This window comes from Acidimicrobiales bacterium (genome assembly GCA_040219515.1).
Lineage (GTDB): Bacteria > Actinomycetota > Acidimicrobiia > Acidimicrobiales > Aldehydirespiratoraceae > JAJRXC01.
On the sequence record JAVJSI010000009.1, the window covers coordinates 171,767 to 227,058 of the forward strand.

Annotated in this window: 65 protein-coding genes and 2 tRNA genes (2 of these 67 running past the window's edge); 22 read left to right on the forward strand and 45 right to left on the reverse strand. The window is 69.0% G+C overall.

Translation table 11 applies throughout. From position 1 onward, the window contains the following. From RIB98_07470 to RIB98_07480, 3 genes are all read left to right on the forward strand, one after another. Positions 1–394 carry the 3' portion of a universal stress protein gene (locus RIB98_07470; GenBank protein ID MEQ8840804.1) on the forward strand. The gene continues 77 nt to the left of window position 1, outside the view, so only the last 394 of its 471 coding nucleotides appear in the window; its start codon lies beyond the left edge, outside the window; its stop codon occupies positions 392–394. 62 nt (positions 395–456) lie between these two features. Continuing rightward, entirely contained in the window at positions 457–1,455 is a 999-nt protein-coding gene (locus tag RIB98_07475; protein ID MEQ8840805.1) for a hypothetical protein, read from the forward strand. Between the two features lie 21 nt (positions 1,456–1,476). Further along, the gene (locus RIB98_07480; protein MEQ8840806.1) at positions 1,477–1,845 is read left to right on the forward strand and encodes a hypothetical protein; all 369 of its coding nucleotides are present in this window, start codon (positions 1,477–1,479) and stop codon (positions 1,843–1,845) included. 94 nt (positions 1,846–1,939) lie between these two features. Here the strand turns inward: RIB98_07480 and RIB98_07485 are convergent, their stop codons facing one another. After that, a complete protein-coding gene (locus RIB98_07485; GenBank protein MEQ8840807.1) occupies positions 1,940–2,098 on the reverse strand; it encodes a hypothetical protein in 159 nt (52 codons plus the stop codon). 89 nt (positions 2,099–2,187) lie between these two features. Here RIB98_07485 and RIB98_07490 point away from each other — a divergent pair, with 89 nt between their 5' ends. Further along, on the forward strand, positions 2,188–3,516 hold the full coding sequence (locus tag RIB98_07490) for a YibE/F family protein (GenBank protein MEQ8840808.1): 1,329 nt from the start codon (positions 2,188–2,190) through the stop codon (positions 3,514–3,516). Positions 3,517–3,601: 85 nt separating this feature from the next. Next, the gene (locus tag RIB98_07495; protein ID MEQ8840809.1) at positions 3,602–5,329 is read left to right on the forward strand and encodes an amidohydrolase family protein; all 1,728 of its coding nucleotides are present in this window, start codon (positions 3,602–3,604) and stop codon (positions 5,327–5,329) included. 7 nt (positions 5,330–5,336) lie between these two features. Here RIB98_07495 and RIB98_07500 read toward each other — a convergent pair whose 3' ends face one another. Then, positions 5,337–5,771 carry a nuclear transport factor 2 family protein gene (locus tag RIB98_07500; protein MEQ8840810.1) on the reverse strand — a complete coding sequence of 145 codons (435 nt, stop codon included), beginning with the start codon at positions 5,769–5,771 and terminating at the stop codon, positions 5,337–5,339. 94 nt (positions 5,772–5,865) lie between these two features. Between RIB98_07500 and RIB98_07505 the strand changes: the two genes are divergently transcribed. Beyond that, the gene (locus RIB98_07505; protein ID MEQ8840811.1) at positions 5,866–6,273 is read left to right on the forward strand and encodes a hypothetical protein; all 408 of its coding nucleotides are present in this window, start codon (positions 5,866–5,868) and stop codon (positions 6,271–6,273) included. Here RIB98_07505 and RIB98_07510 read toward each other — a convergent pair. The 11 genes from RIB98_07510 to RIB98_07560 form a co-directional block, all read right to left on the reverse strand. Then, positions 6,260–6,688, reverse strand: a complete 429-nt coding sequence (locus tag RIB98_07510; GenBank protein ID MEQ8840812.1) for a universal stress protein — start codon at positions 6,686–6,688, stop codon at positions 6,260–6,262. The genes RIB98_07505 and RIB98_07510 overlap by 14 nt on opposite strands. A 95-nt stretch (positions 6,689–6,783) precedes the next feature. Continuing rightward, positions 6,784–7,698, reverse strand: coding sequence for a TauD/TfdA family dioxygenase (locus RIB98_07515; GenBank protein ID MEQ8840813.1), 915 nt, complete (start codon positions 7,696–7,698; stop codon positions 6,784–6,786). Between the two features lie 18 nt (positions 7,699–7,716). Beyond that, positions 7,717–9,990: an arylsulfatase gene (locus RIB98_07520; GenBank protein MEQ8840814.1), complete on the reverse strand. Its 2,274-nt coding sequence runs from the start codon at positions 9,988–9,990 to the stop codon at positions 7,717–7,719. After that, a complete protein-coding gene (locus tag RIB98_07525; protein MEQ8840815.1) occupies positions 9,987–10,853 on the reverse strand; it encodes a VOC family protein in 867 nt (288 codons plus the stop codon). Before RIB98_07525 ends, RIB98_07520 begins: the two co-directional genes overlap by 4 nt. Positions 10,854–10,940: 87 nt before the next feature. Next, positions 10,941–11,687: an IclR family transcriptional regulator gene (locus tag RIB98_07530; protein ID MEQ8840816.1), complete on the reverse strand. Its 747-nt coding sequence runs from the start codon at positions 11,685–11,687 to the stop codon at positions 10,941–10,943. After that, on the reverse strand, positions 11,684–12,715 hold the full coding sequence (dmpG, locus tag RIB98_07535) for a 4-hydroxy-2-oxovalerate aldolase (protein ID MEQ8840817.1): 1,032 nt from the start codon (positions 12,713–12,715) through the stop codon (positions 11,684–11,686). The genes RIB98_07530 and dmpG overlap by 4 nt, the downstream gene beginning before the upstream one ends. Beyond that, positions 12,712–13,614, reverse strand: a complete 903-nt coding sequence (locus RIB98_07540; protein MEQ8840818.1) for an acetaldehyde dehydrogenase (acetylating) — start codon at positions 13,612–13,614, stop codon at positions 12,712–12,714. Before RIB98_07540 ends, dmpG begins: the two co-directional genes overlap by 4 nt. Beyond that, positions 13,611–14,429, reverse strand: coding sequence for a fumarylacetoacetate hydrolase family protein (locus RIB98_07545; GenBank protein ID MEQ8840819.1), 819 nt, complete (start codon positions 14,427–14,429; stop codon positions 13,611–13,613). The genes RIB98_07540 and RIB98_07545 overlap by 4 nt, the downstream gene beginning before the upstream one ends. Continuing rightward, on the reverse strand, positions 14,422–15,276 hold the full coding sequence (locus RIB98_07550; GenBank protein ID MEQ8840820.1) for an alpha/beta fold hydrolase: 855 nt from the start codon (positions 15,274–15,276) through the stop codon (positions 14,422–14,424). The genes RIB98_07545 and RIB98_07550 overlap by 8 nt, the downstream gene beginning before the upstream one ends. A gap of 15 nt (positions 15,277–15,291) precedes the next feature. Beyond that, positions 15,292–16,464 (reverse strand): hypothetical protein, encoded by a 1,173-nt coding sequence (locus RIB98_07555; protein MEQ8840821.1) that lies wholly within the window; start codon positions 16,462–16,464, stop codon positions 15,292–15,294. Positions 16,465–16,615: 151 nt separating this feature from the next. After that, a complete protein-coding gene (locus RIB98_07560) occupies positions 16,616–17,266 on the reverse strand; it encodes a hypothetical protein (protein MEQ8840822.1) in 651 nt (216 codons plus the stop codon). Between the two features lie 175 nt (positions 17,267–17,441). On the opposite strand from RIB98_07560, the gene RIB98_07565 reads away from it, so the two are divergent. The 8 genes from RIB98_07565 (at position 17,442) to RIB98_07600 (ending at position 22,838) form a co-directional block, all read left to right on the forward strand. Further along, complete coding sequence (locus RIB98_07565; GenBank protein ID MEQ8840823.1) at positions 17,442–17,834, forward strand: hypothetical protein; 393 nt, start codon at positions 17,442–17,444, stop codon at positions 17,832–17,834. A gap of 64 nt (positions 17,835–17,898) precedes the next feature. Continuing rightward, entirely contained in the window at positions 17,899–18,162 is a 264-nt protein-coding gene (locus RIB98_07570) for a ferredoxin (GenBank protein MEQ8840824.1), read from the forward strand. Between the two features lie 58 nt (positions 18,163–18,220). Continuing rightward, the gene (locus RIB98_07575) at positions 18,221–19,015 is read left to right on the forward strand and encodes a glucose 1-dehydrogenase (GenBank protein ID MEQ8840825.1); all 795 of its coding nucleotides are present in this window, start codon (positions 18,221–18,223) and stop codon (positions 19,013–19,015) included. Between the two features lie 28 nt (positions 19,016–19,043). Then, positions 19,044–20,114 (forward strand): zinc-binding dehydrogenase, encoded by a 1,071-nt coding sequence (locus RIB98_07580; protein ID MEQ8840826.1) that lies wholly within the window; start codon positions 19,044–19,046, stop codon positions 20,112–20,114. A gap of 132 nt (positions 20,115–20,246) precedes the next feature. Then, complete coding sequence (locus RIB98_07585; protein ID MEQ8840827.1) at positions 20,247–21,665, forward strand: S-layer homology domain-containing protein; 1,419 nt, start codon at positions 20,247–20,249, stop codon at positions 21,663–21,665. A 4-nt stretch (positions 21,666–21,669) separates the two neighbouring features. Beyond that, positions 21,670–22,065 (forward strand): MmcQ/YjbR family DNA-binding protein, encoded by a 396-nt coding sequence (locus RIB98_07590; protein MEQ8840828.1) that lies wholly within the window; start codon positions 21,670–21,672, stop codon positions 22,063–22,065. 76 nt (positions 22,066–22,141) lie between these two features. After that, positions 22,142–22,357, forward strand: coding sequence for a dodecin family protein (locus RIB98_07595; GenBank protein ID MEQ8840829.1), 216 nt, complete (start codon positions 22,142–22,144; stop codon positions 22,355–22,357). 13 nt (positions 22,358–22,370) lie between these two features. Then, positions 22,371–22,838: an SAM-dependent methyltransferase gene (locus RIB98_07600; protein MEQ8840830.1), complete on the forward strand. Its 468-nt coding sequence runs from the start codon at positions 22,371–22,373 to the stop codon at positions 22,836–22,838. 684 nt (positions 22,839–23,522) lie between these two features. Here the strand turns inward: RIB98_07600 and RIB98_07605 are convergent. Then, positions 23,523–23,897: a hypothetical protein gene (locus RIB98_07605; GenBank protein MEQ8840831.1), complete on the reverse strand. Its 375-nt coding sequence runs from the start codon at positions 23,895–23,897 to the stop codon at positions 23,523–23,525. A gap of 124 nt (positions 23,898–24,021) precedes the next feature. Here RIB98_07605 and RIB98_07610 point away from each other — a divergent pair, with 124 nt between their 5' ends. Beyond that, on the forward strand, positions 24,022–24,159 hold the full coding sequence (locus RIB98_07610) for a hypothetical protein (protein MEQ8840832.1): 138 nt from the start codon (positions 24,022–24,024) through the stop codon (positions 24,157–24,159). A 36-nt stretch (positions 24,160–24,195) separates the two neighbouring features. Here the strand turns inward: RIB98_07610 and RIB98_07615 are convergent. The 3 genes from RIB98_07615 to RIB98_07625 all read right to left on the reverse strand — a co-directional run bounded on the left by RIB98_07615 (position 24,196) and on the right by RIB98_07625 (position 25,660). Continuing rightward, positions 24,196–24,282 (reverse strand) — tRNA-Leu (locus tag RIB98_07615). Between the two features lie 29 nt (positions 24,283–24,311). Next, on the reverse strand, positions 24,312–25,208 hold the full coding sequence (locus RIB98_07620; GenBank protein ID MEQ8840833.1) for a universal stress protein: 897 nt from the start codon (positions 25,206–25,208) through the stop codon (positions 24,312–24,314). A 98-nt stretch (positions 25,209–25,306) separates the two neighbouring features. Beyond that, the gene (locus RIB98_07625) at positions 25,307–25,660 is read right to left on the reverse strand and encodes a hypothetical protein (protein MEQ8840834.1); all 354 of its coding nucleotides are present in this window, start codon (positions 25,658–25,660) and stop codon (positions 25,307–25,309) included. A 146-nt stretch (positions 25,661–25,806) separates the two neighbouring features. On the opposite strand from RIB98_07625, the gene RIB98_07630 reads away from it, so the two are divergent. Further along, on the forward strand, positions 25,807–26,778 hold the full coding sequence (locus RIB98_07630; GenBank protein MEQ8840835.1) for a PD-(D/E)XK nuclease family protein: 972 nt from the start codon (positions 25,807–25,809) through the stop codon (positions 26,776–26,778). Positions 26,779–26,784: 6 nt separating this feature from the next. On the opposite strand, the gene RIB98_07635 is transcribed toward RIB98_07630, so the two are convergent. Both RIB98_07635 and RIB98_07640 read right to left on the reverse strand, forming a co-directional pair. Beyond that, entirely contained in the window at positions 26,785–27,165 is a 381-nt protein-coding gene (locus RIB98_07635) for an ASCH domain-containing protein (protein MEQ8840836.1), read from the reverse strand. Continuing rightward, complete coding sequence (locus RIB98_07640) at positions 27,162–28,490, reverse strand: MFS transporter (GenBank protein ID MEQ8840837.1); 1,329 nt, start codon at positions 28,488–28,490, stop codon at positions 27,162–27,164. The genes RIB98_07635 and RIB98_07640 overlap by 4 nt, the downstream gene beginning before the upstream one ends. Before the next feature lie 36 nt (positions 28,491–28,526). Between RIB98_07640 and RIB98_07645 the strand changes: the two genes are divergently transcribed. Together RIB98_07645 and RIB98_07650 are read left to right on the forward strand one after the other, a co-directional pair. Then, complete coding sequence (locus tag RIB98_07645) at positions 28,527–29,288, forward strand: enoyl-CoA hydratase-related protein (GenBank protein MEQ8840838.1); 762 nt, start codon at positions 28,527–28,529, stop codon at positions 29,286–29,288. A gap of 9 nt (positions 29,289–29,297) precedes the next feature. Continuing rightward, a complete protein-coding gene (locus tag RIB98_07650; GenBank protein ID MEQ8840839.1) occupies positions 29,298–30,839 on the forward strand; it encodes an AMP-binding protein in 1,542 nt (513 codons plus the stop codon). Positions 30,840–30,848: 9 nt separating this feature from the next. Here the strand turns inward: RIB98_07650 and RIB98_07655 are convergent, their stop codons facing one another. From RIB98_07655 to RIB98_07675, 5 genes are read right to left on the reverse strand one after another with little or no spacing between them, the layout of a single operon-like run. Next, positions 30,849–31,439 carry a GNAT family protein gene (locus tag RIB98_07655; GenBank protein MEQ8840840.1) on the reverse strand — a complete coding sequence of 197 codons (591 nt, stop codon included), beginning with the start codon at positions 31,437–31,439 and terminating at the stop codon, positions 30,849–30,851. 20 nt (positions 31,440–31,459) lie between these two features. Then, a complete protein-coding gene (locus RIB98_07660; protein MEQ8840841.1) occupies positions 31,460–32,401 on the reverse strand; it encodes a Ppx/GppA phosphatase family protein in 942 nt (313 codons plus the stop codon). Beyond that, positions 32,398–32,856, reverse strand: a complete 459-nt coding sequence (locus RIB98_07665) for a DUF501 domain-containing protein (protein MEQ8840842.1) — start codon at positions 32,854–32,856, stop codon at positions 32,398–32,400. Before RIB98_07665 ends, RIB98_07660 begins: the two co-directional genes overlap by 4 nt. A 2-nt stretch (positions 32,857–32,858) precedes the next feature. Further along, positions 32,859–33,479, reverse strand: coding sequence for an SRPBCC family protein (locus RIB98_07670; protein MEQ8840843.1), 621 nt, complete (start codon positions 33,477–33,479; stop codon positions 32,859–32,861). Continuing rightward, positions 33,470–34,051, reverse strand: coding sequence for a nucleotidyltransferase family protein (locus tag RIB98_07675; protein ID MEQ8840844.1), 582 nt, complete (start codon positions 34,049–34,051; stop codon positions 33,470–33,472). The genes RIB98_07670 and RIB98_07675 overlap by 10 nt, the downstream gene beginning before the upstream one ends. A gap of 89 nt (positions 34,052–34,140) precedes the next feature. Between RIB98_07675 and RIB98_07680 the strand changes: the two genes are divergently transcribed. Further along, positions 34,141–34,677, forward strand: coding sequence for a hypothetical protein (locus RIB98_07680; GenBank protein MEQ8840845.1), 537 nt, complete (start codon positions 34,141–34,143; stop codon positions 34,675–34,677). Then, on the forward strand, positions 34,674–35,342 hold the full coding sequence (locus tag RIB98_07685) for a hemolysin III family protein (protein MEQ8840846.1): 669 nt from the start codon (positions 34,674–34,676) through the stop codon (positions 35,340–35,342). Before RIB98_07680 ends, RIB98_07685 begins: the two co-directional genes overlap by 4 nt. Before the next feature lie 22 nt (positions 35,343–35,364). Here RIB98_07685 and RIB98_07690 read toward each other — a convergent pair whose 3' ends face one another. The 3 genes from RIB98_07690 to RIB98_07700 are packed head-to-tail and all read right to left on the reverse strand — an operon-like array spanning position 35,365 to position 36,678. Then, positions 35,365–36,162: an XdhC/CoxI family protein gene (locus RIB98_07690; GenBank protein MEQ8840847.1), complete on the reverse strand. Its 798-nt coding sequence runs from the start codon at positions 36,160–36,162 to the stop codon at positions 35,365–35,367. A 2-nt stretch (positions 36,163–36,164) separates the two neighbouring features. Then, on the reverse strand, positions 36,165–36,479 hold the full coding sequence (locus tag RIB98_07695; GenBank protein MEQ8840848.1) for an XdhC family protein: 315 nt from the start codon (positions 36,477–36,479) through the stop codon (positions 36,165–36,167). 37 nt (positions 36,480–36,516) lie between these two features. Beyond that, positions 36,517–36,678: a hypothetical protein gene (locus RIB98_07700; GenBank protein ID MEQ8840849.1), complete on the reverse strand. Its 162-nt coding sequence runs from the start codon at positions 36,676–36,678 to the stop codon at positions 36,517–36,519. A gap of 114 nt (positions 36,679–36,792) precedes the next feature. Between RIB98_07700 and RIB98_07705 the strand changes: the two genes are divergently transcribed. Continuing rightward, complete coding sequence (locus RIB98_07705; GenBank protein MEQ8840850.1) at positions 36,793–37,266, forward strand: Lrp/AsnC family transcriptional regulator; 474 nt, start codon at positions 36,793–36,795, stop codon at positions 37,264–37,266. On the opposite strand, the gene RIB98_07710 is transcribed toward RIB98_07705, so the two are convergent. The 12 genes from RIB98_07710 to RIB98_07765 all read right to left on the reverse strand — a co-directional run bounded on the left by RIB98_07710 (position 37,263) and on the right by RIB98_07765 (position 50,217). Continuing rightward, on the reverse strand, positions 37,263–38,060 hold the full coding sequence (locus tag RIB98_07710) for an ABC transporter permease (protein ID MEQ8840851.1): 798 nt from the start codon (positions 38,058–38,060) through the stop codon (positions 37,263–37,265). The genes RIB98_07705 and RIB98_07710 overlap by 4 nt on opposite strands. Next, positions 38,057–38,869, reverse strand: a complete 813-nt coding sequence (locus RIB98_07715; GenBank protein MEQ8840852.1) for an ABC transporter permease — start codon at positions 38,867–38,869, stop codon at positions 38,057–38,059. Before RIB98_07715 ends, RIB98_07710 begins: the two co-directional genes overlap by 4 nt. Next, on the reverse strand, positions 38,866–39,822 hold the full coding sequence (locus RIB98_07720; protein ID MEQ8840853.1) for an ATP-binding cassette domain-containing protein: 957 nt from the start codon (positions 39,820–39,822) through the stop codon (positions 38,866–38,868). The genes RIB98_07715 and RIB98_07720 overlap by 4 nt, the downstream gene beginning before the upstream one ends. A gap of 69 nt (positions 39,823–39,891) precedes the next feature. Then, a complete protein-coding gene (locus tag RIB98_07725; protein MEQ8840854.1) occupies positions 39,892–40,212 on the reverse strand; it encodes a hypothetical protein in 321 nt (106 codons plus the stop codon). A 9-nt stretch (positions 40,213–40,221) separates the two neighbouring features. Further along, a complete protein-coding gene (gene eno / locus RIB98_07730) occupies positions 40,222–41,502 on the reverse strand; it encodes a phosphopyruvate hydratase (GenBank protein MEQ8840855.1) in 1,281 nt (426 codons plus the stop codon). A gap of 154 nt (positions 41,503–41,656) precedes the next feature. After that, a complete protein-coding gene (gene mazG / locus RIB98_07735) occupies positions 41,657–43,108 on the reverse strand; it encodes a nucleoside triphosphate pyrophosphohydrolase (protein MEQ8840856.1) in 1,452 nt (483 codons plus the stop codon). A 5-nt stretch (positions 43,109–43,113) separates the two neighbouring features. Then, positions 43,114–44,106, reverse strand: a complete 993-nt coding sequence (locus RIB98_07740) for a peptidylprolyl isomerase (protein ID MEQ8840857.1) — start codon at positions 44,104–44,106, stop codon at positions 43,114–43,116. Between the two features lie 40 nt (positions 44,107–44,146). Next, on the reverse strand, positions 44,147–47,626 hold the full coding sequence (gene mfd / locus RIB98_07745; protein MEQ8840858.1) for a transcription-repair coupling factor: 3,480 nt from the start codon (positions 47,624–47,626) through the stop codon (positions 44,147–44,149). 2 nt (positions 47,627–47,628) lie between these two features. Next, a complete protein-coding gene (pth, locus tag RIB98_07750; GenBank protein ID MEQ8840859.1) occupies positions 47,629–48,243 on the reverse strand; it encodes an aminoacyl-tRNA hydrolase in 615 nt (204 codons plus the stop codon). Positions 48,244–48,263: 20 nt separating this feature from the next. Further along, positions 48,264–48,950 carry a 50S ribosomal protein L25 gene (locus tag RIB98_07755; GenBank protein MEQ8840860.1) on the reverse strand — a complete coding sequence of 229 codons (687 nt, stop codon included), beginning with the start codon at positions 48,948–48,950 and terminating at the stop codon, positions 48,264–48,266. A 108-nt stretch (positions 48,951–49,058) separates the two neighbouring features. Continuing rightward, a complete protein-coding gene (locus RIB98_07760; protein ID MEQ8840861.1) occupies positions 49,059–50,042 on the reverse strand; it encodes a ribose-phosphate diphosphokinase in 984 nt (327 codons plus the stop codon). 99 nt (positions 50,043–50,141) lie between these two features. Further along, positions 50,142–50,217, reverse strand: a tRNA-Gln gene (locus RIB98_07765). Positions 50,218–50,354: 137 nt separating this feature from the next. Between RIB98_07765 and RIB98_07770 the strand changes: the two genes are divergently transcribed. Next, on the forward strand, positions 50,355–50,447 hold the full coding sequence (locus tag RIB98_07770) for an AURKAIP1/COX24 domain-containing protein (GenBank protein MEQ8840862.1): 93 nt from the start codon (positions 50,355–50,357) through the stop codon (positions 50,445–50,447). A 30-nt stretch (positions 50,448–50,477) separates the two neighbouring features. Here RIB98_07770 and RIB98_07775 read toward each other — a convergent pair whose 3' ends face one another. The 6 genes from RIB98_07775 to RIB98_07800 form a co-directional block, all read right to left on the reverse strand. Then, positions 50,478–51,188, reverse strand: a complete 711-nt coding sequence (locus RIB98_07775; GenBank protein ID MEQ8840863.1) for a 4-(cytidine 5'-diphospho)-2-C-methyl-D-erythritol kinase — start codon at positions 51,186–51,188, stop codon at positions 50,478–50,480. Between the two features lie 27 nt (positions 51,189–51,215). Then, positions 51,216–52,028 carry a 16S rRNA (adenine(1518)-N(6)/adenine(1519)-N(6))-dimethyltransferase RsmA gene (gene rsmA, locus RIB98_07780; protein MEQ8840864.1) on the reverse strand — a complete coding sequence of 271 codons (813 nt, stop codon included), beginning with the start codon at positions 52,026–52,028 and terminating at the stop codon, positions 51,216–51,218. 7 nt (positions 52,029–52,035) lie between these two features. Further along, positions 52,036–52,770, reverse strand: coding sequence for a transglycosylase family protein (locus RIB98_07785; GenBank protein ID MEQ8840865.1), 735 nt, complete (start codon positions 52,768–52,770; stop codon positions 52,036–52,038). Positions 52,771–52,849: 79 nt separating this feature from the next. Continuing rightward, positions 52,850–53,602 carry a TatD family hydrolase gene (locus RIB98_07790; GenBank protein MEQ8840866.1) on the reverse strand — a complete coding sequence of 251 codons (753 nt, stop codon included), beginning with the start codon at positions 53,600–53,602 and terminating at the stop codon, positions 52,850–52,852. 1 nt (position 53,603) lies between these two features. Then, positions 53,604–55,238, reverse strand: a complete 1,635-nt coding sequence (metG, locus tag RIB98_07795) for a methionine--tRNA ligase (protein ID MEQ8840867.1) — start codon at positions 55,236–55,238, stop codon at positions 53,604–53,606. A 44-nt stretch (positions 55,239–55,282) separates the two neighbouring features. Continuing rightward, positions 55,283–55,292: the 3' portion of a DNA recombination protein RmuC gene (locus tag RIB98_07800; protein MEQ8840868.1), read on the reverse strand. The gene runs 1,337 nt beyond the window's last position; only the last 10 of its 1,347 coding nucleotides appear in the window; its start codon lies beyond the right edge, outside the window — the gene reads right to left on this strand; the stop codon is at positions 55,283–55,285.

Consider the following 55,292-nt stretch of genomic DNA (forward strand, 5'->3'; position numbering starts at 1 on the left):
CGAAACCTCCGTGGTCGCGTTGCACGTCGGCTCGATCACGCTGCCCGCATCGCTCACCACGCCGGTGGTCATGGGCGGACTCGGATACCCCATCGTCTCCCTCCCCGCGCTCAAAGAAGAGCGCCGTGAAGTCTTTCGCCAGGCCCGAGAGATCGCCGAGAACGCCGCGGCCGTCACCGACGGTTCGCCCCGCACCGAAGCGGGCGATCCCGCCGAGAAGATCGTCGACGTGGCGGTCGAGATCGATGCCGATCTGATCGTCGTGGGCACCGGCGACCGGTCCTGGCTCTCCCGTGTCGTTTCACCGTCCGTATCCGAGGAAGTGATCCACCACGCCCCGTGTCCCGTCCTCGTGGTCCGGCCCGCCGACACCCGCCGGTCGGAAGTGTCGTGATGCACCATCCCTCCGTTCGCCGCTCCGACCTCCAACATCTTGTCGAAGGTCGACCACCTTTCGTGTCGATCTATGTCGACATGAGCGAGAACCGGCGAGACTCACTGGTCGCACGCGTGGCCGCGATCGCCGATGGTCTCGAAGCCCTGGGTACCCCGACCGAACTCGTCCGCACTTCGACCACTCCTCTGCTCGCCCCACCGCCGGGTCGATCAGCGATGGCCGTCCTCGCATCGAGCGACGATCGCGTTCTCGTGGCCTCGTCACCCGACCCGCTGCACGAAGACGTCGGCGAGTTCGGCGCCGTACCTCGGCTCGGGCCCGCCATCGAGTGGAGCCAGCAGATGATCACTCACGCAGTGGTCCGCGAGGTCGATGGCGATCGAGCAGACGTGATGGTGTTCGGCGCCGACGGCACGACGACGTCGCTCCCCTCCCTGACTGCAGTCGACGGCGCCGCGACAGCCGGCGACCCTGCAGCAGCCGACAACGCGTTCGGAGAGTTTCTCACCGCGCACGATCCTGCGGCCGTCTTCGTCGTCGGTGGAGGGCTCTCCGCGATCTGGAAGTCGCTCCAAGACCTCGTTCTGAGCGAGCACCTCCGTCCTGACTGCCATCTCGAACGGCTCGAGTCCGGCGATGATGCCGACGTCGCCGAAGCCGTCGTGCGCCACACCGCCAGTGTGGTGGCCACCCGCAAGGTCCGGTTGCTGCAGGACTTCCGTTTCGAACTCTCCCACGAGCGTGCGGTCGAAGGCTTCGAGGGTGTGGTCGCAGCCGTGAACGACGGCCGCGTTGCCACCCTGCTGCTCCACGACGACCCCGACGACCACCGCCGGGCGATCGTCCACCCCGACGGCTCGATGGTCGCCGTACCACCCGACGAGATCGCCGCCGCCGGCGACGGGCAGGAAGTGCGGCTCGCCGACGCACTCATCTGTGCGACCCTGCAGCGCGGCGGCGCCCCCGTCATCCTGCCGTCGACCGGCGAGAAGGGGCCGGCCGACGATCTCGGCGCGCTCCTGCTTCCCCGGCCGCCCGCCGGCCTGATCGACAACTAGCTCGACGAGGAGATACCACCCATGACCGACCCCACCGACACCACCCCGGATCCGGACTTCGCCCAGGGCGCCGACACCCTCGTCGGGGTGCTGGCCGCAGCCGCGAACGACGGCTATCGAGCCGAGCTCCGCATCGACCGCGACGCAACCGTCGTGTGCAGCGTCTGCGACGCGCGCACACCGGCCGACGAACTGACGGTGGAGCGATATCGGCGCCTCGAAGGCGCGAGCGACGCGGCCGACATGATGCTCGTCGCCCGTTCCCACTGCCCGGCCTGCGGATCCGCAGGCATGATCACGATGGGATACGGCCCCAACGCCGGCGAACACGACGAGGAGTTCCTGGCCGCACTCGATCTGCGCGAGGTGCCCTCCGGGCCCACCGACTGACACTCCCGAGAACGCGTAGGACCCCTCCCCGATCCGGGGAGGGGCCCAAGCGTTCTTCGGGGCTCGCGTTGGGGGAGGCGAGCGAAACGGCGGTTCAGTCTTCGTCGACCTTCATCTTCCGACGGACTTCGTCGACAGCATCCTTGTCGTACTTCGTGCCGTCGGGGCCGGTCATGTCGGGGTCGCCGTCGGGGGTGTCGGGGCTCTTCGGGCCGTCGGTCACACCGGACTCGTTCTTCGGATCGCTGTTCATATCGGTCCCTTCCGGCGGGGTCGTCCCCGCGCTCGACAGGAGGTGTACCCACCGGCAGGGCAACCGAAACCAGCGACTAGCCTCACGACATGGATTCCCCCTCGGCGCAGGACCCTGCCCCGGGTGGCGACCACCGCTCCCACGGCCATTCCCACGCCCACGGTCTCCCTGGCGGGTGGCAAGTCTGGCTCCGCCGACCGATGCTGCGGGGCGTGCTCGTCGCCATCGCGTTCGCCGCGGTGGCCACGATGGTCGGCGTCGTCGCCATGTGGCCATCGGGTGAAGGCCGGCGAATCGCCATCGAGAACGCCGACGACATCGGACTCGTCACCGACCGGCTGAGCGCCACGGTCGAGGAGATCGTCGATCGGCGTTGCAGCTACGCGACCGACGAGGACCCGCAACAATGCCGGGCGATCACCCTGATCGTGCACGAGGGACCGGAGGCCGGGGCGATCGTCTCACTGCCGGAGATCAACCTCCGCGACCGCTCGGCGCCGAGTCTCTCCATCGGCGACGATGTCATCCTCGGCTACGAGGACTCGACGAACTTCTACTTCTACGCCGACCAGGACCGACGCGGCACCCTGCTCGTCCTCACCATCGTTTTTGCCGGTGTCGTGATCGCCCTCGGACGATTCCGCGGCCTCCTCGCGCTCGTCGGCATGGCCGCGACGCTCGTGGTGCTGGTCGCGTTCGTGGCCCCTTCGGTCCTCGACGGCAACGATCCACTGCTCGTGTCGGTGGTCGCGGCCGCCGCCATCGCCTTCATCAGCCTCTATCTCACCCACGGGTTCTCACCGACGACGACGGTGGCCCTGGCCGGAACCCTCGCCGCGCTCGGTCTCACGCTGGGGTTGACGTGGGTCTTCTTCGAGTTCGCTTCGTTCACCGGCCTCGCCACGGAAGAGGCGTTGATCCTCCCCTTCCTGGCCGAGAACCTCGATGTGAGCGGACTGCTCCTCGGCGGTGCCGTGATCGGCGCGCTCGGCGCACTCGACGACGTCACCGTCACCCAGGTGGCCACGGTCGCGGAACTGCGCCATCGGAACCCCGACCTCAGCCGTACCGAACTCGTCACCTCGGGCATTCGCGTGGGCCGCGAACACATCGCGTCGACGGTGAACACCCTGCTCCTGGCCTACGCCGGAGCCAGCATGCCGCTGCTGCTGCTGTTCGCCGTGTCGAACCAGTCATTGGAGATGGTCGCGAACTCCGAACTGATCGCCGTCGAGATCGTGCGGACGCTCTGCGGTTCGATCGGCCTGGTCGCCGCCGTCCCCATCACCACGACACTGGCCGCAGTCATCGTTTCCGGATCACCGGGATCCCCGCCGAGCGACGAGCCCATCGAGCCGCCACCCGAGGAACCTCCGGCTGCTCGCTGGGAGGACTTCTCACCCGACGGTCTCGCTTGAGACCGAGACCGAGGCCACTCGCTGACGAGGGTTCCTCGCCCACCGTCGGTTTGGTCGACCGATCGGGCCGACGTAGCGTTCGCCCATGTTCGATCTCCTGATCTCTGGCGGCACCATCGTCGACGGCACCGGCGGTACCCCCTTCGTGGGCGATGTCGCCGTCACCGACGGCAGGATCGTGGCGGTGGGCGCCACCCTCGACGGCGAGGCCGCCGAAATCATCGACGCCACGGGGTTGTTGGTCACCCCCGGGTTCGTCGACATCCACACCCACTACGACGGTCAGGCCACGTGGGATCCGGTGCTCGACCCCTCGGCCAGCCACGGCGTCACCACCGTGGTCGCCGGCAACTGTGGCGTCGGGTTCGCGCCCGTGCGCCCCGGTCAGGAGGCATGGCTGGTCGAACTCATGGAGGGGGTCGAGGACATCCCCGGCACGGCGTTGCACGAGGGCATCCAGTGGGAGTGGGAGACCTTCCCCGAGTACCTCGATGCGCTCGGGCGCCGCGAGTACGCCATGGACATCGCCGTGTTCATGCCGCACGCACCGCTGCGCGTCTACGTGATGGGCGACCGGGGTGCGAACAACGAGGACGCCACCACGGACGACATCGCCGAGATGGCCCGACTCGTGCGCGAGGGCGTCGAGGCCGGCGCCATCGGCTTCTCGACCTCGAGATCTCTCAACCACACGTCACTCGCCGGCGACCTCGTGCCCGGCACCTACGCGGGCGTCGACGAGCTGTCCGGTCTCGCCGCGGCGGTCGTCGACGCAGGCGGCGGCATGTTCGAGGTCGTGCCCATGGGCGAGACCGGCGCCGACCACGACATGACACTCGGTGAGATCTCGCTGCTCGCCGATGTGTCGCGGCGCACCGGACTGGCGGTGTCGTTCCTGATGGTCCAGTCGATGGGTGCACCGGAGCTGTGGCGAGATCAGCTCGCAATGGTGACCGAGCAGAACGCCGCCGGCGCGAAGCTGATTCCCCAGGTCGGCGCACGGCCCGGCGGCATGCTGCTGGGCGCGGCGTCCTACCACGGCCTCATGCGTCGCCCCACGTATCGCCGCCTCGAGGAGGAACTGTCGCTCGACGACCTCCTGGCCGAGTTGAGAAAGCCCGAGGTGAAGGCCGCGATCCTCGCCGAGGACGACCTTCCCCAGGATCCCGGCCGCCAGTTCGAGGGACTCACCGACTCGACGGCACACATGTGGCACCTGATCTTCCCGTTCGACGGCGAGCCGGACTACGAGCCGACCGCCGAACAATCGGTCGCCGGTATCGCCGCGGCCACGGGCACCGACCCGTGGGAGGTCCTCTACGACCACCTGGCGTCGGGGCAGTACCTGCTCGGGGCGTTCACGAACTACCCGCAGATCACCCAGGACCCCCTGGCTGAGATGATGATGCACCCCGAGACCGTCATCGGCCTCTCCGACGGCGGCGCCCACGTGAAGATGATCTGTGATGCGTCGGTGCCGACCTACCTGCTCACCCATTGGGCGCGCGACCGCTCGCGGGGTGCCACCCTTCCGCTCGAGACGATGGTCAAGAAGCAGACGGCTGACACCGCAGCGGCGGTCGGCCTCACCGACCGGGGTCTGGTCGAAGTGGGCCGACGAGCCGATCTCAACCTCATCGATTTCGAGGGACTGACGCTGCACGCGCCGCGGCCGGTCGACGACCTTCCCGCCGGCGGCCGGCGCATTCTCCAGGATGCGACCGGCTACACCGCCACCATCGTCAACGGGGTGGTCACCCGTCGCAACGGAGCCGACACCGGCGCCCGGCCAGGGCGCCTCATCCGCACCTGACGGACCGTCAGCGGGATTCGGCGGCCCGGCGGATGACGTCGTCGATCCACCACTGGGGGGCGTTGTCGTAGATGTTGCCGATGTGGCTGTAGTCGTGCCAGCGACAGATCTTGCCGTCACGCAGCTGGGTGACCGAGACGAACGAGTGGTCGATCTGCTCGCCGGTGTGGAAGTGCCATTGCTCGGTGTGTTCGGTCATCACGAGATCGCCCTCGGCGATCATGTTCGTGCCCGGCAGATGGCGGTAGTCCGACAACGATTCGAGGCCGATCCTGAGGCGGGCGATGACGCCGTCGGGGCCGATACCGGGACTTCCACCCACGCCGACGTCGGTGTACTCCGCGTCGTCGGTGAGCAGCAGCTTCATCGCCTCCCAGTCACGGTCGGCCAGGGCATCCCAGTACCGCTGGACGATTGCCTTGTTCTCCTCGGTACCGCTCATGGTTTGTTCTCCTCGATCGGCTCCCGAACCTAGCAATGGCGCCTGCCGGCGGGCCAAAGCGCCTCCCACCCGATGGCCGGGCCATGATGGGGACATGGAGTCCGCCACCGACCTCGACGACCTGGCCGAAAACGAGCAGGTCCTCGGGTTCCTCCTCGCCATCCACGGCGGCGTCCACCTGATCGGCGCGGTGATGAGCTGGCGCCTCTTCGAGGTCCGTCGTTTCGTCTACGAGGACCTCTGGCCGACCCCCGGTACCGCGCCGGGCTACCTCGCCGGCGTGATCTGGGGTCTTGCTGCGGTGTGGGTCGGTGTCGCCGGCATCCGACTGGCGGCGCGGCGTCCGGTCAGCAGAGCACAGGTGGCCGGCGGCCTGACGTTGTCGCTCGCCATCACCTCGACCTCGGTTCCGGCCACGTTGCCGGGCGCCACGATCAGCGCCGCGATGCTGCTGGCGATGGGCGTGCTCGCGCTTCGCCGACGCCGCGTCAGTCGTCGGTAGCGGGCACCACGACCACCGGGCACGGCGCGTGGTTGACCACCGCGCTCGTCACCGAGCCGAGCACGAGTCCGACGAATCCGCCGCGGCCGCGTGAGCCGAGAACGAGAAGATCTCCCTGGCCACCCGCCTCGATGAGCACCCCCGAGGCGTGGCCTTGCACCACGCGAGCCTCCACGCGTTGCGGGTGGGCCTCGGCTTCGGCGAGTACTTCGGTGATGATCGCATCAGCGGTCTTGCGGGCACCCTCTTCGAAGACGGCCGGATCGAGAAACGCCGAGTCGAAGCCACCGGCCACCGGCAGCTGCCATACGTGGACCGCAACCAGCTTGTCCTCGGCCGCGGCGTGATCGATCGCCCAGCGAAGCGCTCGCCGGGCGTTGGGAGAATCGTCGATTCCGACAACAATCGTTTCCATCGACTGATCGTTGCAGGTCCCGGGCCGGTCACCAAGGACGAACGTCCCGTTTGTCGGGACGAACGTCCCGTTTGTCGGGCCGAACGTCCCGTTTCTCAGGCCTCGGTCACCAGCCCTTTCGACACGAATCCGCTGGGCCCGACCTGCTTGGTCCCGCGGAGGGTGATGCGCTCCATCAGTCGGTGGTAGTTGCCCGGGACGTCGGCCGGAGCGAGGTGGGCAGTGGCCCGGTTGTCCCAGAAGGCCACGCTGCCGGGCTCCCAGTTGAAACGCACGGTGAACTCGTGGCTGGTCATGTGCTCGTAGAGGCAGGCGAGGATGTGGGCGCTCTCCTGTCGCGAGAGTTCGACGATGTGACTCGTGAAGTCGGGGTTGACGTAGATGACCGGTTCGTCGGTCTCGGGATGCACGGAGACGACGGGATGCACGGCACGGAGTTTCTTCGACTCGAACGAGATCATCAGCGGCGTCGGCTCGCCCCGCACGAGGTGGAGCACGTTGTGGTGCACCGCAGTCAGCCCGTCGATGAGGGTACGGAGGGGCTCGGACAGCGTGCGGTAGGCCGCGGCCAGGTTGGTCCACTCGGTGTCGGCGCCGTAGGGCGGCACGTCGATCGCCCGCAGGATCGATGCCATGGGCGGCGACTCGACATAGGTGACATCGGTGTGCCAGCGATGCTGAAGCCGCGACTCGTCGTCACCGCCCGACGCGTCCTTCTCGATCAGCAGGATCTCGGGATTCTCCGGGAACTTCGAGAGCAGGGTGGGGTGGGCGCGAGGCACCTCGCCGAACCGCTTGCCGAAGGCGACATGGCTGTCGCGGTCGAGGTCCTGCCCGCGAAAGAAGACGACCTTCCACTCGAGCAGCGCAGCCCGGATCGCCGCGACCTCGGCGTCGGTGAGGTCGCCACCGATGTCGACACCGCGGATCTCGGCCCCGATGTGCTGCGAGAGCGGCACGATCTCCACTGCGCTGTTCTCGAGGGTGGTGTCGGTTGTCGTCGTGTTCATCGTGATCTCCAGATCCTGCTACTGACCGGCTCGACCGGCCGCTTGCATCGCTGTCACCATCTGCTCGGGGTCATAGGGCGCGGCGGCCCCGGGACGATAGGTCACCGATTTGAGCTCGCCGCGGTACGGGAACGGGCCGTGGGTCTCGAACACGCTCCAGATCACCGGCGAACGCCGGTCGATGCCCACATCGATGCCTTGGAACGGCGCGAAGCCGATCAGCATCGGCACGGCGAGCGTTGCCGCCTCGGTCCCGTCGACGCGCAGGGTGAAATCCCACGCGAACCACTCCCCCGCGGCTGCGTGCAGCTCGATCGTGCGGGCACCCGCCGGCAGTGGGCCGGCATCGACGATCGTCACGTCGCCGTAGTGGTTGTAGCCGAAGCGGAGCGTCCCCTCCTCGACGTACAACGAGTAGCCACCGCCCTGATCGCCATGGGCGACGAGCACACCCTCGCCGCCGGCGGGGTGGTCGACGTCGACGACCACGGTGAAATCCCGGAACGCGATGAGCTTCTGTGAGCGGTAACGCTCGAGGGTCGGGGTGCCGGGCAGGATCCGCACGTCTTCGCAGAACCGCGCGTCGTCGGGACGGCGCAGCACCTGCAACAGACCGGTGCCGTCGTCGAGCGGGAAGACCAGGTTCTCCCCTGCGGCCTCCTCCCAGCCGTCGGCGAGTTCGCGCACTTTGTCGGGGCGTTCCGCCGCCAGATCGATCGTCTCGGTGGGATCGGCGACGATGTCGTAGAGCTCCCACTCCTCGTCGTCGTAGGGCGCGCCTCGCGCGTGCAGGGCCACGAGCTTCCAGCCGTCGCGGTAGAAGCTGCGATTGCCGAAGCACTCCGAGTACTGCTCGAGATGGGTGCTGTCGGATGCTCCGGCGGTGACGGCGTCGGCGAAGGTGACACCGTCACGGTCCTCGAGCGCGGGCAGCCCGGCCAGATCGAGGATCGTCGGCAGGAGATCGGTCACGTACTGGTACTGCGGGCGCAGACTCCCCCGATCGCCTTCCGGAATGCCGGCCGGCCACGAGACGATCATCGGCACCCGAACCCCGCCGGCATGGGTCGAGGTCTTGTAGAGCCGGAAGGGCGTGTTCGACGCCATCCCCCACCCGCGGGGGTAGTGCACGAGCGTCTGAGGACCGCCGATGAGGTCGGGGTCGCGGGCGACGTCGAGATCCCAGCCGGTCATGCGGGAGAAGCCACCGAACTGCTTGAAGTAGCTGCGCGAGCCGGTGGGCCCGCCCTCCTCGGTGCCGCCGTTGTCAGAGGTGAAGATCACCACGGTGTTGTCGAGGTCGCCGAGCTCCTCGATGGTCTCTAGCAGGCGGCCGAGGTTCTGGTCGACGTTGTCGACCATCGCCGCATAGACCTCCATGTAGCGGGCGAAGCGGGCCCGCTCCTCGTCGGTGTGATCGTCCCACGGCTGCACCTCGTGTCCGGCTTCGTGGTTGCGCGGCGACATCGGCGTGTCGGGGGGAAAGAGACCCTTTTCGATCTGGCGCCCGAACCGCTGCTCGCGGATGGCGTCCCAACCCTCGTCGTAGTTGCCCCGATGGCGGGCCATGTCGTCGGCCTTGGCGTGGAGTGGTCCGTGGACGGCGCCGTGGGCCATGTAGAGGAAGAACGGCCGGTCGGCGTCGTGGGCCCGCAGGCTCTTGAGGTAGGAGATCGCCTCGTCGGTGATGTCGTCGGTGAAGTAGTAGTCGTCGGGGTACGAGTCGAGGTCGACGGGTGAGTTGTCGCGGATCAGCCGGTGGGGGTGATGGAGGTTGGTCCATCCCTCGAGCACCCCGTAGAAGCGGTCGAATCCGCGCTGCACGGGCCATGAGTCGCGCGGCGCGCCGTCGTGCATGGCCGAGTCGCGGGTGAGATGCCACTTGCCCACGGCGTAGGTCGCGTAGCCCGACGCCCGAAGGGCTTCGGGCAGCGTCTGGATCTCGGGGCTGATCTCCATCGTCCAGCCAGGGAAGCCGGGATCGAAGTTGGCCACTGCACCGAACCCGACCCGGTGCGGGTTCATGCCGGTCTGGATCGCGGCCCGAGACGGCGAGCACAGCGGCGTGGTGTGGTAGTTCGTGAACTGAAGGCCGCCGGCCGCGAGCCGGTCGAGCGTCGGCGTGGAGATCTCGGACCCGTACGGCCCGGTGTCGCTGAAACCCATGTCGTCGAGCAGCACCATCACCACGTTCGGCGCCGACGGCGCGGGCAGGTTCGCGGGCGGCCACCACGGGGTCGACTCCCCCGCCGTGCGGCCCACGGTGCCGCCGAACTCCCGGGGCGTGGTCATGGCTTGATCGGGCGATGGCCCCAGAAACTGGGCCGGGTGATCTGGTAGGTGCCGACCGTCGACGGATCCTCGACCCGGGCGCCGCCCCAGCCCACCTCGACCATGAAGCCGTCCGGGGTCTGGCAGTAGAACGAGATCATGTGGTCGTTGGTGTGCCGTCCGAGGCTCATGATCACCGGCACACCATTGTCGACGCAGCGATCCTGGGCCCGACCGACGTCGTCGATCGTGGCTGCCTCGACCATGAAGTGGCGCAGCAGCCCGTCGGACGGGAAGCCGGCGGCGAAGGCCAGGGTGTGGTGGCGGGGATTGCAGCCGAGGAACGCCATCGCCATGTCACCCAGGTGCCAGGTGTTGCGGGCGTGGAAACCGAGGACGTCGCGATAGAAGTCGATCGCCGAGTCGAAGTCGGGAACGCTGACCACCACATGGCCGAGGCCCATGTCACCGGTGACGAAGCCCGACATGCGCGGGGTCACCAGCGGCACGTGATCGAGAATCGGTCCGTAGAACAGCTCGACCGGGGCGCCGGCGAGATCCACGAACGAGGCGAATCCGCTCACGAGTCGGGCGGCAGCCTCGTCCGCCGAGCCGTGGGTGACCTCGAGCCCGGCGGCTTCGAGGACGGCAACCACCGACGCCAGGTCGCGGTCGTCGCCGACCTCGTAACCGATGGCGATCACACCGACCTCGTCGCCGGGCTCGAGCACGAGCCGGTAGGGGTAGTCGTCCCATCGGTAGTACTGGGCGGACTCGTCGGGCCCGGATGCCGGCATCAGACCCAGCACGTCGCCGGCGAACGTGGGCCAGGCGTCGGGGTTCGGCGTGCGCAGGTGCAGATACCCGAGCGAGAGAATGGACATGGGAGACCTCCGGGGCCGTGCGCCGAAGCGCAACCTACGGGATAGCGCAGGAACGGGCCGACCGCCCGTACCGCTGGGTGGAACCGGTCACGGACGGCGGAACCGGTCGTTCCAGATCGCCTCGGCCGTGCGCTGCACCTGCGGGGCCACGGCGTGCAGGTCGATGCGGTCGACGGGCCCCGTCACCGACACGGCGGCGATGGCACGACCGGAGCTGCGCAACGGCGCAGCCACACAGGCCAGGCCCTTGTACGCCTCCTGATGGTCGTATGCGAGCCCGGACTCGGCGATGCGTTTGAGCTCGTTCCGCAACCCGCCGGCGGTCAGGGTCTGATCGGTGCGGGCGGGCCAGTCCTGGGCCAGGACCTCGGCCGCGGTCTCGGGGTCGAAGGCCAACATTACCTTGCCCAACGCGGTGCAGTGGGCCGGCTGGCGGCCTCCTTCGCGGGTCGGAAGGGGAAAGTCGCCCTTCACGATGCGTTCGAGATAGACGACCTCGGTGCCGTCGAGCATCCCCAGCTGTACCGCGAAGCCGGTGGCCACCGACAGCGCTTGGAGGTGGGGATAGGCCGACTCGGACAGGCGGCGCCGGCGAGTGGCGAGTCCGCCGATCTCGAACAACCGCATACCGACCCGGTAGCCGTCGAAGTCGCGTTCGAGCCAACCCATCTGGTCGAGCTGGGTGACCATCCGGTGCACGGTCGACTTCGGGATCTCGGTGCGCTCGGTGAGTTCGTGGAGGGTGAGCACACTGTCGGAGTCGTGAAACGCGCCGATGATGCGGTCGATGCGGCCGAGCACGGACCGGTCGTCCGTGTCGTCGCCCTTGCTCATGCCGCGGACTCCGCCTGGAGCTCGGCGGCGATGTCGATGATCTGGTCCTCCTGCCCCCCGATCAGCTTGCGTTCCCCACAGCGCATGAGGATCTCGGCCCCCGACACGTCGTAGCGCTCGGCCGCCCGATAGGCGTGGCGCAGGAAGCTCGAGTACACGCCGGCGTAGCCCATGATCAGGCTCATCCGGTCGAGCACACACTCGCCGTCCATCACAGGGCGCACCACGTCTTCGGCCACGTCGAACATGCGCAGTGTGTCGATGCCGGTGCGCACACCGAGTCGGTCGAGCACCGCGGCGAGTGCCTCGGTGGGGGTGTTGCCCGAGCCGGCGCCGAAGGCCCTGGTGCAGGCATCGACCTGCACGGCACCGGCCCTGATGGCGAGCACCGTGTTGGCGACGCCGAGCGAGAGGTTCTGGTGGCCGTGGAAGCCCACCTGGGCGTCGGGGCCCAACTCGGCCACGAGGGCGGCCACGCGCTCGGCTGCCTCGTCGAGGATCATGGCCCCGGCGGAATCGACCACGTAGACACACTGGCAACCCGCATCGACCATGATCCGCGCCTGCGAGGCCAGCGCATCGGGCGCCTGGCCGTGGGACATCATCAGGAAGCCGACGGTCTCCATGCCGATCTCGCGGGCGATGCCGAAGTGCTGGATGGAGATGTCGGCCTCGGTGCAGTGGGTGGCGATGCGCACGACGGATACGCCGATGTCGTGGGCGGCCCGGATGTCGTCGATCGTGCCCACGCCGGGCAGCATCAGCGAGGCGATACGGGCCCGGCCGGCGGCCGCCTCGACGGCTGCGGCCATCAGCTTGCGCTCGTCGACCGCGGAGAACCCGTAGTTGAACGACGACCCGGCGAGCCCGTCGCCGTGGCTCACCTCGATCACCGGCACGCCGGCCGACGACAGTCCGTCGACCACGGCGGCGATGTGGGCCTCGGTGAACTGATGACCTTTGGCGTGGGAACCGTCGCGCAGTGACGAGTCGGTGACGCGCACGTCGAGCGAATCGGAGTAGGTCATGCCGGCTCCTTCGTGGCGGCGGTGCGGGCCATCTCGTTGCCGACCTCGGCCGCGGCCGCGGTCATGATGTCGAGGTTGCCGGCGTAGGGCGGCAGGAAATCGCCGGCCCCCTCCACCTCGATGAAGATCGCCACGCGTCCTCGCCCGTCCGGCGTGAACTCACGATCGAACTGGGGTGGCAGCCGGAGCCGGTAGCCGGGCACGTACTGCTGCACCAGGGCCACGATCTCGTCGACCGATGCGGCCACTGCGGCCTCGTCGGCATCGGCCTCGAGTGAGCAGAAGATCGTGTCGCGCATGATGAGCGGCGGCTCGGCCGGGTTCATGATCACGATGGCCTTGCCCCGGCCGGCCCCGCCGACCACCTCGACAGCCGATGCCGTGGTGCGGGTGAACTCGTCGATGTTGTTGCGGGTGCCGGGGCCGGCCGACACCGAGGCCACCGTGGCCACGATCTCCGCATAGGCGACCGGCGTCACTCTCGAGACGGCGTGGACCATCGGGATCGTGGCCTGACCGCCGCAGGTGACCATGTTGACGTTGGGGACATGGAGGTTGTCGGTGAGGTTCACCGACGGCACGACATAGGGGCCGAGCGCCGCGGGGGTGAGGTCGACGGCCCGGATGCCGGCGTCGGCGTAGCGCGGGGCGTTTGCCGCGTGGACGGAGGCGGAGGTGGCCTCGAACACCACGTCGGGCAGCTCGCGCTGGGCGAGCAACCAGTCGACACCACCGGCCGACGCCTCGACCCCCATCGAGCGGGCCCGGGCCAGTCCCTCGCTCTCGGGATCGATACCGATCATGTAGCGGGGCTCGATCAGCTCGGACCGCTGGAGCTTGCACAGCAGGTCGGTGCCGATGTTGCCCGAACCGACGATGGCGGCGACGAGCGATTTCATGCGGGGTTCTCCTCGGTGAAGACGGCGCGGACCGAGCCGAGGCCGGTGATCGTGGCTTCGTAGGTGGCGCCCGGGCGGACGGGCACGAGCGCACCGAGGCTGCCCGACAGCACGATCTCGCCGGCCTCGAGCGGCTCGCCCCGACCGGCGACCTCGTTGGCCAGCCAGACGACGGCGTTGACGGGGTGACCGAGACAGGCCGCCCCGGTCCCCGAGCTCACGACGACGTCGTCGCAGACGATCGTCATCTCGGCATCTCGCAGGTCGCCGATGTCGCGCAGCGACCGGGGTGCGCCGCCCACGACGAACACGCCCGAGGAGGCGTTGTCGGCGACCGTGTCGAAGATGGTGATGTCCCAGTTCTCGATGCGGCTGGCGCAGACCTCGATGGCGGGAAGGACGAAGTCGACGGCCTGCAGCACCTCGGCCGTGGTGACGGCGTGAGCGGGGAGATCGCGCCCGAGGACGAACGCCACCTCGGCCTCGATGCGGGGCTGGAGGAGCTGGTCGAACGCGATGGGTTCGGCATCGCCGAAGGCCATGTCGGCGAACAGCACCCCGAAGTCGGGGGTGTGTACGCCGAACACGTCCTGCACGGCGGCGGACGTGAGTCCGATCTTGCGACCGATGCGCCGACGACCGGCGGATGTGCGGTCGCGCACGAGTTGTTGCACCTCGTAGCCGTCGTCGAGTCCACCGTCGGGATACAGCTCGCGCAACGGAGGGCACGGCGTGGCGCGATGGTGGGCGTCGATGAGCCGCGCCGCGGCGGCGTCGAGTGCGGTGGCCCGGTCGGTGTCGTCGCCGCTAGCCAAGATCGCGCGAGAGATAGGCGAGGACGGTGCTCTCGAACTCGTCCTTGCGTTCGATCATCGACCAGTGGCCGCAGTCGTGGAACACGTGGAGTTCGCAGTTGCGGATCATCCGCATCGGGGCGATCGCCCCGTCGAGGGGGGTGACCCGATCGTCGCGACCCCAGGTGATCAGCGTGGGGGCCTGGATCTGGCGGAGCATGCCGAACATCGCGGTGTTGTCGAGCATCATCGTGCGGAGGATGTCGAGCATCTCGCGGCTGTAGATCTGCTTGATGCCCTCCATGGCGGCCGGGTCGTTGGCGGCTTGCCACCGCATCTCGACGAACTCGTCGGTGAGGATCGACTGGTCGTAGACCATCGACCGCATCCACTGCACGAGCAGCTCGCGGGTGGGGTTCTCGACGAACTCGACCAGGCGGGTGATGCCCTCCGACGGCAGCGCGCTGAAGAAGGGCACGCCGACGCCACCGATGGTGACGAGCCGGGTGATCCGATCGGGATGCGCCGCGGCCACCCGAGCGGCGACACCGCCGCCGAGCGAATTGCCGAGCAGGGCCACCTTCTCGAGACCGAGACCGTCGAGGAAACGAATGACCGCGTCGGGCGCGTCGAGCGGCGGGCTGGCGGTGGCGTGGCTGGTGCCGAAGCCGGGCATGTCGAGGGCGAGACAGCGGAAGTGCTCGCCGAACGTCTCGAGGTTGCCGGCGAAGTTCGCCCATGCGCTCACGCCCGGCCCCGATCCGTGGAGCATCACGAAGGGCGGACCCTCGCCGTGATCGTGGTAATGGAGGTCGCCCTGTTCGGTGGCGAGGGTGCGGCTCGTGGCGGCCGCGGTGATCTCGGTCATCGGTGCGTCTCTCGTTCAGATCGTCATGGCCGAGGGGCCCGACGGCTTGAAGCCCATCAGCGCGCCGGCGGCGTCGTCATAGATCGGGCCGGCGACGAAGATGCCGTGCTGGAGACCGGCGTGCATGCCCCGCCAGAAGCGTTGCAGCGGCTTGTCGAGACGGATGGCGTTGCCACCGCAGACGGTGAAGATCTCGTCGGCGGCCTTGGCCGCCCGCCAGGCGACCCGCACCTGATCACGCCGACAGGCGACGCGCTGGGGCATCGAGATCTCGTGGCCCGCGCTGAGGGCGTCGAACATCTCGCCCACGTTGTGCACGAGCTGCACTCGGGCGCTGCGGATCTCGGAGGCGGCTTCGCCGATGACGATGCGGGAATAGGTGTCGGAGGCCTGGCTGACACCGAGGGCGCTGGTGCGGCCCATCTGGTACTCGACCGCGTGCTTGAGCACTCCTTCGGCGATGCCGACCAGACCGGCCGACACAGCGCACGGGAACATGGTCGACCAGGGCAGCCGGTAGAGCGGCTGGGTGCGGCCGGCTTCGGTCGGTGCCTCACCCGACATGACCTTGAACAGGTCGAGGGTGCGGTAGGCGGGCACGAACTGGTCGCGGATGACGATGTCCTTGCTGCCGGTGCCGTCGAGGCCGATGACGTTCCAGGAATCCTCGACGATCTCGTAGTCGGCGCGGGGCAACATCACGTGGAGCATCGCAATCGGCGAGCCGTTGTCGCCGGGCACGGACGCACCGAGCACGACCCAGTCACAGTGATCGGTGCCCGAGGAGAACTTCCAGTGGCCGTTGACCGTGTAGCCGCCGTCGACGGGCGTCGCGGTGCCGCTCGGGGCGTAGGGCGACGCGACCCAGGTGTCGGGGTCGTCGCCCCAGACTTCTTCCTGGAGGCGCCGGTCGTTGAACGCGAGCTCCCAGGGGTGGACACCGACGACGCCGGACACCCAGCCCGACGACGGGCACCAGTTGCCGACGTCCATCACCGCGTTGAGAAAGTCGCGGGGGTCGGCCTCGTAGCCACCGAAATCGGCGGGCTGGAGCATGCGGATGATGCCCGCGTCCTTGAGCCGTTTGGCGGCCTCGTCGGGAAGACGGCCGAGCTGATCGCCCGACCCCGACAGATCGGCGAGAAACGGCCCCGCCTCCTCGATCTTGGTGAAGACTTCGTGCGTCACAGTGCTGCTCCCGAAACGTGAAACCGGCTCCCCCGACTGTACGCGTGACCGTCGACACCCACCGCACCCCCCTCTCACCCAGTGGGATCCACCCCAGTTGGGACGTTGGGGTCAGACCCCCGTCCCAACTGGCGCCGTCGCGGCCCGAGGATCAGCTCGCGTGGTCGTACACCCGCAGGAACTCGTCGATCTGCAGTTGGAACAACTCGTCGGCGGCAGCTCGGTCGGGCTCGGGAACGAACGACCAGTACACCATCTCGAGCAAGAACGAATCGACCTGCGCCACGTAGGTCAGGTTCACCGAGTCCAGACGGTCATTGAGCGAGGCGGTGTACGTCGTCGTGATGACGGCAGTCTCGCCCGCACCTTCGAACGTGGCGGACTCGCCGACGAGGGCCCGCTCGTAGCCGGAGGCGTAGGTGGTGAGCGCACACGAGGCCGGTGTGTCGTTCCACGCGGCGAGCGCGGCCGCAGCGGCCTCGCTCGAGTCGGTCCAGGTGAGGCGATAGTCGACGCCGACCGCCTCGGTGTCGTTGCGAAGGCGCGTGACTTCGCCGTTCTCCTCACGATCGTCGTCGGGCGTGCAGGCCACATCGGGTTCGCGATAGTCGGCCGCCGGGTTCGGGGATCCCGCAGTGAACCCCGTCGGTGCGTCGTTCACCGACACCGAGGCCTCGGCCAGCGCCCGGCTGTAGCCCAGTTGCGCGGGCCCACGCAGCGTCGCCGCCCATGCGGCCTCGTCGTCACCGCTCTGCGTCTCCGTATCGGCGCCCTCGTCCACGTCAATGTCGGCGCCTGGCATGGGCGCCGCTGCACCGTCACCGTCATCGCCGCCCCCACATGAGCTCGCCAGCAGCAAAACGGCGAGAACGCCGACGGACCGGACAACCAGAGGACGACGCAACATCCGGAGAGCCTGCCACACCTCGCCCGAACGCCGGACGCCTATGGTCGTGACTTTGCCATACCATCGCTCGATGGGCGCAGTGCCGAAGCCATCACGAGCCAAGGACCCCCGATTCACCTGGGAGTCCGAGTCGACCGCTCCCCCGCTGCTGCGGGCCGTCCGGGCGCCGCTGCGGATGTTCGGGATCGGGGTCAACGTGCACAGCGGTGTCGTCACCCGCAAGGTGCGCCAACCGCTGAAACAACTGGTCCCCGACGCGTCCGGCATCGGGGTCGCGGGCACCGGGGCGCCGCCGACGAACGCCACGTGGATCTATCTCGACGATGCGGAGATCCCGGTCGGGTGGGCCGGCCGGGAGCCGCCGAAGGTGCCCCAGGTCGGCGATCACGTGGAACTCCGGGTCAGCCCCGTGACCGGCACGCTCCTGCGGACCAAGTTCCGCAAACCGGCCCCCCGCCGGTAACCGGCCGGTAGCTCCTACGCTGGACAGTGCCCCCCAGCAAAAAGAAGAAGGAAGCGAGCACCACATGAAGGTTTGGATCGACCAGGATCTCTGCACCGGCGACGGCCTCTGCGAGGAGGTCGCTCCCGACGTCTTCTTCGGGATGGACGACGGGCTCTTCTACGTGAAGGAGTCGGCCGACAACTTCGGCACCGAGAAGCTCTTCGACGGCACCGCCAACCCGGCCGGCGCCGAAGGCATGGCCCGTATCCCCGACGGCGGCATCGACCGTGTCATCGAGTCGGCCGAAGAATGCCCCGGCGAGTGCATCTTCATCGAGGTCGAGTGACCGTCGCGCTCTGCCGTCGCGGGTAGCTTCGAGCCACGACGAGCACGGAGACATCGAGATGGCGCTGCGGTTGGACGGAAAGGTCGCGATCGTCACCGGCGCGGCTCGGGGCACCGGCGAAGCAACCGCCCGCCGACTCGTCGAGGAAGGGGCGCGCGTGCTTCTGGCCGACATCCTCGACGAGGCCGGCCATGCGGTGGCGGCCGAGCTCGGCGATTTCGCCAGGTACCAACATCTCGACGTCACGCGAAGCGACGACTGGGCCGATGCCGTCGCCGTAGTCGTCGAACACTTCGGTGACCCGTCCGTACTGGTGAACAATGCCGCAGTGCTCGACGTCGGGTCGATCGCCGACATGGATCATGCCGTGCTCACCCACCTCCTGGCGGTGAACCAGATCGGCCCCTACCTCGGGATCCAGGCGGCGATCGAACCGATGAAGCGACTCGGCGGCGGCTCCATCATCAACGTGGCGTCGATCGACGCGATCGAGGGATCCAACGGGGTCGCTGCCTACACATCGACCAAGTGGGGCCTGCGGGGCCTGACCAAGGCGGCGGCGGTCGAACTCGGCTGCCACGGAATCCGTGTCAACACGGTCTGCCCGGCCGGGGGCGGCTCCGATCTGACCGCACCGTTCGTGGCCGAGGCCATCGAGCGTCTGAAGAACCGGCAGGAACGACTCCCCGACCGCCCGATTCATCCGTTCAATCGTCGAGGACGACTGAGCGACTACGCGAATGCCATCCTGTGGCTGGCGAGCGACGAGAGCTCATTCGTGTCCGGCACCGACCTGACGGTCGACGGTGCCTTCACGGCCGGAAAGGTCGAACCCGGCGCGCCATTCTCCTAGCCGGCCCGGCGCGTTCTAGGCTCGGCCGATGGGGCCCGAACCGACATGTCGAGCCGTCGTCTTCAACGGCGACGGCACCTACGACCGACGCACGTTTGCCATGCCGAGGCCACAGCCTGGCGGGGCGGTGCTGAAGGTCGAGGCCGTCGGCCTCTGTGCCAGCGACGTTGCACAGCTCCATGGCCACAAACACGTGCCGGGCGAGACGTCGCCGGTCGTGCCCGGCCACGAGATCGTCGGGCGAGTGCACGAACTGGGCCCCGACGCTGACCTGGGCGTCGAGGTCGGGCAACGTGTCGGCGTCGACCTCGTGCACTTCGGCGGCCGTGACGGCTCCGGTCTCGACGTCTACGGCTACACGATCGAACCGACCTACGAACACGGCTTGTGGGGCGGCTACGCCGAGTACATGGGAGTGCTCCCCGGCACCCATCTCGTGCCGCTCACCGACGACGTCCCGGCGGCCGAGCTCAGCCTGTTCGAGCCGCTCGCCAGCATCGTGAACTGGAGCGACACGCTCGGTCTCCATGCGCGCGACCGCCTGGTCATCCAGGGGCCGGGCCACATGGGACTCATCGCCTGCGCGTTCGCCGCCAGCCAGATCGGGGTCCGTCAGATCATCGTGACGGGTACGTCGCAGGACACCGAGCGTCTCGCCGCGGCAAGGGCCGTCGGCGCGCACGAATCCATCGTGGTGGACGACGAATCCGACCTCCCCGCACGGATCCGCGAGCTCACCCGCGGCGGCGCCACAGCCGTCATGGAGCTCACCGCCATGGCCACCCAGCCCGTGTCCGACGCCATCGAGATGTGCAACTACGGCGGACGGGTGCTGCTCGGCGGCCTCAAGAACGAGCAGCCGGTCGAGATCATCAGCGACCACATCGTGCTCAAGGCCCTCCAGATCCTGGCCGGCGCGGGCTCGACCCCCGCCAGCATGGACAGAGCGGGCGAGGTGCTCAACAGCGGGACATTCCCCGCCGCTGCGCTCCTCGGCGAGACCTACGACCTCGACCAGCTCGACGAGGCCCTCCAGATGCTCGAACGCAGGATCGAGGGCCGCGACGCCGTGCGGGTCAGCCTCGTCCATCGAGCCTGACCAATGCAATCTGCGGTGCACTCGGCGTCGCAGCAGACCCGGTGTCACCCGCACCACGACGTCGTCTACTGTCGCCGCGCAGGCGAATGACATCCGGTTGACCTTCGATCTCGGAGCCAGGGGGCTACGACCATGCGACCACATGGAACGACCACCACTGCGTTGATTGTTGTCGCGTTCGTCGCCGCGACGATCGCAGCGATCCCGTCGGGCCCCGCGAGCGCGCTGGTGACGAACGCACCCACCGGGACCGCCTCCGCCGCCACGATGATCACCGCCGGCGATCAACACTCTTGTGCCTCCCTCGATGGCGCCGTCAGATGCTGGGGCCGCAACGCTGTGGGCGAACTTGGCTTGGGCGACGGCGAGACGCGTGGCGACGAGCCCTACGAGATGGGCGCCAGTCTGGCAGTTGTCGATCTCGGAGATGGCCGAACCGCCACGGCGCTCGACGCGGGCACGACCCACACGTGTGCCCTTCTCGACAACGACGCGGTCAGATGCTGGGGCTACAACATGTTCGGCGAACTCGGGGTCGGTGACGGAGCCACCCGCGGCAACAACCCCGGCGAGATGGGCGACGACCTCCCCGAAGTCGATCTCGGCCCTGGCCGTACCGCCGTCGCCATCACGGCGGGCGGCGGCCACAGTTGCGCAGTGCTGGACGACAGCATGGTGAAGTGCTGGGGCGGCAACTACGGAGGGGCGCTCGGCCTGGGTGACACCCTCAACCGCGCGTCCAACTTCCCGGTGGTCGATCTCGGTCCCGGCCGCACCGCCACCGCCATCACGGCCGGCTCCAACCACACCTGCGCAATACTCGACGACGGCACGGTCAAGTGTTGGGGCTACAACGGTGAGGCGGGCGGGGTGGCCGCCGGCCAGCTCGGCCTCGGCGACACCATCAACCGCGGGGACGACCCCCACGAAATGGGCGCCAACCTTCCCCCCGTGGACCTCGGCCCCGACCGCACCGCCACCGCCATCACCGCCGGCACCAACCACACCTGCGCAATACTCGACGACGACACCACAAAATGCTGGGGCTTCAACGCCACCGGACAGCTCGGCCTCGGCGACACCATCAACCGCGGGGACGACCCCGACGAAATGGGCGCCAACCTTCCCCCCGTGGACCTCGGCCCCGGCCGCACCGCCACCGCCATCACCGCCGGCACCAACCACACCTGCGCAGCACTCGACAACGGCACAATAAAGTGCTGGGGAGCGAACCTCCTGGGCCGACTCGGCCTCGGCGACACCATCAACCGCGGGGACGACCCTGACGAAATGGGCGCCAACCTTCCCCCTGTGGACCTCCGGGCGCCGTGCCCGACCACGCCGCACGGCTTCACCGACGTCGCAGCGTCCTCGTTCGCCGCCGCCGACATCGCCTGCATCAAAGCCCTCGGCATCACCACCGGCACCAGCCCCACCACCTACGACCCGACCGGCTCGGTCACCCGCGAACAAATGGCCGCCTTCCTCGCCCGCACCTGGCGCACGCACAACAGCAACACCGCATGGGTCAGCCTCGTCCCCGGAGATTGATGACTTGCCCACGCTCGCCGATGCCATCGCGCTGATCACGGCACTGCCCGAGGTCACCGAAGGGACCAGCTACGGTCGACCGACCTGGTTCGTGGACGGCAAGAGCTTCGCCTGGGAACGGCCGTTCACGAAGGCCGACATCAAACGCTTCGGCGACGAACCGGTTCCCGACGGCCCGATCCTGGCGCTCGCCGTCGAGGACCTCGCCGACAAGGCGGCTGCGCTTGCCGCGGGCAACGACGGCATCTTCACGATCGCCCACTTCGACGACTATCCGGCGATCCTCGTCCAGCTCGATGTGGTCGAGCGGACGGTGCTCGAAGAGGCGATCGTCGACGCCTGGCTGGCGTCGGCCCCCGAGCCACTGGCCCGAGCGTTCCTTTCCGAACGCGATGCCTGACGTCGTAGGCGGTGGCGCGGCTTGACACCCGGCACCGGTCCACCAGACTGGCGGCACCCGAACGAAGGATTCCACGATGGCCGACGCAACCTACGCAGTGACCGAGATCGTCGGCACGTCACCCCAAGGGGTCGACGCCGCGATCCAGAACGGTTTGAAGAAGGCGGCCGAGAGCCTCCGCAACCTCGACTGGTTCGAGGTCACCGACATCCGCGGCCGACTCGGCACCGACGACGGCACCGTCCAGCACTTCCAGGTCACGCTGAAGGTGGGCTTCCGCTACGACGACTGATCATCCGCCACCCGTGACCGGCAGCTTCACCGTCACGCCGATCGGCCACGTCAGATCGCCACGCACCGAACCGCTCGACGACGACTGGGGCGCCATCGAGTCCACCATCGAGCTCGACGACGAGCAGTTCACCCGCGACGTCCTCGCCGGACTCGACGACTTCTCCCACCTCGACGTCGTCTACCTCTTCGACCAGGTCGCACCGGCGGACGTCAACCTCGGCGCACGCCACCCCCGAGGCCGCCAGGACTGGCCCCTCGTCGGGATCTTCGCCCAGCGGGCCAAGGCTCGACCGAACCGGCTGGGCGTCACCACGTGCGAACTGGTCGATGTCACCGGGCTCTCCATCACCGTTCGTGGCCTCGACGCCATCGACGCCACCCCCGTCCTCGACATGAAGCCTCACGTCGTCGAATTCAACGCCCGGACCCCGATTCGCCAACCCGAGTGGATCACCGAACTCATGGCGAACTACTGGTAGTCGCCGAACGTGGCCCCCGCCCGGCGCAAGACCCGGGAACAACATCGCCCACCCGCTCCTCGACGGGCTCGCCGCCGGCCGGTAGTGGCGTCGCCAGGCGGCCTGAGATCCAGTGGTCCTCAGATTCGGCGGCGAGCCGTCGATGGTTCTCGTATGGCCGCCGAAGACGACGTCCTGTCCACGCCGGTACGCCTGGACCGCGACGCAAGCGCATTCATCATCCGAGTCGAGGGCGACATCGAAGCCCTGCTCGGTTGGCGCGCTGCGGACCTGGTCGGACGACCCTCGACGGACTTCGTCCACCCGCAGGATCAGCCGAGCGCGATCACGGAATGGATGACCATGATCGAAGAACACGATCGGCCGGTCCGTTGGCGTGGCCGCTACCGGTCCCGCTCGGGCGACTGGGTGTGGATCCAGACCACCAACAGGAACCTGCTCGCTGTCCCGGACCGCAATTGCGTGGCGACGCTCATGCACGCCGTCGAGTCCGGGCAGCTGAGTGTCGAAGAGCAGCTCCGCGCCCGGGAACAGTTGCTGCATCGGTTGACCGATGCCCTTCCCGTAGGCGTCGTGCACTTCGATGTCGATGGCAACATCGTTTTCACCAACGACCGACTTCACGACATCGTCGGACACCTCGCCGCCTTGCGAGTGGACGAGCTGTTCCACGATGTCGCGGGATCAGACCGAGCCAAGCTGGGAGCGGCCCGCGATGCCGTACTGGACGGCATCGACGTCGACGATCTCGAGCTCATGGTCGAGCGTGGTCCCGAACCGGCGGCTGTCGTATCGGTGAGCATGCGCCCGCTCACCGACGTCGACGACCGGATCGACGGGGTGATCGCAACGGTGCTCGATGTCACCGAGCGGGTGCAGTTGCGGCGGCGCCTCGAACATCGCGCGACGACCGACGATCTGACCGGGTGCCTCAACCGTCGGGCCATCCACAGCGTCCTCGCCGAAGTCATGGAACAGAGCGCTACCCGGGATGACGGAACGTCGGTGGTGTACATCGACCTGGACGACTTCAAGCACATCAACGATCAGTTCGGGCACAGCGTCGGCGACGCCGTCCTGGTCTCGGTGGCGACGCGACTCATCGCGCAAGTCCGAGAGGTGGACCACGTCGGCCGCGTCGGTGGCGACGAGTTCCTGGTCGTCTGCCCCCTCGTGAGCGACGATGGCCGCCTCGGTCGGCGTCGCTCACACCGACAAACCCCTCGACATCGACACGCTCATCGCCCGTGCCGATTCGGCCATGTACGACAACAAGGAACGACACCATGTGGAACGGGGCGAAGTGTCGCCCGAGCGCTGAAGGCGCGACCGACCCGACAATCCCAGTTCAGAGCGGTGCCCGGGGTGAGATTTGAACTCACACGCTCCCTGGGGGAGCCGGGGGGTTTAAGCCCCCTGCGTCTGCCGATTCCGCCACCCGGGCCACGCCGTACGGTAGCGGTCGACGCAACCTCACACGTCGGTCTTGACCGGCCCCGTTCCACGAACCACGAGCACCGAACTCTCGCCGTCGGCCAGGACCTGCTCGGCCGTCGAGCCGAGCTCGGCCGAACCAGCCCTCGCCTCCCCTGCGCCCATCACCACGAGGTCGGCTCGGTAGAGGTCGACCAGCGCAAGAACCGAGCGTCCGGGGCTGCCGTCGACCAGATGCACATCGCGTCGGTCGACATCGGGGCCGAGCAGCTGATCGAGCGACTCCCGGTGGGCGGCCTCGACCGAGGCCGCCATGGCGGCCTGGACCGCCGGATCCAGGGCCGGGCCACCGCTGCGTGAGAGCTCCTCGAGATGCGTGACCTGCCACGCGTACATCACCCGGAGCCGGCCGCCGTGGGACTCGGCCTGCGAGCGGGCAAGGTCGAGGATCAGGCGGTTGCGCTCGGCGTCGGCTTCGAGATCGAGCGCGGCGAGGACGCACGCGCCACGAAAGCCTGGGCGCAGCAGCCACACGGGGCACGGGGCGGCCCGCACGATGCGGCGCGACGCCGCGGCGCTCTCGGGGCTGCGGTCGGCAGCGACGATCACCAGGTCGTGTCCGTCGGTTTCGACCGCATCGGCGACCACGGCCGGCAGGGAACCGACGGCAACATCGACGGAAACGACGTTGCGATCGAAAGCGGCCGTCCATTCGCCCAAACGAGCGTCGACCGCCGACGCGACGCGATCGACCAGATCCCCCACACCGGCGACGTCGGCGGCATGTTGCTCGACGGCGCTGAGAGGATCGAGATGGCCGAGTACCCGCACTTCGGCACCCGACGCTTCGGCCAGCACGACCGCTTCCGTCAGCGCGGCCGGCGGAGCGGACCCCGCCGTGACCGGCACCACGAGAATCCGCTTGAACCGTCGCATCCCTTCTCCTTCATATCCGCTTCACGAAAGACTATATCAAACACACGTTTTCGAATATACCTATTATGGATACTGCTTCTGTAGGCGGCGGGGTCCGCTCAGCTGGCGGCGCGACCGTCGCTCCTTGCGGTGTCGACCCGATCGAAAACACCTTGCACGCGACCCGGATCATCGACCGCCAACCAGAGCGCGGAGCGAGCCCGGTCGGCCTTGGCGCCGGTAAGACCGTTGGCCGCGACCACGCCCTCGATCATGTCGGCCACCACCGCCGACCACGGCCGGCCCTTGAGCTGCACGGCCACCGAGGGCACACCTCGCCGTCGACGCAGCGTGCGCGACACTCCCTCGATGCTCGGCGGGGAACGGAACCCGGGCACGACGAGGTCTCGAAGACGCGCCGCCTGCCCGAGGCTGCGGGCGGCGTTGGCGAACTTCAAAGACGTGGCCTCCATGGCGGTCATACTGCCGAGAGCCTGTGACAGTCACGGGCCGTGGGCGCGGTCGCGCGGTGCGGGCGAAAACGTCCCCGCGGGGACGTCTCCGCCACGTCCCCGCCCGCCTTCCCCGCACCCGACCCCAGGTGTGCAACAGTGCCGGTGTGGACTCCCCGGTCGAGCTCAATCCCGCGCAACAGGACGTGCTCGCCCAGCTCGGCGCCAACCGCGACGAACGGCCCCGTTTCGATGCCGCCCTTCGCCACCAGCTGCGCCGTGAACTCGACGACGGCCTCGCTCCCCTGCTCGAGCTGATCGACCAGCGCGAAGACGCGAAGCCCGGCGACAACATGTTCGTCTCCAAACACATGCTCGGCCGGGTGATGGGTTGCGAACGCCGCTTCCTCGCCGAGGAGGCCGAGGACTTCGCCTGGTCCGTACCGATCGCCCGGGGCACCATCGCCCACAAGGCGATCGAGCTCAGCATCCACTGGCGCCGCGAACCCGAACCGCTGGTGCTCGTCGACGAGTCGATCAGCCGCCTCTCCGAAGGCATCGACGGCCTGGCCGACTGGCTCCAGCAGGCCACCGAGGTCGAACGGGCCGAGCTGCGGGCCGAGGCCAACGACCGGGTCGTGAAGTTCCTCGAGTGCTTCCCGCCGCTCAAGCCGGGCTGGCGGCCGGCCACCGAGAGCCGCCTGCGCCTCGAGATCCACGACCGGTTCGTGCTCAGCGGCAAGGTCGACCTCGCCCTCGGCCAGGCCCAGGGTGACCTGGCCGGCAAGGTTCTGATCGATCTCAAGACCGGCGGCTTCGCTCCCCAACACCTCGACGACCTGCGCTTCTACGCCCTGCTCGAGGCGATCCGGCTCGGCACTCCCCCGCGCCGCCTCGCCACCTACTACCTCGACCAGGGCCGCTTCCTGCCCGAGGACGTCACCGAGGACCTGCTCTTCTCCACCGTTGCCCGGGTCAGCGACGGCGTCGCCCGGGTGCTCGAGCTCACCACTGCGCAACGTCCGGCCACCACTGCGCCCGGCCCCGCCTGCCGTTGGTGTCCGGCCAAGGACGACTGCGACGACGGCCGCCGCTACCTCGCCGACGAGGACGACGAGGCCGACGGCAACGACTGGTGACCCGAGTCAAACAGAAGGGCCCGGTTCGGCGTAGACGAGATCAAAGCGCTCGAACACCACCGGGATGTCGGCGTGCATCTCCGCACCGAGGCGCTCGTGGCTGCGGGTGAAGTAGTCGGTGTGGGCGGCCAACCAGTGGTCACGGCTGCGGTCCCCTTCGCCCTCGTCCCACGCGAACTGGTCGTCGACCGACGACAGCGGACCGATGCGCACATCGGTCGTGCGGATCACCGCTCGGGGCGAGCCCCCACCCTCGCACACCACCGAGTTGCTGCCGGCCGTGGGCGCCTCGACGAACGGGGTCGCCGCCGCACCCTCGGGCGTGGCCATGTAGCGCTGCCAGAAGCGCGCGACCGCGTCGGTGTCGATGGGACCGAGCGCGGTCATCGCGGCGGCGCCGGTGTCGTGGGATGGACCTCGGCCATGCTCGACGGCTCGTAGTCGCCCACCTCGTCGTCGAGCCCGATCAGGCGCCCGGTAGCGGTCATCACGACCGCCACCAGTACGAGCGCGAGACCCGAGACGATGAACGTCTCCCGCGCCCCGACGTGCACGATCGACTGGCCGAGCGCCAGCTGGCCCAGTGGGTTCGCGATCAGCAGCGTGGTCAGGTAGACCGACAGCACCTTGGCCCGCACTGCCTCGTCGACCTGGAGCTGGATCGACGTGTTCAGCGTGGAGGCCGACGCGATGTGGGCCACGCCCATCAGGAAAAGGCCGCTCTGTGCGACGAGAAACGTCGGCGCGGCGCCGGCGAGCACGATGCCGAGGCCGTAGAGCAGCAACGCCCACTGCTGGATGACCGAACGTCGCTTGTGTTTGGCCAACCAGGCGACCCCGGGCGACGCGATGACGGCGCCGAGCCCGGCCGCGAACAGCATCTGGGCGAAGCCCGCCTCGACCTCGAACACCTCTTCGGCCAGCGCCACCGACATCGTCTGGCTGGCCAGGCCGAAGAAACCCACGAAGGTGACCGTGCCGATCGCGGTGATGATGCCCGGCCGGGTGCGCGAGAACCGGAACGCGGCGACGAACTCACGCCACGGACGCATGCGCTGCGACCGATCTCGCTCGGCATGGGGCACCGTGACCATCACCAGCGCAGCGATGATCGTCGCGAAGCTCAGCGCGTTGACGAGAAAGGCCCAGCCCGGGCCCCAGTACCTGATCACGACACCGGCCCCGAGCGGACCGAGCAGCCGGGCCAGATTGAACTGGGCGCTGTTGAGGGTGATGGCGCTCATCAGCGTGTGCCGGGGTACCAGCTCGGAGACGAACGCCTGCCACGCCGGCAGGTTGAGACCGGCGGCGGCACCGGCCACGATCGAGGCGAGCACGTAGGCCGTGGGCGAACGGACCCCGCCGAACCACATGACCACAAAAAGCACGCTCGCCACCGCCTGGAGCGCCTGGGTGACGATGAGGATGTTGCGGCGCTGATAGCGGTCGGCGATCGCGCCGGCCAGAGGGCCGAGCAGGGCGGTCGGCAGCAGCTGGGCGAACCCGGCCAGACCGACCCAACCGGCGCTGTCGGTCAGTTCGTAGAGGACCAGCGGCACGGCGACCGCCTGGAAGAAGCGACCGGCGTTGGAGACGATCGCCGAGAGCCAGATGACCCGGAAGTTGCGATAGCGAAGCGCAGCGAAGATCCCGGGCGCGTCGGCCGGCTGCACGCCGCCTTTCGCCCGTCGCTCGTCCACCTGGTCCGGCATCGTCTCACCGTAGGGCCCACCTGCCAGAATGCCTGCATGGCCCTCATCGAGACCGAAGTACGCGACCGCGTCGGCATTCTCACGCTGAACGACCCCGACAAGCGCAACGCCATCACCCTGGCGATGAACGACGAAATCGCCGCGGTGCTCGACGCCTGGGAGGCCGACGACGACATCGGTGCCATGGTCGTCACCGGTGCGGGGAAGGGTTTCTGCGCCGGGGCCGACCTCGACGACCTGCTCGCCGATCAGGGCGAAGCGGGCATGAAGAAGATCTACGAGGGCTTCCTGCGCATCGCCCACACTCCCCTGCCCACCATCGCTGCGGTCAACGGGGCCGCCGTGGGCGCCGGCTTCAACATGGTGCTCGCCTGCGACCTCGTCATCGCCGCCGCCGAGCGGGCCCGCTTCGACTCCCGCTTCCTCCAGATCGCCCTGCATCCCGGTGGCGGCCACACCTGGCGGCTGCGGTCCATCGTCGGGCGGCAGACCACCATGGCGATGGTGCTCTTCGGCGAAGTCGTGCAGGCCGAACAGGCCAAGGAACTCGGCATCGTGTGGAAGGTGGTCGACGACGACGCGCTGCTCGAGGAGGCCGTCGCCCTCGCCGCCGTGGCCGCGGGCCAGGGCAAGGAACTCAACGCCCGCACCAAGGCATCGATCCTCACTCTCGACACGGTTTCGGAGTCCGATGCCGCCGTCGACCACGAGCTGTGGCCCCAGCTGTGGTCGATGGAGCAGGGCGACTTCCGGGCCCTCGTCAGCCGCCTCCAGGCGAACATCAGCTCCAAGAGCTGAGCCGACACCGTGGCGCTCGACATCGACCCGGACACCGGTCTGGTCCGCCGCGCCGCGCCGAATTCGTATCCCGTCGGGTCGAGTCTGCTCACCGATCTGCTGGTCGACGGCGAGGCCCTGGCCCTGATCGACGGCGAGCGGACGTGGACCTGTACGCAGCGTACGACGGCGGTGCGACATGCCGCTGCCGCGCTGCATTCGCTGGGCGTCGGCCCGGGCGACCGGGTGGCGTGGTCGCTGCCGAACGGCGCCGAGCTGCCCATCGGCTTCCTGGCGACCCAGGTCGTCGGAGGGATCTGGCTGGGCATCAACCAGCCGCTGGCCCCGCCCGAGAAACAGTTCCTGCTCGACGACGCCGGGGCATCGGTGTTCGTCGCCACGAAGGACGTGCTCGATCAGGTCGGACCGCTATCCGGGCGTCGCGACATCTCCCTCGATGACTGGCGGCGCCTCGTCGACCACTCCGTCCCCGACGCCGCGCCGCCCGTCGAGCCCGACCCCCACGCGCCGGCCGCCATCGCCTACACGTCGGGCACCACGGGCCGCCCGAAGGGTGCGGTTCACAGCCACCACAACCTGATGTGGCCCGGCCTCGTCACGATCGAGACCGACCCACCCACCGCCGAGGACCGCCAGGGCACACCGCTGGCCCACACGATCCTCAACATGCTCGTGCTCGGCGTGATCTCCGCGTGGACCCGGGGCACGACCGGCGTGATCCTGCACCACACCGATGCCGAGCGTTTCGCGGCCGAGGTCGCCGAGCACCGGGTCACCCGCACGACGATCGTGCCCCCGATCGTGCACGACCTCGTCCACCGAGAGGGCATCGACCCCGCCCTGCTCTCATCGCTACGCAGCGTGATCGTGGGCGGCGCCGGCACTCCGGCCCCCCTACGACGGGCGTTCTTCGAGAAGTTCGGCGTCCGAGCCATCAACGGCTACGGCCTCTCCGAAGCGCCCAGCGGCATCGTGCGCGAGTCCGCCGACGAACCGATCGACGACACCATCACCGGCCACCCGATGGCGCCGTTCGCACTCTCGATCGTGGACGACGACGACCAACCGGTCCCGACCGGTATCGAGGGCGAGATCTGCGTACGCGCCACCTCGACCGGTTCGTGGGCCGGCTGCTGGACGCCGACCCTCGGCTACTGGCGTCGGCCCGACGCCACTGCCCAGGTGCTCCGCGGCGGCGCGCTGCACACCGGCGACGTCGGCACGCTCGACGAACGCGGTCGCCTCACCATCAGCGGACGCCGCTCCGAGCTGATCCTGCGCGGCGGCGCCAACGTCTACCCCGTCGAGGTCGAGACGGTGATGGCCAACCACCCCCACGTCGCCGAGGTCGCCGTGTTCGGCATCCCCGACGAGCGCCTCGGCCAGCGAGTGGCCGCCGCCATCGTCCCCGCCGTCGCCGAGCCCGACCTCGACGCCATCCGCGCCCACTGCGCCGAACACCTCGCCGCCTACAAGGTCCCGGACACCATCGCCATTCGCGAATCACTCCCCCGCAACGCCATGGGCAAGATCCTCAAGACCCACCTGTGAGCGGTGGGGTCAGTCGATCCAGGTGGCGAGCAGCTCGTCGACGCGGGTTTCCCATTCTTCGGCGGTCATCGCGTAGCGGACGTGGTCTTCCCACACGCCGTTGATCTCGAGGTAGCGCTTGGCGGTGCCCTCGTCGCGCAGCTGGAGCTTCTCGGCCACCCGCCGACTCGCCGTGTTGCGGGGCACGATGGCGGCCTGGATGCGGTGCAGGTTGAGCTCCTCGAACGCGAACCGCGCCACCACCACGAACGCCTCGGGCGTATAGCTGTTGCCGGCCATCGCCTCGTCGATCCAGTAACCGACATAGGCGGACTGGAACGGGCCCCGCTGGATCGAGTTCAGGTTGATCTCTCCCCCGAAGATCCCGTCAACGAAGATCCCGAACCCGTAGCCACTGCCGACCTGGCGTTCACGCTGGCGGGCCGCGCAGCGCACTGCGAATGCCTGGCGATCCTCGACGACATCGGGCGATCCGGGCAGTCGCTCGGGCTCCCACTTCGTGAGCCAGTCGATGTTGCGGCGCCGGACCTCCTGCCACTTCGGGAAGTCGGCCACCTCGAGGGGACGCAGCAGGACTCGGCGTCCGAAGAGGGTGGTCACGGCCGGAGAGCGTAGAGCAGTCAGCCGTCGAACAGCGAGAACGCCAGCCCGTCGAGGATGTCGGCCTCGCTCACGAGCACCTCCTCGATCCCGAAGAACCGCATCACCCGCACCAGGATGCACATCCCGGCCACGATCGTGTCGACCCGGCCGGGCTCCATACCCGGGTTGAACGCCCGGTCCTCGCGGCTCTCCATCGCCACCGTGCGATACACGTCCTCGGCGGCGTCCTTGGTGAGCCGGAAGTGGTGGACACGGTCGCGGTCGTACTCGGGCAGGCCGATCTCGAGCATCGCGGCCGACGAGACGGTGCCGGCCAGACCGACGAACGTCGCGGCGCCGAACGCCTGCGGCATCGCCCGGGCGACGTCGTCGAGGTGGGCTTCGGTGATCGACAAGCAGGCGACGAGCTCCTCGGGGGCCGGCGGGTCGGACTCGATGTACTTCTCGCTCAGCCGCACACAGCCGATGTCGAGTGACATCGCGGCACTGGCCTCGTCGGTGCCGAAGGCGAACTCGGTGGAGCCGCCACCGATGTCGAACACCAGGAACGGACCGTCGTTCGCATCGAGATCCGCAGTGGCGCCCCGGAACGACAAGCGGCCCTCTTCCTGCCCGCTGAGGAGCTCGGGCCGGGTGCCGATCACGGCCTCGGCCGCGTCGAAGAAGTCGTCGGCATTCGCCGCGTCGCGCGCGGCCGAGGTGGCGGTGATACGCACCCGCTCGACACCGTGACGGTCCATCACCGCGCGGTACTCGCGCAGGGCGACCAGCGTCCGTTCGATGGCGGCCTCGCCCAGCCGACCGGTGGCGTCGACGCCCTCGCCCAGCTTCGTGATGGTCATCAGCCGTTCGAGGGTGGCCGTGCCGTCGTGCACGAGAAGGCGGGTGGAGTTGGTGCCGCAGTCGATGGCGGCGACGGGGCCGGTCGTGGAGGGGTCGGTCGGTGCGGGGTCGGTCATCGGGTCTCCTCGTCGGCGTCGGCCAGCTGCTCGGCGACCCAGCGGCCGACGGGGTCGTCGCCGCCCGCGAGGTGCCATGCGTAGTGCGCATGCAGGCACTTCACCCCTTGCCGGGTGCCGCCCACGCCGGCCGACGGCGCCGGGCCGTCGTGGTCGACCGGCATCAGCGCGTCGCGCTCAGTGGCGTAGCGGGCATGGGCCGCGGCGAGCTCGTCCGGGTCGACCGCCGCTTCGGCCCGGCGCACGCCGCCGGCGGCTTCGAGCCGACCGACCTCCCGGCGCACCTCCTCGCCGCACAACCAGTAGAGCGTCGGCATCGGCCGGCCGCTGCCCAACAACGGCGCATTGCGCAGCACCACCGGGTCACCGGTTGCGTCACGGACGACGATCTCGAAGTCGCCCCCGGGTGGACGGCCGAGAAGCTCCTCGACCCGTGCCCGATCGGCCTCGCTCACCGTCACCGTCGCCGCCACCAGATCAGGGCCAGCGCCACCGCAGCGATCGCGGCGACACGCGTGAGCACCGGCCGACGCGCCGCGTCCATCAGGTCGATCGCGTCGGGTTCGGGCATCTCGATGATTCGTCGCGCCCGGTCGCCGCTGGATCGCGACGCCGCCGAGAGCGCCTCTACCCCGCCGTCGAGCATCGACGCGAGATTCTCGGCGAACTGAGCCATCAGGTTGGCGCCAACGGTGGGGAACACGCCCTTGCTGAGTTGCGCGACCCGCCCGCTCACGGTGAGGTCGGTGTCGACCAGGACCCTCGTGGTGGTGTCGTTGATCGGCTCGAGCTTGGCGGTGACGATCGCCTCGGCCCGGCCCTCGCCCCGGGAATCGAGACCCAGACCGTTGACCACGACCTTGTAGTCGGTGGCGTTCCGCTCGACGATCGTGACCGCACCGGCGAACTCGGTGGCGATCCGGCCGAGTCGCACCTTCACCACGCCGCGGAACTCGCCGTCCTCCACTTCCTGGAGATGGGCGCCCGGCAGACACGGCGCCACCCGGGACACATCGGTCAGTGCGGCCCAGGCCTCGTCGATCGGCCGAGCGACCTCGAAGCTGTTGGTCAGGTCCACCGACGCAGGTCCTCGAGCGTGTCGACGTCGGCCTCGCTGCCCTCGCACGGCACCACCTCGACCATCTCCGGCCGCTCCCGCATGAGGGCACGGGCACCCTCGTCACCCGAGACCGGGAGCGAGGCCCACATGGCATCCGTGAGCTTCACCGGCGGACGCTTGCCGTTGCCGAAATCGGCGGCGGCGATATCGGCCTCGGCGGCGGCGACCGCCTCCCACGCCTCGGTGGGCACGCCCGGCTGATCGCCCAGGCCGACCACGATCGTGCGATGCCCTCGGGCATCGGCATACATGGTGGCCGCCCGCAGCGAGGTCGACTGGCCGTCCTCCCAGCGCTCGTTGTGGAGGATCGTGACGTCGTCGGGCATGACGGGTACGAGGTCGACGCAGCCGCTGACCACGATCACCTCGTCGAACCCGGCGCCGCGGGCGGCGTCGACGGCGTGCCGCACGATCGGCTTGCCCTTCACCACCGTGAGCAGCTTGTGGTCGGGACCGGCGAATCGGCTGCCCGCGCCGGCGGCGAGGATCACCGCCGCGGTCGTGGTGACGGGCGGTTCGTAGGTCGACATCGCCCCAGTCTGGCGGTGTCGGGCGCGAGTGCAACCCGGCGACGACGGGCGGCGTCGTGGTGACCCGGCCACGGGCGTAGGGTTTCCTGATGCCATCGAGCGAGGATCCCACCACGCAGGTCACCCCCGATCGCCCGCCGGCCGTGCGGGTGACGATGCTCCTCGCCGATTCGGCCCAGGTCGCCGATGGCAAGCTCTACATCCTCGGCGGCGGCATCACCGCCATGGGTCCCCGCCCCCAGCCCGTGGGCGTGGCCATCCGCATCGAGGTGCCGTGGGACCGGGCCAACGTGCCCCATTCCTGGCGACTCGACCTGCTCGACGAAGACGGCCATCCCCTGACCGTGCGGGACAAACCCCTCGTGGTCCACGGGCGTTTCGAAGCCGGCCGCCCGGCCGGGCTCAAGCCCGGCACTCCCCTGTCCGTCCCGCTCGCCATCAACTTCCCGGCCATCCCGACCACGCCGGGCCGGAACTACACCTGGCAGCTGTCGATCGACGACCGGACCCATGTCGACTGGCGCCTGAGCTTCCACGTCCGGGCCGGCCAGCAGTCCCCGCCCACCGGGCCACCGCCCGCCGCCGGGCCCGAGAGCCCCGGCCAACTCCCCGGACTCGACTCGTGACCGCCGTCCGGCCCCGATTCGATCCCGACAGCATCAAGCCCCAGCTGCGCGGCCGATCACACGAGTACGCGTTCGTGGTCGCGCTCACTTTGCTGCCGATCATGATCGTGGCGGCGCCCGGTGTGGGGCCCCGCCTGGTCACCGCCCTCTACGCCACCGCCATCGCCGGCCTGTTCGGCATCAGCGCCCTGTATCACCGCGTCGACTGGAGCCCCCGAGCCCGCGGCCGGATGAAGCGACTCGACCACTCGATGATCTTCGTCGCCATCGCCGGCACCTACACACCGCTGGCGGTGTTCGCCCTCTCCGGCCGCGCGGCCCGGGTGGTGCTCGCCGTCGTGTGGCTCGGTGCCATCGCCGGCATCATCGTGCGCAACCTGTTCCCCGATGCCCCGAAGCCGCTGGCCGCCGCGCCCTACCTGGCGGTGGGCTGGGTGGCCGTCTTCGTGATGTTCGACATGTGGCGCTCGCTCGGCGTGGCCGGGTTCACCCTGGTCGCCGTCGGTGGCCTGCTCTACACGTTCGGGGCGCTGATCTATGCGTTCCGTCGGCCCAACCCGTGGCCACACACCTTCGGCTACCACGAGATCTTCCACCTGCTCGTGATCGGCGGCGCCACCCTGCACTACATCAGCGTCGCCTTCGTCGCCCTCCCCAAAGCCTGACCCCTCACCTCCGGAGCGCGGGTCAGGGGTGGATGGGGCCGGTGGTGTCGGTGAGGGAATTCACCTCTCGGCCGGTGCGGTGGGCGATGATCTCCGCGACGATGGAGATGGCGGTCTCCTCGGGCGTGCGAGCGCCGAGGTCGAGTCCGACCGGTGAGCGCAGACGGTCGAGACCAGGCTGGTCGACACCGGCTTCGCGCAACCGGGCGGTGCGGTCGTCGTGGGTGCGACGGCTGCCCATCACACCGATGTAGCCCACGCGGGTGGCCAGCGCCGCGGTGACCGCGGGAACGTCGAACTTGGCGTCGTGGGTGAGCACGCAGACCGCATCTCGAGGGCCGAGCTCGTCGCCGATCTCGGCCAGCAGACGATCGGGCCAGTCGACGACCACCTCATCGGCCATCGGGAACCGGGCCGGCGTGGCGAACACCTCACGGGCGTCGCACACGGTCACGCGATAGCCCAGCACCTTGGCCACCCGGGCGAGGGCGGCGGTGAAGTCGACCGCACCGAACACGACCATCCGCGGCGGCGCGGCGAAGCTCTCGATGAAGACGGCGACCGTCCCCTCGCGAGCCTCGCCGTGTTCGCCATAGTGGCGGATCCCGGATCGGCCGGCGGCGAGCTCACCCCGCGCATCGCGGGCGACGACCCGATCGAGGTCGGCATTCCCCAGCGAACCCATTCCCTCGGGACCCGTGCCCGGGACGACCAGCAGTTTCGCGCCGGTGCCGGGACCTTCGACGACGGTGGCGAGCACGGCCGGGGTCTCGGCCACCACCGCGTCGCGCAACGCATCGTAGATGGACGGCTCGCTCACACTCACCAGTCCAGCGGCTCGAGGAACAGGTGGATCGTGCCGCCACAGGTGAGCCCGACGGCGAAGGCCTCGTCGTCGCTGAATCCGAAGGTGACGAGCCGGCGATCGCCGGTCTCGATCACGTCGAGGGCATCCACGACCACTGCGCCCTCGACACAGCCGCCCGACACCGAACCGGTGACCTCGCCGTGCTCGTTGACGGCCATGGCCGCTCCCGGCAGGCGCGGGCCCGACCCGTCGAGGTCGACGACCCGGGCGATCGCCACTCGGGCGCCGGCGGCACGCCAGCGGTCGAGATCGGCGAACAGTTCTTTCACGTCCCCAGCATGCCTGCTGCGGGGCGTGGGTTCGCGATCAGCGCCGAAAGCCGGCGCGGGCGGCGTCGAGCGCTTGGCGGCTGCGGGCCAGTTCGGGCACGGAGGCGCCGCTGCGGCGCAGGTTCTGGTGGTGGTCCCAACGGCGAGCGAGCTCAGCGAAACGAGCGTCGAAGCCGGCGATGTCGGTGGAGGTGATCATGGATTCATCGTAACGAATCGATCACCGTCGTTTCGGGGGTTATCGAGGCAAACTGTGGCGGCGGCCCGTTTTTTTCAAGGCTCATGCCCGATCTGACCATGATACCCTCGACCCATGTCACGCTATGAAGAGAAAGACGTCGATAACATCGATCGTCACATCCTGCAGGAACTCTCCCACGACGGTCGGGTCAGCTTTCGCGAACTGGGCGAACGCGTCGGGCTGTCGGCCCCCGCGGTGACCGACCGGGTCCGTCGCCTCGAGCGCGACGGGATCATCTCGGGCTATCAGGCCGTCATCGACCCGTGCGCGTTCGGCTTCCCCCTGCTCGTGGTCATCCGTGTGCACTCCGCCGGCCCGCGGTCCACCGGCGTCGACGACCTGGCCCGTCGGCTGCCCGAGGTCGTCGAGTGCGTGCGGGTCACCGGCAGCGAGAGCCACGTGATGCGGGTGCGCGTGCGCGACATGATCCACCTCAACGACGTGGTCGAGGAGTTCTGGGAGTTCGGCGACACGATCACCAGCGTCGTGACCACGACCCCCGTGCCGGTGCGCCCGGTGCCGATGGGCCCGACCGAGGAGAACTAGGGGTTGCGGCGTTCGAGCTCGTAGCGAGCCAACGCCATGAAGCCCGTGAAGCCCACGACGATCACCAGCAGACCGGGCCACGTCTCGGCCCAGGTGACGTCGCCGATGAATCCCTGGCGGATCATGCGCATGACGTTGGTGACCGGATTGATGCGGGCGACGGTGCGCATCCATCCCTGGAGAAGGGCCATCGGCACCTGACCGATCGACGGGAACATCAACAGGAACGAGACCATCTGCACCACAGCCATCGCCTTGATGTCGCCCATGCGCAACACGACGGCGAGGCCGAAGGCGCCGAGCACCAGTGCGCCGCCGACGCCACCGACGAAGGCCAGCAGGATGCCGAGCGGGCCACCCGGGTGATCGGCGCCCTGGACGAACGCCGCCACGATGACCACGGTGATCGGGATGACGGCGCGGACCGCGGTGTAGACCAGCGGCGCCACGAGGATCGAGCTGCGGCGGATCGGGCTGACCAGCAGGCGGTCGATGAACCCGTTGTCGAGGTCGTTGGCCACCGCGCCGGCGGTGCCCACTCCGGCGAACGACGCACCCTGCAGGAGCGCGAACGCCGCCACCCAGTTGATCACCTTGTCCGTGGGATAGCCGTCGACCTGGGAGATCCCGTCGAAGCTGCCCGTGAACGCGATCACGAAGAACAGCGGCATCACGATCATCGGCACGAGGATCGCCGGCATCCGCAGCAGCCGGATCAGGTTGCGGCGGGCCATCGCGCCGATCGTCGGCAGCGTCGCGGCGTAGTTGCCGGGGCGAGCGTCGACGGCCGTCATGCGTCGGCCAGCCGCGAGAGATAGGCCCGATACGAGAGGCTCAGCGACACGATGGCGACCAGGACCGTCAGACCCACCGCCTGACCGAAGTCGGCCCAACTCCACCCGGTGATCACCAGCTCGCGGGTGGGGTTGACGATCAGCGTGATGGGATTGACCTCGGCGACCTGCTGATACCAGCCCTTCATCAAGGCCGTGGGGAAGAACGCGGACGACACGAACACGGCCACGAAGATGAGCGGGAACATCGCCTGCGTCGCCTCCGGGCTGCCGGTGCGCAGCGCCACCATCAAGCCGAAGCCGGCCAGGGCGACGGCCAGCAGCACGCTGATGATCACCAGCGCCACGGCGCCCGCCACACCGCTCTTCACCGGCGCACCGAAGAGCAGGAAGATGCCCATGAGCACGAGTGACTGGAAACCCGCCGACGCCGCCGCGCCGCCGACGCGGCCGATGAGGATCGACTGACGGGCCACGGGGCTCGAGATGAGACGGTCGAAGAACCCGGTCTCGATGTCGGTGGCCATGTCACTGCCGGCGTTGGCCGAGTTGAACGCGATGCCCTGGAGAATGGCGCTGGGCAGGATGAACTGGAGGAACGAGTCGACTTCGGGGAAGTCGGGAAGCGCGGTCGCATCGGCGAACTGGGCGGCGTAGACAGCGGCCATCACCAGCGGGAAGATGAGGCCCGGGAGCCAGTTGGCCGGGTTGCGGGCGGTGGCGAGCGTGGCCCGTGTGGTCAACGCCCACGCCTGCTCGGCCCCGACCCGCAACCGCGGTCGCGCGTCCTGGAGTACCGCGGCGGTCATGTCGAGTCGGCCTCGGCGCCCTCGAGGCGCCGGCCGGTGGCATCGGCGAAGACGTCGTCGAGGCTCGGTGAATCGAGTTCGAGATGGGCCAGGGCCACGCCCTGCTCGTCGAGGGCCCGCACGACGTCGGCGAGATGGGCGGCACCACCGCGAAGACCGATGGCGAGCCGGCCCTCCCGCGCGGGTCGCGGGTCGCCGTAACCGGCGAGGACCCGGGTGGCCGTGTCCTCCATGACCGAGTCGGCGAGTTCGAGCCGCAGCGTGGGCTCCCCCACCTGGTCCTTGAGGGTGGTCGGATCGCCTTCGCGCACGATCCGGCCGCCGTCGATGATGGCGATCCGTCCGGCGAGCTGGTCGGCCTCCTCGAGGTACTGGGTGGTGAGAAAGACCGTGGTGCCCTCGTTGTTGAGGTTGCGCACCTCTTCCCACACGGCCAGACGGCTGGTGGGGTCGAGGCCTGTGGTGGGCTCGTCGAGGAACAGCACGATCGGCCGGTGGATCAGGGCCAGCGCCAGGTCGAGCCGACGCCGCATGCCGCCGGAGTAGTTGCCCACCCGTCGATCGGCGGCGGCGGTGAGGCCGACCCGTTCGAGCAGCTCCCCGCACCGCTGATCGGCGACCTTGCCGCCGAGGCCGTGCAGGATGGCCTGGAGTCGGAGTAGCTCGGTACCCGTCATCAGCGGGTCGATCGCCGCGTCCTGCAGGGCCACACCGATCGAGCGCCGCACCGCCGTGGGCTCCTTCACCACGTCGAATCCGGCGACCCGGGCGACACCGGCACTGGGTCGCAGCAGGGTGACGAGCATCCGCACGGTGGTGGACTTTCCGGCCCCGTTCGGACCGAGGAAACCGAAGATCTCGCCGGCGTCGACCTCGAGGTCGATGCCGTCGACGGCCCGCAGATCACCGAACTCCCGGACGAGGCCCTCGGCCACCACCGGCTTGGTGCTCATGACGGTCCCCCTGAAAGCATCACGCCACGGTATCGCCGGGCCCCGCCGACCTTCTCGATGGAGGTCCGCTCAGGGCGTGGGATTCGTCACACAGCCGTCGAGACCGGGAACCGCGTAGAGCTCCTCGCCGACCTCGACGAACGGGCCGTAGCACCGCGCTGCGATCTCGAGGCCCTCCTCGCCGACGATGGCCTCGATGTCGTTGTCGATCCCGGTGATCTCCGCGACGAGTTCCTCGTGGCGCGCCCTCGCGTCGTCGACCTCGGAGCGCTGGTCGAGCCAGTTGCCGACCGGGATCGCGGCGAGACTCACGCCGACCGCAAGGGTGACCGCGAAGAGTCCGGTACGGACCACGTTGCCGCTGCGGGGCGCGCGTTTCTGTTCAGACATGCGCGCACCTCACGATCCACCGGCCAACGCGGCCCGGCCCCGGAACGCGGCGGCCTCGCCGAGCTGTTCCTCGATGCGCAACAGCTGGTTGTACTTGGCGACACGATCCGAGCGGGCCGGCGCGCCGGTCTTGATCTGGCCGCAGTTGGTGGCCACGGCGAGGTCGGCGATCGTGTTGTCCTCGGTCTCACCGGAGCGGTGTGACATCACCGAGGTGTAGCTGTTGCGGGTGGCGAGCTCCACGGCCTCGAGCGTCTCGGTGAGCGAACCGATCTGGTTGACCTTCACCAGGATCGAGTTGGCGGTCGCAGTCTCGATGCCGCGCGCGAGGCGCTCGGTGTTGGTGACGAAGAGATCGTCGCCCACGAGCTGGCAGCGGTCGCCCAACTCGTCGGTGAGCTTCTTCCAGCCGTCCCAGTCGTCTTCGGCCATGCCGTCCTCGATCGACACGATCGGGTAGCGCTCGCACAGACCGATGTACTCGGCGACGATCTCGTCGGAGCTGAGCTTCCGGCCCTCGGAGGCCAGCGTGTAGACGCCGTCGGCGTAGAACTCGGTGGAGGCGACGTCCATGGCGATGGCCATGTCGGTGCCCGGCGTGAGGCCGGCGAGCTCGATCGCCTCGATCAGCAACTGGAGGCCCTCCTCGTTGGAGCCGAGGTCGGGGGCGAACCCGCCCTCGTCGCCCACGGCGGTGGAGAGACCACGGTCCTGGAGGACCTTCTTGAGCACGTGGTAGGACTCGACACCCCAGCGCATCGCCTCGGAGAACGACGCCGCCCCCACCGGCATGAACATGAACTCCTGGTAGTCGACGGAGTTGTCGGCGTGTTCGCCGCCGTTGAGCACGTTCATCATCGGCACGGGCAGCACGTGGGCGTTGGCTCCACCGACGTGGCGCCACAGCGGGATCTCGAGTTCGGCGGCCGCCGCCTTCGCCGCGGCCAGCGAGATGCCGAGGATGGCGTTGGCGCCGACCCGGCTCTTGTTGTCGGTGCCGTCGACGGCCAGCAGCGCCGCATCGACCGCGCGCTGATCGACGGCGTCGAGCCCGACGACCGCGTCGGCGAGTTCGCTGTTGACGAACCCGACGGCGGTGAGCACGCCCTTGCCGGCCAGGCGGTCGCCGCCGTCACGCAGCTCGACGGCCTCGAACGCGCCGGTCGATGCCCCGCTCGGCACCATCGCCGAACCGATCGCCCCGGAGTCGAGCTCGATCTCGACCTCGACGGTCGGGTTGCCCCGGGAATCGAAGACCTCGCGGCCGTGGACTCGTTCGATGGTGCTCACTGGGGGTACCTCACTACGGAAATGTTTTGCGGCGGGAACGCGTGGACGGCGGAGAATCGGAACGGATGTTACCGGCCATCGCGCGCAGCGTGAGGTATTCGCGCGATCCGCGCGATCGCCGGGGTTCATGTCGCCTCCGGCCACCGTGGGAACGTCAGTGAGTCTCGCGCTCCTTGGCCCGGCTCCACAAGTCACCCAGGTGGGTTTCGCCGTCGGGTCGACCGGCCACCTCGGCGAGGTCGGTTCCGGCCGCCGCCGCCAGTTCCTCCACGACGCGAAAGCGTTGCTGGAACCGTTGGGCCGCGCCACGCAGCGCGGACTCCGGGTCGAGGTCGAGTCGCCGGGCCACCTGCACGGCCGCGAACAGGAGGTCGCCCACCTCGTGCTCGCTCGGATCGTCACGCACCTCGGCCAGCTCGTCCTCGACATCGGCGTAGGCGACCTCGGGTCCGCCCTTCCAGTCGAATCCGGTGCCGGCCGCCCGTGTCTGCACCTTCAGCGCGAGCAGCAGCGCGGGCAGCGCCGGCGGGATGCCGTCCATGGCCGATGCACGGCCCTTCTCGGCCCGCTTCAGCTCTTCCCAGTTGCTCACCACCTGGTCGGCGTCACCGGCCTGGGTGTCACCGAAGACGTGTGGATGGCGCGTCACGAGCTTGTCGTGGATGCCCTCGGCCACGTCGGCGATCGTGAACGATCCGCGTTCGGCGGCAAGTCTCGCGTGGAAGAACACCTGGTACAGCAGGTCGCCCAGCTCCTCGGCGAGATGGGTGTCGAGTTCGTCGTCGACCTCGTCGTCGGACCGCGCGGCCCGGGCGTCGATGGCCTCGAGGGTCTCGTGGGTTTCCTCGAGCAGATGCTGGCGCAGCGAGGCGTGGGTCTGCTTGCGGTCCCACGGGCACTCGTCACGCAGCACGCGAACGAGCTCCTCGAAACGGGCGAACTCGGCGGCCACCGGTGTCTCGAGCTCGGGGATCCACAGCGAGGTCAGGTGGTCGGCGTCGACCTCGCGGTCGAGCTCGTGCCACGGCATCTCGAAGATGCGCTCGTCGGGCAGGCCCAGCCGCTGGAGCACCACGACCGTGGGTCCGTCGTCGAGCGAGAGCTTGATGTCGGACAGCACCTGGGCGGAGTGGCAGTGAGCGACCAGCAGCGGACCGGTCTGGCCGGCCGCGGCCTCGGCGAACACATGACCGTCGATGAGCCGCACGCTCGACTCGACCGGGTCGATCCGCAGACGAGCCCAGGCGACATCGAGGAACGACATCGCCGGAAGAATGTCGAGCACGACGCGACCGTCGTTCTCGGCCGCCCGCAAGAGCTCGACGGTGCGTTCGAGCACCAGCGGCGACCCGGGTACCGCATAGACGAGGTCGCCGTCGGCGGCTTCGGCTATCAGCCGCTCGGCGATCGCCTCGTAGACGGTCGCGAAATCAGGGGCGGCGTCGTAGATCTCGTCGAACGCCGTGGCGTCGACGACCGCGGCGGCCGCCGGATGGACGACGGTGCGCAGGAATCGACGTTCGTGGCGGGCCAGTGCGTCGAGCGTGTTGGGTGCGAGCAGCGACGCGTCAGCCGGACCGAGCCCGACGATCGTGATCGTGCCCATCGTGCTCAGCTGCCGGGAACGACCGACGCCGACACCGAGTCCCACACGCCGTAGCGGGGATCAACGGTGACCTCCCGCTCGATGACCGTGGACTGGAACTCGAGGAAGTCGTCGGAGCCGAGCACCGCGTTCTGGATGGCGATCGGGTCGTCCGACGGGGTCGCGTCGAAGGACCGAACCTCGATCACGTGCCAGCCGAACTCGCTCTGGACCGGCGGCGTGACGCCCGGGCCGCCGAGGGCGGCGGCGCCGTCGACGAACTCCTGCACGAATCCTGCGGGGTCGACGCAGCCGAGGTCGCCACCGCCTGCGCCGGAGCCATCGAGGGAGAGTTCGGCGGCGAGATCGGCGAATGCCTCACCGGCCTCGAGACGGTCGATGACGGCGAGCGCCTCTTCCTCGGTCTCCAGCAGAATGTGGCTCGAGCAGAGCTGCAACGGCCATTCGATCTCGTGGCCCTCGACCTCGATCATGTAGTCCGTGACCAGCGGGGCCAGCGCCTGGGCCCGGATCAGCTCGAAGGCGGCGGCGGAGTCGGCGGGCGGCAGTCCGGCGTCGGGATTGGCGGCGACGAACTCGTCGAACTCGGCACGGGCGGTGTCGAGATAGGGCTGGATGTCGGTGAAGCCGCCCTCGGCCACGGCGGCGTACCAGATCTCGTTGCGGGCCCAAGTGGTGATGACCTCCGCCGCGGCGGCCCGCTCGATGACGCCCTCGCCGGGCTGATCGGCCAGTTCGGCCACATCGGCACCCGACAGGCTCTCGTCGCCCACCGTGGCGGCGTCGCCATCGGTCGACACGGTGTCGTCCGAAAGCCCGGTGTCGTCTGCATCGGCAACGTCGTCGCCCTCGTCGAGCAGGTCGTCGACGTCGTCCTGGGTCAACGTGTCGCCGCCCTCGACGGACGCGACGTCGGCATCGCTTCCACAGGCGGCGGCGAGGAGGATCAGGGCCAGAAGGGCGCCCAGGAGTCGGATGCGGGATCGAATGAGGCTCACGAGTCGTGCAGGTTATCCGCGCCGCGACCCCGAACCGGGGTCAGGCCTCGGCCAATGCCGGCTCGAGGTCGGGCAGCAGGTCGGCCAGGATCTCGGCCAACTGATCGACGACGGCGCCCTTCTTCTTGAACAACGGCAGCTGGATCTCGCCGATGCCCTCCTTGTAGATCGCCTGGTTGCCCGAGCCCTTCCCCGAATGGAGCCGCTGGAGCCGCACCTGGCGGCTCTCGGGCAGCGCCACCGGCGAGATGCGGGCCACGTGATCGGGGCCGCCGAACCCCGGCCCCTTCGTGACCGTGACCTCGCGGACCCCGGAGCGCACGCACTCCACCCGCAGACGGCCGACCTTGAGCAGCGCCTCGGCCGGCGCGGGAATCGGACCGAAACGGTCGAGCCACTCGGACCGCACATCGTCGAGCGCCTGGACCGTCTCGACGTTGGCGAGGCGCCGGTAGGCCTCCAGTCGAGTGGCCTCCTTGGTGACATAGTCGTCGGGCAGGTGCGCGTCGCCGGGCACCTCGATGGCGATGTCGACCGTCTCTGCCGGCTTCTCGCCCTTCAGTTCGGCCACGGCCTCGGTCACCATCTGGCAATAGAGGTCGTAGCCGACCGCCGCGATGTGGCCCGACTGCCCGGTGCCGAGCAGGTTGCCGGCACCGCGGATCTCGAGGTCGCGCATGGCGATGCGGAAGCCGGATCCGAGCTCGGTCGCCTCGCCGATGGTCTTCAGCCGTTCGTAGGCCTCCTCGCTGAGGACGACATCCTCGGGATGGAAGAGGTAGGCGTAGGCCCGCTGACCGGCCCGGCCGACCCGTCCACGCAGCTGGTGGAGTTGGCCCAGCCCGAGGAGGTCGGCGCGGTCGACGACGAGCGTGTTCACCGAGGGCATGTCGATGCCCGACTCGATGATGGTGGTGCACACGAGGACGTCGAACTTGCCCTCCCAGAAGTCGATCACCACCCGCTCGAGCGTGCCCTCGTCCATCTGGCCGTGGGCGACGGCCACGCGGGCCTCCGGAACGAGCCCGCGGAGCCGTTCGGCGACGTGTTCGATGTCGCGCACCCGGTTGTGCACGAAGAACATCTGTCCCTCGCGCAGCAGCTCGCGACGGATCGCCTCGGACACCGCCCGTTCCTCGTACTCGCCGACATAGGTGAGGATCGGCTGCCGATCGGCCGGCGCGGTGTTGAGCAGCGACATGTCGCGGATGCCGGTGAGGCTCATCTCCATCGTGCGCGGAATCGGCGTGGCGGTGAGGGTGAGCACGTCGACGTCGGTGCGCAGGGACTTGATCTGCTCCTTGTGCGAGACACCGAACCGCTGTTCCTCGTCGACCACCAGCAGCCCGAGGTTCTTGAACTCGATGTCCTGCGACAGCAGACGATGGGTGCCGATCACGAGGTCGACCTCACCGTTCCTCACCCCGTCGACGACCACCTTGGCCTGCGCATTCGTGAGGAAGCGGCTCAGCACCTCGACCCGTACGGGGTAGGGCGCGAAGCGCTCCCGGAACGTGGCGTGGTGCTGTTGTGCGAGCAGTGTGGTGGGCACGAGGACCGCCACCTGCATGCCGTCCTGGATCGCCTTGAACGCAGCCCGCACAGCCACTTCGGTCTTGCCGAATCCGACGTCGCCGACGACCAGCCGGTCCATGGGCGCCACGCGTTCCATGTCGTCCTTCACGTCGATGATGGCGTGGAGTTGGTCGGGGGTCTCCTGGAACGGGAACGCGTCCTCGAGTTCTCGCTGCCAGGGCGTGTCGGGGGCGAACGCGTGGCCCTCGGCGTGCACACGGGTCTGGTAGAGCACCACGAGTTCCTGGGCGATCTCCTGAACGGCCGACCGCACCTTGGCCTTGGCGGTGTGCCAGTCGGCACCGCCCATCTTGGACAGGGTGGGAGTCTCGCCGCCGCTGTAGAGGCGGATCGACTCGATCTGGTCAGAGGGCAGGTAGAGCTTGTCGCTCCCCCGGTACTCGAGCAGCAGGTAGTCGCGGTCGCTGCCGTTGATCGCCCGGGTGACCATGCCGCCGAAGCGGGCCACACCGTGCTGCTGGTGCACGACATAGGACCCCTCGCGGAGATCGTCGAAGAACTTCTGGGCATCACGCTTGCGGGTCTTCGCCCGCCGATGGGTGCGCCGGCGGCCCGTGAGATCGGTCTCGGCCAACACCGCGAGCTGGAGATCGGGCATCACCGCGCCGCGTTCGAGGGCCACCGACACCAGATGCCCGCGGGGCTCGGTGAGGTCGGTGTCGACCGTGGCCGGCGCCAATTCGACCCCGTGGTCGGAGAGCAGGGCCGACAGTCGATCGGCGCTGGCCGCACCGTCGGCGGCCACGATCACGCGATAGCCCTTCGCCAGCAGCCCCTGGATCTGGGCGACGGTGGGGGTCATGTCGCCCACGACCGGTTCCCAGCCCGAGGCCGCCATCGACGGCGTGGACGGACCGTCGGCCACCGGGAGCATCGACCACGAGGGCGCATCGGCCTTCGCCAGAAGGCGGTCGAAGGGCAGGTGCAGGCGGTGGACGCCGTCGGCATCGACGTCCCACGTCTTCGCCAACGAACCCGCGAGATCGGCCTCTTCGGACCCGATGTCGGCTGCGCGGTCTCGGATCCTTCGGGGCTCGACCAGGATGATCAGCCCGTCGCCGGGCACCAGATCGGGCAGGACGACCTCTTCGTCGACCAGCCACGGCAGCCACGACTCCATGCCGTCGAAGAGTTGGCCGTCGACGATGCGGTCCCACTGCTCGCGGCCCCAGGGTTCTTCGGCGACGAGGGCCGCCGCCCGGGCGCGGGCCCGGTCGCCCGGACGCAGCTCCCGACAGGGGTAGATCTCGACCTCGGCGACCGCGATCGTCGCGCGCTGATCGCCGACCGAGAACTCGGTGAGCCGGTCGACCTCGTCGCCCCACAGGTCGATGCGGACCGGCGCCTCGGCGGTGCTGGGGAACACGTCGACGATCGAGCCCCGCACGGCCACCTCACCGCGGTGCTCCACCTGATGTTCGCGTCGGTAGCCCAGACCGACGAGCTCGGCGACCAGCTCGACCGGATCGACGACGTCGCCGCTGCCGACGATGATCGGATCGACGGCCGCATCGGGATCGAGACGCTGCACGAGGGCCCGCGCCGCGGCGACCACCACGGCCGGCGCGGTGGCCGGGTCACGCAGCCGGTGCAGGGTGCGAAGGCGGGAGCCCATGGTCTCCACCGCGGGGCTCACACGCTCGAACGGCAGCGTCTCCCACGCGGGAAAGTGGGCCACCTCGTCCTCGCCCAGCACCGCAGCGATGTCGGCCGCCAATCGTTCGGCCTCGTTCTGCGTCGCCGTCGCCACGAGGACGGGCGTACGGCCGGCGGCGTTGGCGAGCCCGGCGATGGCGAACGCGCGGGCGGCATCGGGGACAGCGATCACCGCTTCACGGCGACCGAGGACACGGTCGAGCGAGGGCTCGGTCGCCAGCAGGGGCAGCAGGGTTCGCAGGTCGTTGGCCGGTGGCAGGGTCGACACGGTCAGCTCGCGTTGAAGCGGTTCATGGTCGCCTCGATGTCGGCGTCGAGCAGGTGTTCCACGGCGTCGGCGGCGACTCCGACGACGCGATCGAGCTCGGGCCGTTCGCTGCGGGCCGGACGCCGAAGCACATAGTCCGAGCCCTTCATCGTGCCCGCCTCCGGCTTGCCCACGCCGATGCGGATCCGCGCGAATTCGTCGGAGTGCAGGTGGGCCCGCACGCTTTTGAGTCCGTTGTTGCCGGCGAGGCCTCCACCGAACTTCACCTTCAGCCGACCCACGGGCAGGTCGAGTTCGTCGTGCACGATCACCAGTTTCGAGAAGTCGTCGATGCCGAAGCGGCGGACGAGCGGCAGCACGGCCCGACCCGATTCGTTCATGTAGGTGGTGGGCACGGCGACGGCGAGGCGCTTGTCACCCACTCGCAGTTCGTCGGAGTCGGCATGTTCGCGTCGGCCGCGGCTGAGCTTGCCCCCATGACGGGCCACGAGCTCGTCGATGACCCACACCCCGGCGTTGTGCCGGGTCTGGGCATAGTCGGGCCCGGGGTTGCCGAGGCCGACCACGAGAAGGTCGGCCGGAGTACCTCGGCGCTGGCTCTGACGACGGCCGACCATCAGCGGTCGCCCACCGATTCTCAGTCGTCGCCGTCGGCGTCGGCCTCGTCGGCGCCGCCGTCGGCGTCGCCGCCACCCTCGGTCTCGAAGGCTGCCTCTTCTTCGGCGGCCTCGGCCGCTTCTTCGGCGGCCATCGCCTCCATGGTGGAGCGGGTGATGACGGAGTGGGCGACGCCGAGTTCGGCATCGACCGTGGTGGTGACACCGGACGGGAGGGCGAGTTCGCCGACATGGATGGAATCGCCGAGGACCATCTCGGAGATGTCGACCTCGATCTCGTCGGGAACCTCGGCCGGCTTGGCCGACACGGTGAGGTGGTAGAGGGTCTGGTCGACCATGCCGTTGGCCCGGGTGACCTCGAGCGCCTCACCGATGAGCACGATGGGCACCTCGGCCTCGATCTGCTGGTCGGCGGTCACCCGAAGGAAGTCGACATGGATCACGTCGCGCCGCACCGGGTGGCGCTGGATGTCACGAACGATCGACAGCTGCTCGACGCCGTCGATTTCCAGGGTGATCACGGCGTTGGTGCCGGCATCGGTGGTGAGCGCGGCGCGCAGGTCGGGCCAGGCGACCGACACGGTGACGGGGTCGGCGTCGAGGCCGTAGACGACGGCGGGCACGCGGCCCTCCCGACGGAGTCGACGCGAGGAGCGGGTGCCCTCGTCACGGCCGGTCTCGGCGGCAAGCAGCAGCTGGTTTGACATGATTTCTCGGCTCCTGGAAAGGGCACGGCGAACATTGCCGACGAAGAAGGCGGTCCACGACCGGACCGACGAATCAGACTATCGGTGGCGACGGCGATCGCCACGGCCTCAGGCCAGGTGATTGCCGCCGAAGATCTCGCTGACCGAGGTGTCCTCGAACACGGCCGAGATGGCCCGCGCGATGATCGGTGCCACGCTGAGCACCTGCATCTTGTCGATCTGCTTCTCGGGCGACAGCGGCAGCGTGTCGGTGACGAGCACGGTTTCGATTGCCGCGTTCTTCAGTCGATCGATCGCCGGACCGGAGAACACGCCGTGGGTGGTGGCGACGATGACCTTCCCGGCACCGTTCTCGGCCAGCAGGTCGGCGGCCGCGCAGATGGTGCCGCCGGTGTCGATCATGTCGTCGATCAGGACACAGGTGCGGCCCTCGACATGGCCGATGATCTCCTTCGCCTCGACCATGTTGAGCTCGTCGTGCGATCGGCGTTTGTGCACGTACGCGAGGTCGGCGTTGAGCAGGTTGGTGTAGCGCTCGGCGACCTTCATCCGCCCGGCGTCGGGCGAGACGATGACGAGATCGTCGTCGCCGAGGTCGGAGAGATAGTCGATGAGGACCGGCAGGGCCACGAGATGGTCGACCGGACCGTCGAAGAACCCCTGGATCTGGCCGCTGTGGAGATCGACCGACATGAGTCGATCGGCGCCGGCGACGCTGAACATGTCGGCCACGAGCCGGGCGGTGATCGGCTCACGGCCCGAGGCCTTGCGATCCTGGCGGCTGTAACCGTAGAACGGCGCCACCACCGTGATGCGCTTGGCCGAGGCCCGCTTGGCGGCATCGACCATGATCACGTGTTCCATCAACGCATCGTTGATCGAGCCCTCCTCCCACGCGGTGTGGGTCTGGACGATGAACACGTCGGAACCACGGATCGACTCGCCGTACTTCACGTGGAGTTCGCCGTTGGCGAACTCGGAGATCTGCGCGGCCCCGAGCGGGACGTCGAGCTCCTTGCAGATGTCGGTGGCCAGCGACTGGGTGGCCCGACCGGCGACGATGTGGAGCTTCTTGTGGTTGAGCAGTTGCATCCGGGTCCTGTCCGGTCATCGGGCTTCGCGACCGTTCTCTCCGGACCGTTCTATCGCGGTCCGGACCCGAGGGCGCGGTGGAAGCCGACACGGGGAGGTTGGCTGGCCCGGCAGGGCTCGAACCTGCGACATCCGGCTCCAAAGGCCGGCGTTCTACCAACTGAACTACGGGCCACCGAGAGGTGGATCGCTCACGCTACCGCGCATCGCGAGAATCGACGGACGCTGATTCGACCGGATTCATCGCGCTGTTCGGATTCATCACTTGCTTCGGGGTGGCCCTCGGCTTCCTTGCCGCTAGCGTCTGGCCCCGTGGGTTCACTGATCAAGAAGCGCCGCAAGCGCATGCGCAAGAAGAAGCACAAGAAGATGCTCCGAAGGACGCGCCACCAGCGTCGCAAGTAGGGCCGTTGTCGGCTCGCTCGCCCGGGCCGCCTATCGGGCGGCGATCGTGGTCGTCACGACTCGACCGGGTCCCGGAAATGCACCTTCCACGAACCACGTACTGCCGCTCCCGGCCAGCCGTGGCCGCTGGTCCGACGCGTCGGCCAGCTCGTCGCGCCACCCGGCCAGTTCCGGAGCCACTGCCAGGGCCGCAGGCTCGAGATCGTTGCCGTGGTCGCCGACCGGGCCCCCCATCCGATCCCATTCGGCATAGACCGCGGGTGTGGCGCACACGATCGGTGGCGTCAACAGGGTGAACGTCATCGGCTCGAAGGGCAGCGGCTCGATCAGTTCGCCGATGCCGCGCACGCGTGCTCGTCCACCGCGGAGGCAGAACGCCACGTCGGCGCCGATCGAGGCGGCCCCCTGCTCGTCGTCGTAGCCGGCCCACCGCAGCACTGCCGCCGCGTCGGACGACCCGCCCCCGAGTCCGGCCCCGGCCGGGATCCGCTTGTGGAGGCGCACGTGGGCCCGGCGTCCACAGAGCCGCAACGCGCGACGAACGAGGTTGTCGTCGTCGGCCGCGACCTGCTCGGTGCCCGCGGACCCGACGATCTCGAGCCCGTCGCCTTCGGTGATCTCGAGCGTGTCGTGGAGGTCGAGGCTGACCATCTCGGCATCGATGAGGTGATAGCCGTCGGCGCGACGACCGGTCATCGACAGCGACAGCGTCAGCTTGGCCGGGGCCTGGATCGAGATCACGGGGCGAAGGCTAGGTCGACGACGGGGTCAGCGGCGCTGCCGGGACAGGCGAGCCCAGTCGGCCAGGTCGAGCGTCTCGGGTCGGGCCTGGGGATCGACCCCGGCCTCGGCGAAGCCCGCCGCATCGACCATCTCGGCGAGGGAGCGACGCAACATCTTGCGCCGTTGGCCATATGCCGTCCGCAGCACGGGCTCGATGTCGGCCAGCGTCTCGGCCACCGGCGGCGAGGCGTGGCGGGTGATGCGAACCAGGACCGATTCGACCTTCGGTTGCGGATGGAACACCGTCGCCGGCACCCGGGCGACCACTCGGGCGACCCCGTGGTAGGCGACCAGGATCGACGGAATGCCGATGGCCTTTTGACCCGCCGTCGCGGCCAACCGCTCCCCCGCCTCCCGCTGGACCATCACGAGCATCGACGTGATCTGGGGCACGGTCCGCAACAGGTCGAGAACCAGCGGCGTGGCCACGTTGTACGGAAGGTTCGCCACCAGCGTCCATCGGTCGTGAGCGGCCAGCAGCACCGGCCAATCGACCTCTCGGGCGTCGCCCTCGATCACCCGCACCCCGTGCGGTTCCACGACCTCGCGCAGCACCGGCACCAGATCCCGATCCATCTCGACGGCGGTGACGTCGGCACCGAGCTCCACGAGGGCCAGGGTGAGCGAACCGAGACCGGGCCCGATCTCGACCACGGGGTCACCGGCGGAGATCTCGGCCAGCCCGGCGATGCGGCGGACCGTGTTGGGGTCGACCACGAAGTTCTGGCCGAGCGCTCGCCGAGCGGCCAAGCCGTGACGCTCCATGAGCGCCCGGAGTTCCTGTGGCGAGTGGGTCACCCGTGACTCAGGAAGCGGCCGCCTCAGCGCCGCAGATCGGCCACGGCGACCAGCCGCGTCGTTGCCACAGCGCTGCGGCCATTGCGTCCTGATCGGCCGGGGATGCCGCGGCGGGGTCGACCCCGACCAGCGACGGACGGTCGAGTCCGGCGATCCAGTCCCAGGTGGCCTGGGAGAACTGATAGGCGCCGCGGTAGCGGGTGTTGAGGCTCACGGCGCTGTAGTTGCCACTCGCCTCGCACTGGCGCAGGGCTGCCCACTGTGCGGCCGTGGGTGCGCCGGACGCCGACTCGGCCGCGACCGCCGCAGTCGTCGTGGTGGGCGGAGCGGTGGTGGCGGGGGCGGTCGTGGTGGGGGGCGCCGTCGTGGTGGGCGCAGCGGTGGTCGGCGGTGCCGTGGTGGTGGGGCGGGCGAGTTCGTCCTGCCGCTCGGCATCGGCCAGACGGGAGGCTTCGTCGGCCTCGATCCGGGCGTCCTCGGCGGCCCGCGCGTCTTCCGCGAGTTCGGTGGCCTGTTCGTGGGCGCTCTCGCGATGCTCGTCGCGGGCATCGGTCCAGGCTTCGGCTCGCGAGGTGAACGCCTCGACGTCGGCTTGCGCCAACGGGGTCACGGCACCGGCCGGTGCCGTGAACGCCGTGGCCGAGAGGGCGACGGCGAGGCCGAGGGCGGAGAAGCGGAAACGTGCGCGTCGACTGCGGTACAGAGCTCCGTCCTTCCCTCCGACGGCTGCAGCGGATGCCACAACCATCACCGTACGACGCGTGACCGTAGGAGCGCTGTAACACAAATGCAACCTTTGCGACCTATTTCACTCGGTGCGTTCAGGCCTCGTCGAAGCCGTAGAACGCGGCCGCCGTGGCCCACGTCGCTGCCTCGATCTCGTCGACCGCACAGCCCTTCGCGTGCGCCACGGCCGCCCCCACGAGGGGCACCAGCGCCGGACGGTTCGGCTTGCCCCGGTGGGGCACGGGCGCCAGGTAAGGACTGTCGGTCTCGACGAGGAGCCGGTCGAGCGGACAGGCCGCCGCCGCGTCACGAAGATCGCCACCACTCGGAAAGGTGATGATGCCGGAGAAGGACAACAGCGCCGAGCGGGCCAGACACTCCGCACCTTCGTCGGCGCCGCCGGTGAAGCAGTGGAAGACGGTGCGGCGGGGGGTGCCCTCGGCGTCGAGGATGGCGAAGGTGTCGTCCCACGCGTTGCGCGTGTGGATCACCAACGGCATGTCCAGCCGATGGGCCAGCGCGATCTGACGGCGGAACACGTCGGCCTGCACGTCGCGCGGCGAGTGGTCGTAGTGATAATCGAGGCCACACTCCCCCACGGCGAGCACCTCCGGCGCAGCCAGCAGGTCCTCGAGTCCGTCGATGCCGTCGGTGGCATCATGGGGGTGCACGCCGGCCGTGGCCCACACACCCTCGTGGGCGCGCGCCACCGCCATCATCTGGCGGCTCTGCTCGAGGGTCGTGCCCACGGTGACCATTCGGGTGACGCCGGCCGCTCGCGCCTCGTCCACCTGGGCCGAACCGTCGGCGCCCGGGGGAATGTGGCAGTGCTGGTCGACCCAGGCCATCTCAGTCGGCGAGCAGCTCGTCGAGGTCCACCTTGGTGAACAACGGCGTGGGCTTGGCGATCGGGGTGCCCGGGGCGATCGCCACCCGCTGCCAGCCGTCGACGACGCCGAGTGCCTCGTCGAGTGTCGCGGCACTGAACGGGAGGAACGGAGAGAAGGCGATACGGATGCCGTTGATGGCGTCGAGCGCGGTGGCCAGGACGACCCCTGAGCGCGTCGGATCGGTCTTCGCCAGCTTCCAGGGCTCGGTGGCGTTGAGGTAGGCGTTGATCGCCTGGGCGCCGTCCATGGCGCTGCGCAGGGCATTGCGGAGCTCGACCCGTTCGATCTGCCCGCTCACCCGCTCGAGGGCCGCGTCGACCGCCGCCAGCACCGCGTCGTCCTCGGCGGTGCGGCCATCGCTCGGCGGTTGCTCGCCGTGGTTCTTGTTGACCATGGAGAGGACCCGATTGACGAGGTTGCCCCAGGTGGCCACCAGCTCCTCGTTGATCCGACGGGCGATCTCCTCGATGGAGATGTCGGTGTCGGCCTGCTCGGGGAAATTGGCGGCGAGGGCGTAGCGCAGTCCGTCGGGTTGGAACAGCTCGAGCCCCTCCTGGATGGTGAGGCCGACCCCCCGGCTGGCCGAGGCCTTGCCGCCCTTGAAGGTGATGTACTGGTTGGCGGGCACGTCGTCGGGCAGGTGGAGGTTGCCGGCCCCCATCAGCTGGGCTGGCCAGAAGAGGCAGTGGAAGGGAATGTTGTCCTTGCCGATGAAGTAGACGTGGCGGGCGGCGTCGTTCTCCCACCAGTGGCGCCAGCGATCGACGTCGCCGATCTCGGCCGCCCACTCCTGAGCGGCCGAGAGATAGCCGATCACCGCGTCGTACCAGACATAGATGCGCTTGCCCGGGCCGAGGTCGTCGACCGGGAGTTCGACCCCCCAGTCGAGGTCTCGTGTGATGGCCCGATCGTGGAGGCCGTCCTCCTCGGTCCAGCCGAGGGCGAAGTTCAGCACGTGGGGGCGCCAGCCCTTCCTCGTCCTCAACCACTCGGCCAGCCGGTCGGTGAAGTCGGAGTAACGATAGAAGAAGTGCTCGGTGGCCCGCAGCTCCGGGATGGCCCCGGTGATCTTCGAACGTGGCTCGCCGAGCTCGGTCGCGTCGAGCGTGCGGCCGCAATTGTCACACTGATCACCCCGGGCCTCGCCGTAGCCACAGTGGGGGCAGGTGCCCTCGACGTAGCGATCGGGCAGGAAGCGTTCGGCCTCGGGGTCGTAGAACTGGTCGGACGTGCGCTTGTCGATGTGGCCGTTGGCCAGCTGGGCCAGGAACATCTCCTGGGTCACCCGGGCGTGATGGGCGGTGCCGGTGGTCGTGTAGTTGTCCCACGAGATGCCGATCTGCTCCCACTGGGCCACGAACTCGTCGTGGAATCGGTCGGCGATCTCCTGGGGGGTGACGCCCTCGTCGTCGGCCCGCACCGTGATCGGGGTGCCGTGCACGTCGGACCCCGACACCATGAGCACCTCGTTGCCGACTCGTCGTTGATGGCGGGCGAACACGTCGGCGGGCAAGTACGCGCCGCCGAGGTGACCGAGGTGTCGCGAGCCCGAGGCATAGGGCCAGGCGACGGCGACGAGGACTGGAGTCGGCATGGCCTCCGAGGCTACCGGCGGCCATGAAGGCCGCCGCGTGGAATTCAGCTCGCG

Excerpts from the sequence above, each read along its gene's own strand:
- RIB98_07760 (MEQ8840861.1), bottom strand. The coding sequence starts at position 50,042 with ATGCAACTGCTCAACCACAAGAAGCTCCACATCGTCGCCGGTCGGGCC.
- RIB98_07565 (MEQ8840823.1), top strand. The coding sequence starts at position 17,442 with ATGGGCGCAGTGCCGAAGCCATCACGAGCCAAGGACCCCCGATTCACC.
- RIB98_07705 (MEQ8840850.1), top strand. The coding sequence starts at position 36,793 with ATGTCACGCTATGAAGAGAAAGACGTCGATAACATCGATCGTCACATC.
- RIB98_07680 (MEQ8840845.1), top strand. The coding sequence starts at position 34,141 with ATGCCATCGAGCGAGGATCCCACCACGCAGGTCACCCCCGATCGCCCG.
- RIB98_07595 (MEQ8840829.1), top strand. The coding sequence starts at position 22,142 with ATGGCCGACGCAACCTACGCAGTGACCGAGATCGTCGGCACGTCACCC.
- RIB98_07570 (MEQ8840824.1), top strand. The coding sequence starts at position 17,899 with ATGAAGGTTTGGATCGACCAGGATCTCTGCACCGGCGACGGCCTCTGC.
- RIB98_07790 (MEQ8840866.1), bottom strand. The coding sequence starts at position 53,602 with ATGGCCTGGGTCGACCAGCACTGCCACATTCCCCCGGGCGCCGACGGT.
- RIB98_07625 (MEQ8840834.1), bottom strand. The coding sequence starts at position 25,660 with ATGGAGGCCACGTCTTTGAAGTTCGCCAACGCCGCCCGCAGCCTCGGG.
- RIB98_07645 (MEQ8840838.1), top strand. The coding sequence starts at position 28,527 with ATGGCCCTCATCGAGACCGAAGTACGCGACCGCGTCGGCATTCTCACG.
- RIB98_07485 (MEQ8840807.1), bottom strand. The coding sequence starts at position 2,098 with ATGAACAGCGATCCGAAGAACGAGTCCGGTGTGACCGACGGCCCGAAG.
- RIB98_07755 (MEQ8840860.1), bottom strand. The coding sequence starts at position 48,950 with ATGTCAAACCAGCTGCTGCTTGCCGCCGAGACCGGCCGTGACGAGGGC.
- RIB98_07700 (MEQ8840849.1), bottom strand. The coding sequence starts at position 36,678 with ATGATCACCTCCACCGACATCGCCGGCTTCGACGCTCGTTTCGCTGAG.
- RIB98_07710 (MEQ8840851.1), bottom strand. The coding sequence starts at position 38,060 with ATGACGGCCGTCGACGCTCGCCCCGGCAACTACGCCGCGACGCTGCCG.
- RIB98_07725 (MEQ8840854.1), bottom strand. The coding sequence starts at position 40,212 with ATGTCTGAACAGAAACGCGCGCCCCGCAGCGGCAACGTGGTCCGTACC.
- dmpG (MEQ8840817.1), bottom strand. The coding sequence starts at position 12,715 with ATGACCTACTCCGATTCGCTCGACGTGCGCGTCACCGACTCGTCACTG.
- RIB98_07515 (MEQ8840813.1), bottom strand. The coding sequence starts at position 7,698 with ATGAACACGACGACAACCGACACCACCCTCGAGAACAGCGCAGTGGAG.
- RIB98_07610 (MEQ8840832.1), top strand. The coding sequence starts at position 24,022 with ATGGCCGCCTCGGTCGGCGTCGCTCACACCGACAAACCCCTCGACATC.
- RIB98_07640 (MEQ8840837.1), bottom strand. The coding sequence starts at position 28,490 with ATGCCGGACCAGGTGGACGAGCGACGGGCGAAAGGCGGCGTGCAGCCG.
- RIB98_07550 (MEQ8840820.1), bottom strand. The coding sequence starts at position 15,276 with ATGACCGAGATCACCGCGGCCGCCACGAGCCGCACCCTCGCCACCGAA.
- RIB98_07525 (MEQ8840815.1), bottom strand. The coding sequence starts at position 10,853 with ATGTCCATTCTCTCGCTCGGGTATCTGCACCTGCGCACGCCGAACCCC.
- RIB98_07675 (MEQ8840844.1), bottom strand. The coding sequence starts at position 34,051 with ATGTCGACCTACGAACCGCCCGTCACCACGACCGCGGCGGTGATCCTC.
- RIB98_07510 (MEQ8840812.1), bottom strand. The coding sequence starts at position 6,688 with ATGGAAACGATTGTTGTCGGAATCGACGATTCTCCCAACGCCCGGCGA.
- RIB98_07500 (MEQ8840810.1), bottom strand. The coding sequence starts at position 5,771 with ATGAGCGGTACCGAGGAGAACAAGGCAATCGTCCAGCGGTACTGGGAT.
- RIB98_07720 (MEQ8840853.1), bottom strand. The coding sequence starts at position 39,822 with ATGAGCACCAAGCCGGTGGTGGCCGAGGGCCTCGTCCGGGAGTTCGGT.
- RIB98_07540 (MEQ8840818.1), bottom strand. The coding sequence starts at position 13,614 with ATGAAATCGCTCGTCGCCGCCATCGTCGGTTCGGGCAACATCGGCACC.
- RIB98_07580 (MEQ8840826.1), top strand. The coding sequence starts at position 19,044 with ATGGGGCCCGAACCGACATGTCGAGCCGTCGTCTTCAACGGCGACGGC.
- RIB98_07520 (MEQ8840814.1), bottom strand. The coding sequence starts at position 9,990 with ATGACCACGCCCCGGGAGTTCGGCGGCACCGTGGGCCGCACGGCGGGG.
- RIB98_07480 (MEQ8840806.1), top strand. The coding sequence starts at position 1,477 with ATGACCGACCCCACCGACACCACCCCGGATCCGGACTTCGCCCAGGGC.
- RIB98_07585 (MEQ8840827.1), top strand. The coding sequence starts at position 20,247 with ATGCGACCACATGGAACGACCACCACTGCGTTGATTGTTGTCGCGTTC.
- metG (MEQ8840867.1), bottom strand. The coding sequence starts at position 55,238 with ATGCCGACTCCAGTCCTCGTCGCCGTCGCCTGGCCCTATGCCTCGGGC.
- RIB98_07575 (MEQ8840825.1), top strand. The coding sequence starts at position 18,221 with ATGGCGCTGCGGTTGGACGGAAAGGTCGCGATCGTCACCGGCGCGGCT.
- RIB98_07715 (MEQ8840852.1), bottom strand. The coding sequence starts at position 38,869 with ATGACCGCCGCGGTACTCCAGGACGCGCGACCGCGGTTGCGGGTCGGG.
- RIB98_07505 (MEQ8840811.1), top strand. The coding sequence starts at position 5,866 with ATGGAGTCCGCCACCGACCTCGACGACCTGGCCGAAAACGAGCAGGTC.
- mazG (MEQ8840856.1), bottom strand. The coding sequence starts at position 43,108 with ATGGGCACGATCACGATCGTCGGGCTCGGTCCGGCTGACGCGTCGCTG.
- RIB98_07530 (MEQ8840816.1), bottom strand. The coding sequence starts at position 11,687 with ATGAGCAAGGGCGACGACACGGACGACCGGTCCGTGCTCGGCCGCATC.
- RIB98_07495 (MEQ8840809.1), top strand. The coding sequence starts at position 3,602 with ATGTTCGATCTCCTGATCTCTGGCGGCACCATCGTCGACGGCACCGGC.
- pth (MEQ8840859.1), bottom strand. The coding sequence starts at position 48,243 with ATGGTCGGCCGTCGTCAGAGCCAGCGCCGAGGTACTCCGGCCGACCTT.
- RIB98_07560 (MEQ8840822.1), bottom strand. The coding sequence starts at position 17,266 with ATGCCAGGCGCCGACATTGACGTGGACGAGGGCGCCGATACGGAGACG.
- RIB98_07635 (MEQ8840836.1), bottom strand. The coding sequence starts at position 27,165 with ATGACCGCGCTCGGTCCCATCGACACCGACGCGGTCGCGCGCTTCTGG.
- RIB98_07620 (MEQ8840833.1), bottom strand. The coding sequence starts at position 25,208 with ATGCGACGGTTCAAGCGGATTCTCGTGGTGCCGGTCACGGCGGGGTCC.
- RIB98_07660 (MEQ8840841.1), bottom strand. The coding sequence starts at position 32,401 with ATGACCGACCCCGCACCGACCGACCCCTCCACGACCGGCCCCGTCGCC.
- RIB98_07490 (MEQ8840808.1), top strand. The coding sequence starts at position 2,188 with ATGGATTCCCCCTCGGCGCAGGACCCTGCCCCGGGTGGCGACCACCGC.